The organism is Ferruginibacter sp. HRS2-29, assembly GCF_024343615.1.
Taxonomy (GTDB): Bacteria; Bacteroidota; Bacteroidia; order Chitinophagales; family Chitinophagaceae; genus Ferruginibacter.
This window is the reverse complement of the sequence record NZ_RJUB01000159.1, coordinates 1-57,671: the sequence shown is the minus strand read 5'-3', so window position 1 is coordinate 57,671 and position 57,671 is coordinate 1. Positions and strand designations below refer to the sequence as shown.

Genomic DNA, 57,671 nt, shown 5'->3' with positions numbered 1-57,671 from the left:
TTGCCGTTTGTAAAGAACTGAGTAGTGCCGACGGTAATTGTTGTGACAAGTATTTATATTTGATGAATGTTCAAAAGTAATTATCAAATCATGAAAAATTTCTTTTTTCTCCTTTTAGGAATTGTTATAAGCAATAGCCTGCCGGCACAGGGTTTTCCGGATAGCTGGAAGGATGGCAAATATTATACGGTGAATGGAGCTAAGATCTACACGGTAACAGTAGGTACCGGCCAGCCTGTATTCATCATTCCCGGCGGGCCGGGTGGCACGCATATCGGCTACCGCAATTTCGATTCTTTGAGCGTGGGTTCAAACATTCAGCTGATCTACTTCGATGGTTTTGGCAGGGGAAAATCCGATACGGCCAAAGACGTGAAAGAGTACTCGCTGGAAAGGGATATTGAAGACATCGAAGGCCTGCGCAAAGCAATGCACCTCGATAAGATCAACCTGCTGGGGCATTCTTACGGAAGCCTGGTAGCGCAGGGATATGCGGTAAAATATGGCGAACACCTAAGCCACCTCATTGTAGCCAACGGCTTTCACAGCTATCTTATGTGGCAGGAAAATGACGACAACAGCAATCACGAGATCAAAACGAATTACCCCGAAGTATGGGATACGTTGATGAAAGCAAGGGAAAAAGGAGCCATCTCCAGCGATGATATCCACCAGGATATTTACGGCCGTGTGCCTTATGGATTTTTGTATGCCTACAACCCGACCAACTTTATTTCCCGCGGAAGAAAACCTTATCCTAATCCATTCAATTCAAAATTGTATTACCAGATGGTAGGTAAAGATGGCGACTTCATCGTGGGCAACGACATCGGCAATTTCGATTTCAGGAAGCAACTCAAAGGCCTGAAAATGCCTGTGCTGGTGATCGCCGGCCGGTACGACCGTGTAGCTGTTCCGTGGATGCAGGTAAAATATAAAGAGTATTGCCCGCAGGCGCAATTTGTAATGTTTGAAAACAGCGGGCACAATCCACAGGTGGAAGAACCCGCAAAAGAATTTGCCCTGATAAAAGAATTCCTGAAAAAATAACTTTGTTAAGAAGCCACGAATGGCACGAAATATCACTAATAGTTTTTTTGTGATATTTCGTACCATTCGTGGTATCAACTGATACTCAAAAGCTAAAACCTATGAAACTTTTCCTCACACTCCTCAGCGTCTTTATTCTTTCTACCTCCTTTGCGGAACCGGTAGAATCCGCCCTTTACAGGGGCACCGTCGGCACTCATAAAGTATTACTCTACATTGGCAAAGGCGAGGGCTGCGGTGATGATTATTACTACACCGCCATGTATAGTTATGATGAAGGCAAACACTGGCTTTTACTAAGTGCCTCCCGTAACAACAAAGGTTTTTATTGCCTGGTGGAACACGATTTCACCGGCGTGTTATTACTTAGCGATAAAACAACCTCACTGGAAGGAACCTGGCACAGTCCCGATCGCACAAAAGCATTGGAAGTAAAGCTTACGAAAGAAAGATCTTCTGCAAAAAAACTGAAGGAGACTTTTGATATCTGGGACAAGCTGAATTACTCAACGAACGATTGCTGATGATCATTGCGAAAGCGAAACTGTTGTAACCACAATTTCCACCCGCCTGTTTCTGGTACGCCCCTGTTCTGTTTTGTTATCAGCAACAGGCTGGTCTTGCCCTTTGCCTTTCGCGAATATCACATCGGTGTATTGCGGAAACTTCTCTGTAAAATATTTCCTGATGGCTTCTGCCCTGTTTTGTGAGAGTACTTTATTCTTCTCCTGCGTACCCCTGCTATCCGTATGCCCGAAGATATGAATGCTGGCTATTTTCTTTTCGTTCATGCCCGCGCTGAATTCATCAAAGAGTTTTACAAACTCAGGCCTTAAAACGGCACTGTTCGTTTCAAACAAAGCCGCGGGAATAATGAGTGTATCGGAAGTGAATACCGGTGCGGAATGCAGCACAGGCTCTATGGTATCGCCTGGCTTTTGCACGGTAGCGAAATTGGTATGGCGGAAATTCTGCTCATATAATTTTACAATATTAGCCTCATATTTTTTGCAAGGAGCAATACTGTCTACAGGTACCAGGCTGACATCATCCAGGAAATAATAAACCGCACCTCCCGAGTTCATCCTTTCTTTTGCCTTGTACCCCCAGGGCTTTTCAGAAAAATTACCGATGGTGCAAAATCTTTCGGTACCATCTGCGGTAAATACATGTTGCACTCTTCTCCAGCCGTTTTTAACTTCTTCCCGAAGTTCCTGCGGTTGTATTGAAAAAGATGGTTTTTGTCTGACGAGATCAAAACCATCGGTAGCCGGTTCTGTTTGGGTAAAACAGAAGTCGAGTGCATAAAATTTCCGGGAAGCAGTATGAATGTAGAATTGAATTTTATATGACTCTCCTTTTATCAACGGGCAGCACAACATCGTATAAACAAAGGGATGGGAATATACCGCACTGAATTCCTTTTTACCATACACACTTTCCACCGGAACCAACAAGAGATTCATGCCCGAATAAGGCTCAGGCACCACCTGCCTGTTGACCAGCGGATTGGTGGTTGGTTTGATGTAAAACCATCCTTCCGCCGCACAGGACGCATTGAACTCAACACATATGTTGATGTCTTCAAAAGAGGAATTTGCAAATAGATTTTGCGCAGCAATACGTTCATAAGAAAACGTAACTGACAATAATAAAAGGCACCAGTATTTGAAGTGCAGGACTATAGATTTAGTTTTCACAAAGGCCTGCATTCTTAATTCTTAATTTTTAATTCTTAATTATCAAATGATCTTTACCTCAGCACAGAGTTCCTGCAGTACTTTCTTTGCATCGCCAAACAACATGGAAGTTTTGGGTTGAAAGAACAGGTCGTTCTCGATACCGGCATACCCCGGCTTCATGCTTCGTTTATTTACGATCACCGTTTTGGCCTGCTCCACTTCCAGGATCGGCATGCCATAGATCGGCGAGGAAGGATCGGTTTTTGCGGCAGGGTTTACCACATCATTGGCTCCCAATATCAGTACCACATCGGTGGTTTTGAATTGTTCATTCGCCTGCTCCATTTCTTCCAGCTTTTCGTATGCCACATCGGCTTCGGCCAGCAATACGTTCATATGGCCAGGCATGCGGCCTGCAACAGGATGGATGGCATAGACTACTTCCACCCCTTTTTCATTCAATATCTTTTCGAGTTCATGACAAACGTGTTGCGCCTGCGCCACCGCCAGGCCATATCCCGGAACGATGATCACTTTATTGGCATATGCCATCACCATGGCGGCATCGCTCACAGATATTTCTTTGTAAGCTCCCTGCGGGCCAGCGGCTGCGCCACCTCCCGATTTATTTCCTCCGAAAGAGCCTACCAGTACATTCAGCAACGAGCGGTTCATGGCTTTACACATGAGTATGGTGAGCAATGTGCCGGCTGCGCCAACGAGTATACCGCCGGTGAGCATCACTTTGTTGTCGTAAAGAAAACCACCGAAAGCCGCGGCCACACCGGTAAAGGAGTTGAGCAGGGAGATCACGACAGGCATATCGGCACCGCCGATGGGCATCACGAATAAGATACCATACAATAAAGAAAGTGCGAGAATGATGTACAGCAGGTATCCTTGTACAGGATCTACAACGAGCCATACACCAGCGCTAAGCGCAATTGCAAGCAAAATAAGATTCAGGATATTCTGCCCGGTAAAACTGAAGTCTTTCACTTTACCATTTAGTTTTCCCCAGGCTATCATACTGCCGGAAAATGATATGGAGCCGATGATCAGCCCCAGAGCAATAATGAGAATGGTAGATTGGTGTGCTGCAATGAACTCATTGTTACCGCCGGATGAAATTTCCTTAGAAAGATGATTGAATTCAACCAGTGATATTAATGCCGCACAGGCTCCACCCATTCCATTGAACAAACTTACCATTTCAGGCATAGCCGTCATTTTCACTTTTTTTGCGGCAAGCGTTCCAACGATCGCTCCGATCAGCAATCCCCCAAATATCCATCCGTAATTGTGCAGCCGTTCGCCGCTTTCTATATCACGGTATAAAAAGATAGTCCCAAAAATCGCCAACCCCATTCCGAAAGCCGCTACCAGGTTGCCTTTACGGGCACTCGCGGGATTCGATAACATCTTGAGGCCAAGAATGAATGTGACCGACGCGATCAGATAACAAAGAGTAAGTATGTTGAATTCCATATATAAAGTTCAAAAGGTTCAAAGTTCAAAAGGTTCAAGGTTTTGCAACTTCATTATCTGAAAAACGACTTGAAGCCATGCGAACGTAATTCGTGTAATTCGTGTAATCAGTTCTTCTTCTTAAACATTTCCAGCATCCTGTCTGTCACCACAAATCCACCCACCACATTCAGTGTACCCAATATCACTGCCAGAAATCCTAATCCGAGGGCGAGATAATTATCCGTTTCCGCCTTTCCCATCACGATGATGGCGCCGATGATCACCACACCATGTATCGCATTGGCGCCACTCATCAGCGGTGTATGCAGAACGCTTGGCACACGGCCGATGACTTCTATCCCCACAAATATCATGAGGATGACGATGTAGATGATCTGCTGATTGGCGGAAATAAAATTTAAGATGTTGTCCATATAATATTTTTTTCAACCGCCGTCAGCGTCTTTGACTACTGACGGGGGTTCTATTTATTTTTATTTCTTCCCAAACCGACTTCAGCGGTTTTAACCTGGGCGGGTGGTTTAGGAATTCGTTCTTGTAGGGACCGCCGTCAGCGTCTTCGACGGCTGACGGGGTTTTTGTTTTTTTATTATTTTACCAGATCAGCTACCCGTTCATTCGTGATCTTACCATCCGTAGCGATACAGGTTCCTTTCACCAGGTCATCTTCAAAATTCAGGTTTATGTTGCCTTCCTTATCAATGATGAGCTGAAGGAAATTACAGATATTTTTTCCATACAACTTGCTTGCATCGCTGGGCATATCCGCCGACAGGCGTGAATTGCCCACGATGGAAACACCGTTGTGATGAACAGTCTCCTCGTTTTTTGTCTGCGTGGTATTACCACCCGTTGCGGCAGCAAGATCAATGATCACCGAACCGTTTTTCATGGCTGATAACATCTCATCGGTGATCAGCACCGGCGCTTTTTTCCCGGGTATCTGTGCGGTGGTGATAATGATATCTGCCTTGGCCACACTATCCGCTATCTTTTGTTTTTGCCGCTGCATGAATTCTTCTGATTGCTCCACCGCATAACCTCCGGCTTTGCTGGCATCGGCGGCACCTTCCACTTCTACAAACTTCGCCCCGAGGCTCATCACTTCTTCTTTTACTGCCGGACGGGTATCGAATACTTCCACTACAGCGCCCAACCTTTTACCGGTAGCAATGGCCTGCAGGCCAGCCACGCCAGCTCCGAGTATGAGCATTTTCGCCGGGGCTATGCTACCTGCCGCCGTCATGAACATGGGAAAATATCTGGGGTAAAGATTTGCCGCCAGCAACACTGCTTTATATCCTGCAATATTGGCCTGGCTGCTCAGTACATCCATGCTTTGCGCACGGGTAGTGCGGGGCAGCATATCCATGCTGAATACCGTGATATTTCTATCAGCCCATTCTTTGGCAAGTGAATGATTGAATAAAGGCTGATAAAATCCGAGCAATACTTTTCCCTGTAGGGTATCCGTTTCTTCTTTCAATAATGGATTGATGGAAAGCAGGATGGTAGCCTGTTCGAGTACCTGCTGCCTGTTTCCGATGGTAGCGCCTGCATCCGAATATTTGTTATCCCCAGCAAAGGCTTTGGCACCGGCACCGGTTTCTACCAGCACTTCGGCATTCATTTTTTTCAGGATAGCAACGTGTTCTGGCAATAAGGAGACCCGTGTTTCGGGAGATGGTTCTTTTAATACGCCAATGATCATGGTAGATTACGGGAATTTTTCATGAATTGATTCAAACCATGGAGGTTTTAAAAACCTCCATGGTTTATGCGAACTAAGTTAGGCAATTAAAACCGGATGCTGAAGTGTTGCTCCACTTTAAAATCTTTTCGCAGGAAAATGATGCCGACAAAAAAAAGATCGATGGATAAATTAACCGATCCGTGCTTTTTTATCTCTTCCCAGGCTTCTTCCATTTCGCTGCTCCAGTGGATATCGTCGAAAACAAGAATGGACCCGGCCGGATCCACATGTTGTAATAATTGATAAAAATAATCAAGCGTAGGCTTTTTGCGATGATTGCCATCTACAAAAGCGAAATCTATCCGTTTTGTTTCCTGCAGGAAAGCGGGGAATGTAGCAGCAAAATCTCCCTGTACCAGTTTGCTATTCCTCAAGCCCAGTTCATCGAAGTTTTGTTGTGCAATGCGGGCTATGGCAGGAGCCCCTTCAAATGTAAATACGGAGGCGTTAGGATCGCTTCCCTTTGTAAGATAAGCGGTGGTGATGCCAAATGAAGTACCCAGTTCTACAATCGTCAACGGTTGATAATAACTCACCATTTTGCTCAACAGCTGTGCGTATTTGCGGGGCTTTAAAGAAGAAGCCGCAATTTTTCCGACTACCCTGGTGTTTGTTTTAATAACCGCAGACCCCGCCCCGAAATCTTCCACCTCAATCGTACTGTTATCAGATAAAAGGCTTTTTCTTTTTGCCTCAATGCTTTTGTAAAAAGAAGGTTGTTTCTTATCATTCAACACATCGCGGATGAATTCAAAAACAAACGGAGAATGTACACCATGGCCTTTTCCATTGGAAGCGGTGAGGTAGTAACGAATATATTTTTTTGCGAGTTGAAATGCTGAATACATAAATAAATTGCGAATTACGAATTACGAATTACGAATGTGGTACATTCTAATTCGTAATTCGTAATTATTAATTCGTAATTTTTTTCTCCCATGTTTGAAATGAAAAATCATAAGCATGCTTTTCATCTTTCAGAAAATCCACATGCCCGGTCATTATCCATTTTGATGGATCGATCTCCGGAAAATAAGTATCCCCTTCGAGGGTGGCATGCACACGGGTCATATAAATCTTATCGGCTATGTCCATGCTTTGCCTGTATATTTCTCCGCCGCCGATGATGAATATCTCTTTACAATTGGTAGCTTTCGCCTGCGCAATAGCATCATCCAGGTCTTTGGCCACCTGTGTGCCCGGCCTTGACCAATCGGCTTGTTTGGTGATCACGATATTGACCCTGCCGGGCAAAGGTTTATCTACACTTTCGTATGTCTTACGCCCCATGACCACTACCATGGCCCAGGTGGTGTCTTTGAAAAATTTAAGATCGATGGGAAGGCTCCAGAGCAGCTGGCCCTGTCTGCCAATGGCATTGTTTTCGGATGCGGCAACGATGAGTGAAATGGTCATACAAATAAGGAATAAGAAATGTAAAATAAGGAAGTATGGAACTCCGCACTGATTTTATATTGATGCGAAGTTACAACTTCCTTATTCCTTATTTTGTATTCTGATTTAAAAAGAGCCAGAACGGTTTAGTTATTCAACGCTTGCAAAGATCATGCAGCCTGGCCTTTTATTTAATGACACTAATTTTACGGATTACACGGATTACACATTTGTCCGGAAAAGGCGGGAAATTTGAATGCAGCTTGTGTGAACTGGTCTTTTATAATAACCCACAAAGGTTTCACTATTGACTATTCACCATTGACTGCACGCGCCGCAGGCACGTGCCTGCTAGTTCTTCATTATCTTAAATTCCACCCTTCTGTTCAGCTGCCTGCCATCATCAGTATCATTGGTTGCCACCGGTTTGGTTTCGCCATACCCCTGCGATGTGATGCGGTTGGGCTGGATGCCTTTGGCAAGGATATAATTCATCACCGATCTGGCACGGTTATCACTCAGCGTGAAGTTATATTGGTCTGATCCTTTACTATCCGTGTGGGCGCTCATTTCTATTTCCACATTCGGGTATTCGTTGAGGAATGCCACTACCCTGTCGAGTTCCACATTCGATTCTGCACGCAGGTCGTATTTATCAAAATCGAAAAATACATTGTTGAGCCTGAATACCTGCCCGATCTCGATCGGTACCAGGTAAAGATCTTTGTGTATTTCTTTATACCCTTCTTTGATCAGCGAATCGAGGTTGAGATTTTCGGAGATGGCAAAGAATTTATCGGCGGATGCACGGATGCTGTAATTTTTATCGTAGGGCAACACGATCTTGAATGCACCATCCACAGGGCTTGAAACACCTGTACCTGCTTCGTTTCCGTCAGGCAAAGTCTGGTATACCAGGGAGGCGGTGAGCGGCTCTTTCGTTTTGGCATTGTATACGTTTCCGCTTACCAGTATCACCGGATCGGGCTTTTCTTTTTCCAGCAGTTTCACGCGTACTATGTCGCTGGCGCCATATGCCCCATCGCTTGATGTGAGGTAAGCGTATTCGCCGCCTGCGTCGAGGGTAAAGAATGCTTCGGAACCTTCGGTGTTGATGGGCGCTCCAAGATTAACGGGATCGCTCCATTTTGTCCAACTGTTGTCCAGGCGTTTCGTCATCCAGATATCGTTCTCGCCCAGCCCTCCGGGCCTGTCGCTGCTGAAATACAGCGTAACGCCATCTGCGGCCAGGAACGGGCTCATTTCATTATAATCGGGGAGATTTATTTTTTTACCCAGGCTTTTGGGAGCCGTCCAGATATCATCCCCTTCTAAAAAAGATACATAAAGATCGTTGTCGAAACTTCCTTTTTTATCCGTCATGTAAAACAAGAGGGTCTTTCCGTCGTGCCCCATGCAGGCGCCCAGTTGTGGTGTCATGTTGAATTTTCCGAAGTTGCGGATCTTAAGCATTTCTGCATTGGTCCAGCTATTGTCTTCTCTTTTATGGATCATGCTCAGCCCGGTGCCAAAGTATTGCCCGTCGCGGTAAGCGCCTTTCAATAAGATGGTATTGAGATCGGGGGATATCCAGTACACCGCGTTGTAATGTGAGGCATTTACGGATGCATTCAGGTGTTTCGCTTTTGCCCATTTACCAGCGGTATCCCTGGTAGAATACCAGATATCCTGCGAATTGGGAACGGTATTGTACTGTGTGTTCATAGGGTCATCCTGACGGATGAAGAACAACAGATTGCCATCGGCGGAAATCGTGGGCCTCATTTCGGGGTTGCCGGTATTGATGAGCGGACCGAGGTTCTCGATCTTTACGACAGTACCTTCTTTGATGATATTTTCTGACTGCTCTTTGAGCTTTATGGTGGTATCGCCAACATGGGCTGAAGGCTGCGCCAAAACGGTAAAAGCAGACAAAAGAAGGGGTAACAGTGTAGAGATTTTTCGCATAAGAGGTAATTGGTTCTCTTACAACGAATGAAAGTTTTTTTTATTACACGAATTGAAACGAATTACACGAATAAGCGGAGGGGGGCGATACCACAGGCCCGTCCCTACACCGCTACCGGCGCTTTTATCCCCGGGTGCGACTGGTAATTCACCAGTTCGAAATCTTCAAATTTGAAATCGAAGATATCTTTCACTTCCGGATTGATCTTCATATGCGGAAGCGGAAATGGTGTTCGGGTCAGTTGTAATTCTGCCTGCTCGAAATGATTTTTGTATAAATGTACATCACCAAAAGAATGGATGAAATCGCCCGGTTCCAGACCGCATACCTGCGATATCATCATCGTGAGCAATGCGTAGGAGGCGATGTTGAAAGGCACGCCGAGGAATACATCTGCGGAACGCTGGTAAAGCTGGCAACTGAGTTTACCATTGCTTACATAAAACTGGAAGAGGCAATGGCAGGGCATCAGTTTCATCTTTGGCAGGTCGGCCACATTCCAGGCGCTGATGATGAGGCGGCGGCTATCGGGGTTGGTCTTTATCTGGTGGATGAGGTCTTTTACCTGGTCTACTTCGGTATCATCGGCACCTTCCCAGCTGCGCCATTGTTTGCCGTAAACCGGACCGAGATTACCGTCTTCATCGGCCCATTCGTCCCATATCTTCACATTATTCTCTTTCAGGTAAGCGATGTTGGTATCACCCTGCAGAAACCACAGCAGTTCGTAGATGATACTTTTCAGGTGTGTTTTTTTGGTAGTCACCAATGGAAAACCTTCCTGTAAGTTGAAACGCATCTGGTAGCCAAAAACACTGCGGGTGCCTGTACCGGTGCGGTCGCTTTTATCGTTGCCGGTGGAAATGATATGTTGTACGAGATCGAGATATTGCTGCATGGGTGCAAATTTAGGAAAAAAAGTGAGGGTTAGCGGGTGGCGGGTTACGGGTTCTTATGCACAGTATCTTAAAGGGCAGCAACCTCCGGAAGGCAGCCGACCCTAAAAAAAGCCGGCCACCCTGGGGTGGCCGGCCTGATATATAAATTGCTCAATTTAAATAGCTTCGATAGACAGCTTGGTATATTTTTCCTTTTTGTTATTTTCCATGATCATGATATGACCTTCCTTGGCGCCAAATACACGCAGGGTACTTTTGGAAACTTTGGTAGGGATAGAACGGGAGATCTTGTTTTGTGCAACACTGTAAATCTGGTAGCTTTTATCATCGCTGTAAATGATCACTTCCGATTTGGTAGCAGGGTTGTACATGGTAAAATAATCGTTGGAATTATCGTACTCCGACACCCCCACTTTTGCATGGTAATAACGGGTATGCTGTTTTTCCAGTGTCTGTACTTTCGTAAGCGAACCCTTATTTCCCTGTTTCAGCACCACGCCATCCGTCATGCGGAACTTGTGGGTACCGGTAGAACCCAGGATATAGATCGGAAACACGATCAATGGCGCTGTTATAACACTGGCAACTACTGAACCGACACGTAATTTCCGTTGCACCAGCGTTCCTGCAAAAAAAGTATTGCCGGCAGAATCCTGCGAAGCTGTCCTTAAATAAGGCACCCCATTATCTTCCACTACACGGCCGCGGGTAGATATTTCCGGCTTCAGTTCACCTTCCGACCAGTAAGTGATATTTTCTTTGATATCGCCTTTTTTCATACCATTGAGCGTAAGCGTGTATACCCCCATATAATAACCTTTCGTTACGGCCCTGCCGGAATTGCCCTTCACAATACGTGATTTACTCACCACCGATCCGGCAATATATGGCTTGCCCGTTACCTGGTTCATTTCAAAATTCAGGATATTAAACCTGTTCTCATCTTTATCTTCCAGGGTATAAACGGCTGCTTTGGTACCATCTGCCACAGAAAGCCTGTTAAGCTCCAGCGGGTTATTGCCGTCGGTTCCGCCAAGCAGGTAAACCACCTCGCTGGAAGGAACCATGGAATAGGATGCATACCTTGGTATTTCTTTTTTCCACAATACCTCCCCCTTTGTATCGTACGACAGCATTTCACTTTTATCATCATCTCCATACAGGAAACAAAATCCTTTTCCGGGAATATTCTTCACCTGCCCGCTGTTCTTCAATCCTGAGTAAGCATATACTTTTCCGGTAGCGCCATAGAGCCCCCCCTGGGCTGAATTGATCTTGGCGCTGATAGCAAAACTATGTGTGTTGATGATCTTCCCATCAAGTGATACGAACTGGTTCATGATCGTGTTAACCGCATCTTCTTTTGCTGCCTTGTACTGACGCCTGTTCTTGAACGTGCTTCCGCTGATGTTGCTTTTATAATAAGAAAGACAAAGCACATCCTGCTCAAAAGCCACGCTCATCAGGTTCATATTGATGTCTTTCATGTTGATGCTGCCGATATCGTTCAGGTTTTCATCCATCAAAGTAAGTTTGTAATTGAAACTGTCTTCTTTGATCTTTTCTAGTTTGGTAAGTACCACATATCCTACTACGGCGCCATCCTGCTGGATAGCATCCATGTCGGAAGATATCTCTTCAGCCACCTGCTTGAATACGCGTGACTGCGCCTGTGCAAACGTTGTAATGCATACGGCGGCGAGGGTAAGGAAAAACGATCTGGTCATCTTTTGAGTTGTTTTGGTTTTAGTGTTGGTTTGGTAGTAATTATTTTATCTGTTCAATGAATTCCAGGTAAAGGCTTTGGCCATACGACTCCTGAAATTCTTTGCGCATGCTTTTGATCTCACTTGCGCTCTGCTCTCCTGTAAAGTTGAGATAAGCGAGCAATGACCTGAACGATCTTTCATCGGCACTGGCCTGCTGCCAGAAAGGTTGATTGAAACATTCCTTGCAGGAACTCTCCAGCCGGTCGCGGGGAAATTGTTCGAACATTGTCTGGAGTTCGTAATAATTTGATGAAATATATTCTTTCGACCGGATGTTGATGACATTGAAACGCGATAGTTTCTTATCCGCATAAAACAACCCGTTCATGATGTAGGCTGCCATTACTTTGTGCCACGCATCGAAGTTGCCACGGTCTTTTTCGAGCAGCAGCCGGTAAAACGCGGAGGTGAGGTTACTGTTCACAAACAACGACCAGATGATGGATTTATTCACATCCGCCTTCAGGGAGGCGCTTATTGGAGTAAGAGTATTGCCGGTGGCGTACGGCAGCAGTTTTTCGTAACGTGCTTTACAATCGGGATGCGTTTTTGCAGAGTCGCTGATCTCTCCCTGCGAAAAAGAATAATTGCGGTTGGAAAGGCCTTTGGTGCCTTTACGCATCCAGGTTTCCTCCACATTGATATTGAGGTCTGACATATACGTTTTTGTCCCGTTTTTCAGCGGGGTCTTGTATACCAGGTCGGCGCTGTCGAGCCTGAGGAAAAACCCGGGTGCAAAAGCGATCTTACTATTTTTCAGTAAGATGGTAGCCATCGAATCCGCTTCTTCTTCGTGGTAACGTGTGTGCCTGTTGTGGCTGAAACTGTACCCTTCCATGATCTTTTTCAGCTTGCTGTAGCGGCCGTATTTTGAATCCAGTACCGATTTCACGTCATTGATATATTCATCCGAAGTGAGCAGTTCGGCCCTTTCCTTCATGGAGTTTTCGGGATGCATGAGGATGTTGTGCGCCAGCTCATGCGCCAGTGCCAGGGCGATCTCTTCGCGGTATCCCGAAAAGGAAAGCAGTCCCATATTCACAGCCACCATATTATTTCCGATAGCATAGGCATTTACGCTTGGGCTGCGGTCGATGAAGAGCAGCGGGTACGATTTGATGTATTCGCGGTTGGCGGAAACCAGCTCAGATAATATTTCTGAAACATAATTGTACATCGCCGGTTCGCGGGTGAAATCGTTATCGTCAATAGCGGCTGTGATGAAATCGGTGCGGGAATCCCAGAATTCCTTGTACTTTTTCTGCGTTTCTTTCTTTTTGAATAAAACCGGACAAACCAATGCTTTTTTCAGGGAATCCTTTTGTTTGGAGTAACTGCTTTTCGACAATTGGTTGTACCTGCCGGGTTGGGCGCTCTGTGCCGGGGAATACAAATAAGCAGTGATCAGGAAGATCGCCGTGATGGACGTTTTGGTATATTTTTGCATGTTTTGGGTAATAGGAACCTTCAAAAACGGTGAATATCGTGAAATATTGCTTCCGGAAGTATTGGTATGTTCATAAAACACGGTTTTTCAGGCTGATAATTTGATAACTGCAACAAAATAGCCATAAGTGTAGAAAATCCTCCTGCAGTTGACAACTCCCGGGAGTTGTCAACTGCAGGGAGTTGTCAACTGTTTCCGAATATCGAAAAATTTCAATGTTTCCGTATCCAACCATTCACTTATTCCCCCATTGACGTACCTTTGCGGGATGAGCACAAAAGGAAAAGTATTGATGGCGATGAGCGGCGGCATAGACAGCACCGTAGCGGCTTTGATGCTTCACAAGGAAGGTTATGAAGTGGTGGGTATCACCATGAAAACATGGGATTATGCCAGCAGTGTTGGTACTACGGGTAAAAAAGAAACCGGCTGCTGCAATATCGATAGCTTCAACGATGCCCGTATGGCGGCGGTACAACATGGGTTTCCGCATTTTATACTTGATATCCGCGATGAGTTCGGGGATTTTGTCATTGAGAATTTCATTGAAGAATATATAGCGGGGCGTACACCCAACCCCTGTGTGATGTGTAATACGCATATCAAATGGAGGGCATTGCTGAAAAGGGCAGATGCGCTGGGGTGTGATTTCATCAGCACCGGGCATTATGCGCAGGTGCATCAGCACAGCAATGGCCGGTATTTTATCAGCAAGGGACTGGATGAAACCAAGGACCAGAGTTATGCCCTGTGGGGATTGCAGCAGGATCTGCTGAAACGTACGTTGCTGCCGCTCGGAACTTACCGCAAAACGGAGATCCGCCAGATGGCGCATGATTTCGGCTATCCCGAACTGGCGAAAAAGAATGAAAGCTACGAGATCTGTTTTGTGCCCGATAATGATTACCGAGGTTTCCTGAAACGTAAAGTGGAAGGCCTGGAAGAAAAAGTGAATGGCGGAAACTTCGTTGACCCGCAGGGTAAAATACTTGGTAAACACAAAGGTTATCCGTTTTATACTGTTGGCCAACGGAAGGGATTGGACATTGCGCTGGGTAAGCCCGCTTTCGTGACGGAGATCATCCCTGAAACAAATACGGTGGTGCTGGGCAACGAAGAAGACCTGAACCGTATCGAAATGAAAGTAACCGGCATCAACTGGATGAAATATGATGGTGTGACGGATGGAATGGAAGCCGTTACCAAGATACGTTACAAGGATAAAGGCGCATTAAGTAACCTCTACACATACGAAAATGGCATTACCGTACGTTTTTACGATGATGTAAAAGGAGTTGCACCCGGGCAAAGCGCTGTTTTTTATGAAGGGAATGATGTAATAGGCGGCGGGATCATTCAGCGAACCTGAATTAGTGAATAGAGAATAGTCAATGGTCAATCCTTGAACTTTATAACTTTTTTTACCGACTTTTGACCAAAGACATAACAGAAATTATTTTTTACCAATATAAAAGAGTGTAGATCGCAAACAACGTACAACGATTTGACTATTGACTATTGACAATTCACTTCTTCTCATGAGAAAAAACCACGTACTCTTTCTGGCGCTGATCGCAACACTTGCTACCTTGTTTGTGAGCTGCAAGAAAACAAATGACGATACTGTCTTCACTTCTTACAGGCAGTACAACAATTTCAAAGTAGGAAAGTACATCATCTATGCGCTGGATTCCACCGTTACCCGTTCATTTGGTACATCTTTTATCAAGACTTCGCATATCGTGAAAGATTCTATCGTGGAAGAGATCGTGGATAATTCCAACCGGCAAACCTTCAAGGTTTTCAGGTATCACCTCAACCAGGCGAACAATACCTGGTCGCCGATCAATACATTCTTTTTCACTCCTACCGACAACAGCCTCGAATACGTTGAAAACAACCTTCGTTATATAAAGATGGTAAGTCCGGTGGAAGAAGGAAAAAGCTGGCTCGGCAACAGTTACCTGAGCCAACCGGTATTTCATCAGAATTCATTTTACCAGACCTGGAATTTCTTCTATAAAGATGCCGGACAGCCTTTACAGGTAGGAACATTCAATCTTCCAAAAACAGTGACGGTGGTACAATATGATTCGACCGACAACAAAGAATTTTCTGCCTTCGCTTTTGCCACGTACGACAAAGGCTATGAAATATATGCCGATACGATCGGGCTTGTTTACCGCGATGTGATCAGTTGGGAATACCAGCCAACACTCGCCATCAACAACTGCAAACACACCTACCCGAATCCTTCCGGAAGCGGCACGGTGACCACCCCTGTTAATTGCGACCTCCCGGGCACCAACTGCGATTCGCTGCGTGCATTGCCCAATCATAAAGTTGTATGCGATACCGTGGTGGCCAGCTACTACTACAATGGTTATGGCACCAGGCAGGTAATGCTCTCCCATAATTAAAGTTGAAGGTTGAAGGTTCAAAGTTGAAAGTTGAAAATCTTTCCGGTTTGACGTACTTTCGATTTACATACGATTTTCAATCCTAAGTAAACCTTCAACCTTCAACCTTCAACCTTCAACCTTCAACCTTCTCCATGACAGTTAATATTCGCCCGGCGATAAAATCGGATTGTAAAAAAATGATGCAGCTCATTCACGAACTGGCATTGTACGAAAAAGCTCCGGAGCAGGTAACGGTAGATTACGATCATTTTGTAGAAAGTGGTTTTGGCCCAAACCCTGTATGGGCAGCATATGTAGCCGAAACAGCTTCATTGTCGGAAGATAATGGCCTCGAAGTGATCGGCTTCGCATTATATTATACCCGTTACAGCACCTGGAAAGGGCAACGGCTTTACCTGGAAGACCTGCTGGTAACAGAATGCATGCGGGGCAAAGGCATCGGCAAATTGCTGATGGATAAACTCATCGATCACGCCCGCGAACATCATTTCAGCGGCATGGTATGGCAGGTACTGGAATGGAATGAGCCGGCCATTGCTTTTTACAAAAGATATAAAGCAGATATTGATGCGGGATGGCTGAACTGCAGCATAAATTTCTAAAATTGCTTTTGGGCCATCTTACTACCACACTATACGAAAGAGGCCCCTAACGCTCAGCCGGAACGCACAGCAAAGTGCCAAATTTACTTTTACCTGTAACTTCAGGATAAGATTCATACTATAGAACAAAAGGCTCCTCAAAAGGGAGCCTTTTGTTCTATAGGCCATACTTGAGTTACTATTACAAACCAGCCATCTCTTTTCCACCGCTTTAGCTTAAATTTGCACCACAAAAAGAAAATCATTATGGCAGAAAAGATCACCATGGGCACGGATGGCAAACTGGTTGTTCCCGACAACCCGACCATCCCTTTTATTGAAGGGGACGGCATCGGCCCCGAAATCTGGAAAGTGGCGGAAAAGGTTTTTGATACGGCAGTTGAAAGAGCTTACGGCGGCTCTAAGAAAATTGAGTGGAAAGAAATGCTGGCCGGGGAAAAAGCCTTCAACAAAACCGGAGAATGGCTGCCTGCTGAAACTTTGCAGATGGCGAAAGATTATATCGTTTCCATCAAAGGCCCGCTTACCACCCCTACAGGCGGCGGTATCCGTTCATTGAATGTTGCCCTGCGCCAGGATCTTGACCTCTATGCCTGTGTTCGCCCCGTGAAATGGTTCAAAGGCGTGCCTTCTCCCGTAGTGCATCCCGAACATGTGGATATGGTAATCTTCAGGGAAAATACGGAAGATATCTATGCCGGTATCGAATGGAAAGCGGGTTCTGCGGAAGCACAGAAATTCGAGAAATTCCTGCTGGAAGAAATGGGCGTGAAAAATGTACGTTTCCCAGGAGATTCTAGTTATGGTGTAAAACCTGTTTCGCAGGAAGGCACCAAACGCCTTGTACGTGCGGCTATCCTCCATGCGCTTGAAAACAACCTGCCATCTGTGAGCCTTGTTCACAAAGGGAATATCATGAAGTATACCGAAGGATATTTCAGGAACTGGGGGTATGAAGTGGCCAGGCAGGAATTTGGCGACAAAACATTTACGTGGGACGAATGGGATGAACTGAAAAAAGAACACGGCGAAGCGCATGCCAATGAAGTGCAGCGCAAAGCCCTCAGCGAAGGTAAATTGCTGGTAAAAGATATCATCGCGGATAATTTTTTACAACAGATATTGATTGCCCCGAAAGATTTTTCCGTGGTGGCTACGCTCAATCTTAACGGCGATTATATTTCCGATGCATTAGCTGCTGAAGTAGGCGGAATAGGCATTGCGCCTGGCGCCAACATCAATTACAAAACCGGTTATGCCGTATTTGAAGCTACACATGGTACAGCGCCTAAGTTTGCCGGCACCAACAGCATGAACCCCTCTTCGGTGATACTGAGCGGTTGCATGCTGCTGGAATACATCGGCTGGAAAGAAGCGGCCGACCTCATCACCACTGCATTGCAGGCTACCATCATGCGCAAGACCGTCACCATCGACTTCTACAACCTGATGACAGGCGCCACTTTGCTGAAGACAAGCGAATTCGGCGATGAGATCATTACCAATATGGGCGTGGTGACGAGTGATATACAGTTGAAGAAGAGCTCGAGTTTATAATTTTCCGCTGCGGATTTTAAACCCCGGAGGTTTTGAAAACCTCCGGGGTTTTGAGGACAAATGGCGCAGGTAAAACGACTGCGTCTTACAATGTATTACCCGAAAAACTGAATTGCAAAGAGTTTGTAAACGCTGATGAGATTGCACGTGGATTATCTCCGTTTCAGCCGGAGAAGGTTGCTGTACAGGCAGGCAGGATCATGCTTAAAAGAATTGACGAATTGATAGCATTAAAAGAAAATTTCGCAATTGAAACTACGCTTGCCACACGTTCTTATCGGTCGTTAATTCAAGAAGCGCAAAATGTTGGTTATGAGGTAACATTACTATTCTTTTGGCTAAATTCCGTAGATTTGGCAATCGACAGGGTCCAATTACGTGTTGAAAAAGGAGGGCATCATATTCCTAAGGATGTCATTCAAAGAAGGTATAAAAGCGGAATAAAAAATCTTATAAATATTTTTATACCCATTTGCGACAGTTGGATAGTTATGAATAATTCGGACAAGTTTTTTTTTATCTCCGAAAAATACGACCCGGAAATAAATATTATTTTCCGCGAAGATGAATGGAACATCATAACTAAAATTGCTCATGAAAAAGATTAATATTGAGAGCCTCAGTTTTTCAGAAGCATTGAAAGTGGGATTAGATCTTTCTTTCAAAAAACTCGTTAAAGAAAAACGTTATAAAAATGAAGTACTGGCTTTTTCAAGAAATGGAAAGATTGTAACTGTAAAAGCGAGAGATATTAAATTGAAAAAATAATACAAAACCAACAAAGCAATATGAGTAAAATTCAAGTAGCAAATCCGGTAGTAGAACTGGATGGAGATGAGATGACAAGGATCATCTGGAAATTCATTAAAGACAAACTGATCCTTCCCTATGTGGAAGTTCCCATTCAATATTTCGATCTTGGAATGGAATACCGCGACGAAACAAACGACCAGGTAACCATCGATGCGGCCAATGCCATCAAGGCTTGTGGTGTGGGTATCAAATGCGCCACCATTACTCCTGATGAGGCACGTGTAAAAGAATTCAACCTGAAACAAATGTGGAAATCCCCTAACGGAACGATCCGCAACATCCTCGATGGCACCGTTTTCCGCGAACCGATCGTGATGCAGAACGTACCAAGGCTGGTTACCAACTGGACTGCCCCGATCATCGTTGGCCGTCACGCATTCGGCGACCAATATCGTGCAACCGATACCGTTATAAAAGGTAAAGGCAAGCTCACTATGACCTTCACCCCTGAAGATGGCGGCGAAGCGCAGGTATTTGAAGTATACAATTATAAAGGTGATGGTGTGGCAATGACCATGTACAACACCGATGAAAGTATTTATGGTTTTGCAAGAAGCTGTTTCAATATGGCCCTGAGCAAAAAATGGCCCTTGTACCTTTCTACAAAAAACACCATCCTTAAAAAATACGATGGCCGTTTCAAAGACATCTTCGAAGAAGTATATGAAAATGAATTTAAAGCCGAATACGCAGCTGCAGGCATCACTTACGAACACCGACTGATCGATGACATGGTGGCGAGCGCATTGAAATGGAACGGTAATTTTGTATGGGCTTGTAAAAACTACGATGGTGACGTGCAGAGCGATACGGTGGCACAAGGTTTTGGCTCTTTGGGCCTCATGACCTCCGTATTGGTTACTCCCGACGGGTCTACCATGGAAGCGGAAGCTGCTCATGGTACGGTAACACGCCACTACCGCGATCACCAGGCCGGCAAACCAACCAGCACCAACCCGATCGCTTCTATCTTCGCATGGACAAGAGGGCTTGCTTTCCGTGGTAAACTGGACAACAACGAAGCGCTGATCAAATTCTGTAACGACCTCGAATCGGTTTGTATCGAAACGGTTGAAAGCGGTAAGATGACAAAAGATCTGGCGGTTTGTATCCACGGCAATAAAGTGAACCACGGCGAACATTACCTGTACACCGAAGAGTTCCTGGATGCCATTGATGAGAACCTCAAAAAGAAGATGAACTGATCAATTGATAATGAATAATTCATAATGGATAATGAAGGCCCTGTAAATTGCAGGGCCTTTCTTTTGAGGTAAGTTTATTAAGATTATATTTATATCCAGATAAATATTCAGGCTGGCGAACCTTGCATATTTCATCCGTAGCACAACGTACCGAAGGTTTGACCATTCACTATTCACCATTCACTACAAGCCAAATGAAAAGAATTTCCCCTTTTTTGTTAATCCTGCTTAGTATATTTTCTCTCTCCGCCGTTGCGCAGACTTCTCCAAAATTCAAGGCAATCGGCTTTTACACCGGCAAAAACGACCAGGCGCATATCAGCTTTTTGCACGAAGCCAACAAATGGTTTTCGTCCATGGCTTCCACGCATAACTTTGAGTATGATTCTACCGGCGACTGGAATAACCTTAACGATACCTTCCTGAAAAAATACCAGGTAGTTATTTTCCTCGACACAAGGCCCGAATCTCCTGCCCGGCGGGCGGCTTTTGAAAAATATATGAAGAATGGCGGAGCCTGGATAGGCTTTCATTTTGCGGCATTCGCGATGAATGGATCAGGTATACTGCAGGACTGGACCTGGTACCACAATGATTTTCTCGGTTCGGGAGAATATGTGAGCAATACCTGGAGGCCCACTTCTGCCGTATTGCGGGTAGAACAAAAACATCCTGTAACCAGAAATTTCCCCACAACATTCAGGTCTTCACCCAACGAATGGTACCGCTGGAAAAATGATCTCCGTAAAAACCCGGATATCAAAATTTTAGTGTCTATCGACAGCAGTAGCTTCCCGCTAGGAACCGGCCCAAAGCCGCACGAGATCTGGCATAGCGGCTATTACCCCGTTGTATGGGCAAATACGAAATATAAAATGATCTATTTCAACATGGGGCACAATGATATCGATTACGAACATAACAGCGACAAAGAATTGTCATTCACTTTTGGAAACCCGCTACAGGACAAACTTGTATTGAACAGCCTTTTGTGGCTGGGATCAAAAAAATAAAGTTCATGACTGAAAACATACAGGTCATTCCTGTCGGGATGGCTGACTTCGACGCACTGAGAGCCATCAGCATCCGTACTTTCACTGAAACATTTGCGGATGTGAATACCGAAGAAAATATGCAGTTGTACGTGGCAGAAAATCTTTCACCGGAGAAATTGACTTCGGAAGCCTGCAACCCGGACTCGGCTTTTTTTCTTGCCAAAGATGATTCAGGCAATGTAGCAGGATATCTTAAACTCAATTTCAACACAGCCCAGACAGAATTGCGGGACAAGGATGGAATGGAGATTGAAAGGATCTATGCCCTGAAAGAATATCACGGAAAAAGCCTCGGGAAATTAATATTCGAAAAGGCACTAACGGTAGCGTATGAACGAAAGGCCGCTTACATATGGCTGGCCGTATGGGAAGAAAATGCCCGTGCGATCGCATTTTACACCAAGAACGGATTTGTAGTTTTTGATAAACATTTTTTCAGATTGGGCAATGATGTGCAGACAGACCTGATGATGCGACTTCCACTGCGCTAATTCCTGGTTACCAGGTGGATCTCCTTTTAAGAGAGAAAATGACTGCAACCTCATCTATGATGCAGCCAACTACAATAATGTTTTCACTGATTCATCTGCGGCTATCGCTGCCAGACGGTCCATCACGCCGGGGGCATAGCGGTATTTGGTATTGACAAAAAAACAAAATGCCGCAGAAAAAAAAATCATCTGCGACATTCTGTGTATTCTCCATAGGAGAAAATTTTTGTGGATATTTTATTCCCTAACGGGACTAGTATAATTGAAACACTACCGGCAGTGTAAATCTTGTTTTCACATTCCTGCCTTTCAATTTACCCGGATTCCATACAGGCATTTTATTCACTACCCTGATGGCCTCATTTTCGATACCATACCCCAGTGGCGCACCCACAACCTGTGGTGATGTAAGCTTACCATTTTCGTCAACCACAAAGCTCACATTTACAGTACCCTCCACCCCATCATCGCTGGCTGCGGCCGGATACTCCAGGTTGTCATCAAAAAATTTCTGCAGGCCTTTGTTACCTCCCGGGAAAGATGGCAGGTATTCTACATTGGAATATACACCGGTATTATCCGCTTCCATACTTCCAGTACCCTTTGTAGGCATGGTGATGGTAGCTTTTCCTTTCATTCCTTTTTTGGCTGCGTTTGGTTTTGCCGTACCTGCTGTATCAGCAGTGGTAGCAGGAACTACAGCGGCTGTGGAACCATCGCTCACCATGCTGTTGGATGAATCTACTTTCATGGAAGCGGTGTCCATTGAACTTACCGAAGTAACGGAAGGTTCTTTTTTATCGTTATTACAACCTGTAGCAATTACGCCACCCAACAACAACGCGGCACCGAATAATTTTACTGAAAATGATTTTGTATGTAACATAACATTTGTTTTAGTGATTAATACATACACTAATTTTCAAATACTATGCCCACATAAAAATGAGTGACTATTTAATATTAAATAAAATTTTTTCAGTGGATATTTATTGCTCAACCTGTGGAAGATAATGAACAAACGCCTTAGCTTTTCCCCTCTTCACGGCTGCCGGCGTATAATTCATACTCAAATAAGCGGCAATCTATCTTACTCGTATAAAATTCTATCCGGCGTTTCGGCTTAAGCCCGATCTTTTTCCCCAATTCGAGATTCCCGGTAAAAATATATCCCGTATACCCTTTGCATTCCTTTTTCAAAAAATCACCCATTCTTTTATAAGTGCCCTGCAATTCTACTTCCTCTCCCAGCCTGTCGCCATATTCAGGATTAAAATAAACCACTCCTTCCTTGCCTTCGGGAATGCCTGTTTCTGCAAAATCACACACTTTGAAAGTCATCATCTCTTCCACACCGGCGATGCCTGCATTGATGGCAGAAACATTGATCGCATCCTCACTGATATCACTGGCGATGATCTGCAACCCCGGTACATCTTTCACCTTTTTTTCCAGCAGCGAAAATTCTTTTTCATAAAATGTTTCATCATACCCCTGGATGTGCATGAAGGAATAATTGCTGCGGTACAGGCCCGGCCTCCGGTCTGTGGCGATCATCGCGGCTTCAATGGCCACTGTACCCGAACCGCACATCGGGTTTACAAAAGGGCTTTTCCTGTCCCACCGGGTAGCAAGTATGGTGGCTGCCGCCAAAGATTCCAGCATCGGTGCCTTCCCGGGAATTTTCCTGTAGCCGTGCTTGGAAAGCGTTTCGCCGGATGTATCCAGAAATATTTCCGCTTCTTCATCTTTCCAGTAAAGATGTATTACAGCACCATTCAGTTCCGGGCCCGAATCCGGCCTCGCTCCTGTCTTTTCCCTGAACCTGTCCGCAATGGCATCTTTCACTTTTACATTTGCAAAAAGATTATTGGTGATGGTTTCATTGCTCACATTACTGCTGATGGAAAAATACCCATCTGCCGGAATGATGGTTTCCCAGGCAATTTCTACCAACGTTTTATACAGGTCGTTCGCGGTAAACGCTTTGAAAGTCCTGAGTGAATACAATACCTGGCTGGCGCAACGCAGGTTCAGGTTCAGCCGGATACAATCTTCCAGGCTCCCTTCCAGTTCCACACCGGTCTTGAATACACGCACAGGTTTAAACCCCAGCCCTTCTGCATCCTGTTGTAAATAAGGCGACAAACGGTTGCTGCAGGTAACTATGATACGGCTCTTTTGAGTAAATGATTGCATAACTGCAAAAGTAGGCAACATAATGCAAGGAAAATGTATCTATGATCTATGATCTATGATCATACATTTGCACTATGGAAACTTCAAAAGAAATCCGCCTGGCGGTACTTATAGATGCAGACAATGTTCCTTACAGCAATGTAAAAGGTGTAATGGAAGAGATAGCCAAATATGGCACGCCGACTTTTAAAAGGATCTATGGCGACTGGACGAAGCCGACTGTTTCGGGCTGGAAAAATGTATTGCTGGAAAATGCGATCACGCCGATTCAGCAGTATAGCTATACACAAGGGAAAAATTCCAGCGATTCGGCGCTGATCATTGATGCGATGGACATCCTGTATTCGGGTAAAGTAGATGGCTTTTGTATCGTGTCGAGCGACAGTGATTTCACAAGATTGGCTACCCGCTTACGCGAAGCGGGAATGAAAGTGTTTGGTATCGGGCAAAAGAAAACGCCTAACCCCTTCATCGTGGCCTGTGATAAATTCATTTACATGGAGATCATTCCTGTGGTGAATGAAGCGGAAGCGGAAACTCCTGCCAAAACGAATACCCGCAGAAAATCCACGAAACCCGCAACTGCTGCGCCAACGGCAGTTAAGCCTTCGGTAGATAAATTGAATAAAGAAACGTTGAAGCTGATAGCAAAAACGATCAACGATCTGGCGGATGAGAACGGATGGGCTTTCCTGGGAGATATCGGGAATCTACTGCTGAAGAAACAACCCAACTTCGATCCGAGGAATTATGGTTTCGCAAAGCTGACGCCCTTGCTGAAATCGCTGCCACAATTTGAAATAGATAAACGGGAAACAGATAAGTCCGGGATCAAGCTGGTGTACATCCGTAACAAGGAAATTTGATTGCCACTGTGGATAAATGAACAGCCCGTTCCATTTCTTGCCTTTACAACAGGTTCACCTGGTAAAGATTCCGGTTCGGGAAAACGTGTCAGGGCAGCCGTACAAAACTTAATCTGTATATAACAAGGTCAAAATTTTTATATCAATTTAATACGATACTTTCGGCTCCTTAACTACCAAAACTATTTCATGAGAATATCCATACCCGGCATTTCCTGTGCCCTCTTCATTGCGTTTATCCTTTTCTCAGGAAACGCGAAAGCACAGTCTTACATCAATTTTTCAAAATATACCGGCGGCACTTCCGGCGATTCTGCCAGCAGAATGATCGTGGTAAACGGAGAAACCTTCCTGATGGGCACTACCACCTCCACTAATTTCCCCGTTACCAACGGCAGCACTCACAGTGGCAAAAGGGACCTTACATTGAGCAAATACAATAGTTCCGGCGCTGTTGTCTACTCCACCTACCTGGGTGGCAAAGGGGATGAATATATGGTAGACATGAAGGTAGTGAGTGGCGAAGTGTATATCATCGGCACCACGGATTCTTCCGGGTACCCGGTAACCAACGGAACTGCACACAAAGGCAGCTCCGATATGTTTATTACCAGATTGGGAACTACAGGCAATATCGTGTTCTCTACTTACTTAGGCGGAAGCGGAAGCGATTTCTTACCTGCCGGCGCTATACAGCTGGTGGGCAACGAATTATTCCTGGCGGGCAGCACTTCTTCTCTCAATTTCCCGGTAACGGGCGGCAGCGTTTACAATGGCGGCAGCTCAGATGGTTTCATCACAAAAATGAACGCCACTACTGGCGCTATCATTTCTTCGCGTTTCTGGGGAAGTAATAAAATAGATAACATCAGTGCGATGGCGGTAGAAAATGGGAACCTGTATTTTGCGGGCAGCACAGAATCCGGCAACCTACCCATCACTATCGGTAACCCGGGTGCTCCAACAGGCAGGCATATTTATGCGGCCAAATTGAACAGCTCTACATTTGCGTCTATATATAGCCGTTATATTGGCGGAAGCAGGGAAGATTTCATGAGTACGGGCAAAGTAGTGAACGGAGAACTTCACATGACCGGTTTTACCTACTCCCCCGATTTTCCCGTTACCAACGGTAGCACCCCCTCCGGCCTCCCCGACGATTCGATCGATGGATTTTATACCAGGCTCAATAGTGACGGTACCATGGCCTTTTCTACGTACCTCAGCACCAGCGGGCTGGATATCCTGTCATCCATCAACTTAGATAACGGCACGGCTTACATTGCGGGCATCTCTATCCCCAATAATGGCAATTCCACTTTTCCCAACCAGGATATCATGATCCATAAGATCAACAGCAATGGTAGTATCAGTTATTCCAAACGCATCAATAACCCTACTGGCAATGCCAGTTTCCCTTCTTTTAAAGCAGTAAACAACGAATTATACTTTTCGGGTATCACAAGTGCGCCGGATTACCCGGTAACCAACAACAGCCAGTTTTACAGCGGCGGTACAGGATATTTTACCAGCCTGGATGCTGCAGGCAATGTGAAATATTCTTCCTTCCTCGGCAAAATGAATACCATCCTGCCTTTACAGTATGTCAATAATAAATTTTACCTGTTGGGAAGTTCCGATGCCCCCACTTTCACCGTAACGGATAGCAGCAAGACCAGTGGCGGCACCGATAACCTGCTGATGATATTAAATGAAGATGGCAGTACTCATTTCAGTACTTATATCGGCGGCGGCAACAACGAATATCCTACCGGCATGATGATTGACAACAACGATATTTATTTTTCAGGAAAAACATATTCCAACAATTATCCTGTCACCAACACTACAACTTACCAGGGTACCGGGGATGCGTTCCTCACTAAACTTTCATTTTGTCCTGCACAATACGATGTTGCCAATGATACACTTTCTGCTAAAGTGCAAACCGTTTGTAAATATGGATTGGCAAAAAAAATCTCCGGCAGAAGAATATTCGTACCGGGCAGTAACCTCCCCGCCATCTATCTCAATGGGGTAGCAGACCTGCAAAAAGGAATTGAAGCTACTTACCAATGGCAGATCGCGGACGCGCCTACCGGGCCATTCACCAACATCCCTTCGGCAACGCTGAAAGACTATACCCCGGTGATCGGTGGCATTGCACAGTATTACCGCAGGCTTGCATTCTCCTTACCTATCTGCGGAAGCACACCGGTGCATATCAGCGACACTGCTTCGGTACTTGTCAACAGCCTTACTGCACCCACCGTAAATGCAGGCGGGCCGTTTGTTACCTGCCCAACTTCGCCTATAACTATCGGTGGTACACCAACCGCCACAGGTGGCAATGCTCCTTACACTTCGTATGTGTGGGATATGGGTGCTGGCAATATTTCCAACCCTGAGGTTTCTCCATCGGTGAGTACGATCTACACAGTTGTTGTTACAGATGCCATGGGCTGTCAGCAGGCCGGACAGGCATTGGTATACAGTTTTGCAGCAGATGCCGGAAGCGACAAACGCAATTGTGCAGGTAACCCCGTTACCATCGGTACACCGCAAGTGCCGGGTGTTGCAGGCTTACAATACAACTGGTCGCCCAACATCGCCATCAACAATATCAATATTGCGCAGCCGACAGTAAACCCATCAACTCCTACTGATTACACGCTTACCCTTACAATAGCCAAATCGGGCGGCGGCACCTGCACCACACAGGATGTCGTGAATGTGGTTCCGGTAGAAGGGCCTGTTACAGCAACACCAGCAGGCCCTGACAGGGTGATCTGCCTTGGTTCCGATGCATCGCTGGGAACCGCAACTGAAGCGGATTTCACCTACACCTGGAGCCCGGGGCAATACCTCACTTCCAACAATACATCGCTTACTACCTACTTCCCGGGCAATATTGTGATGCCTGCTGTAAACCCGGCCTACATCAATCTGAGCATGCAAAAAAACGGCTGTACGTTTACCGACCAGGTAGTAGTATCCACCATTGAATCCCGTGCAGGACTGGAAGGTTGCGGGCCAAGGATTGTTGGATTGCCAGACCGCACGCCGAATATCAATGAAACTTATAACTGGATCAAAATATCCGGCCCGGGTAATTTCACCGGTGCTACAAATCTTCCGCAGGTGCCGGTGAGCGCTTCCGTGGGGGGGACTACTGTCTACGGACTTATTGTAACCTACAATGGGCACGCATGTTTCAGCACGGTGAGTGTTCCTGAAATATGCCAGGGATGCCTGGTGTTGATAGCAGTCGATGCAAAATATAAATGCCCTTCTTACGGCATCAATGGAAATGATGTAACGCTTACGGCATTGAGTTCCGTTGGCGAAGCTACGTACTCATGGACACCGCAGGTAGGGTTATCCAATTACAACACAGCACAGGTAAAGCTTACAGACAATGTGGCCCGACAATATACCGTAACGGTAACCAGCATTTATGATCCTGAGTTGAGTTGCCAGGGCACTGTGGAGGTGAATAATCCCGCATTCTCAATTCCTGTCTTTCCTGCGCCGGATGCTGTAGTATGTGCCAGTACGCCAACGCAGATAGGGGCGCCCCCGGTAAGCGGTTATGTATATGAATGGACGGGCACCGGGTTGTCGGATAATTTCATCAGCAATCCATTGGTGACTATTCCATTTGAAACATCTTACCCGGTAAAGATCTCCGACAACAATGGCTGCGAACTGACCGATACGGTTTTGGTGAAGGTGCAAAATGTAAACGCAGATGCAGGCCCGGACTGGATCATATGCAGCAACGGCATTGCAACGTTGGGTACCCCTGCGCAACCGAATACCACCTATTCGTGGGAACCATCTGCATCGCCATGGCAAAACGGAACAAACCAGGCTTCTGCACAACCGCAGGTACTCGCCATCACTGATCTTTCTTTTACTTTAAATGCCACCACGTCGGCCGGTTGCATCAGCAGCGATGTGGTACAACTGACTATAAACAACAGCCCGACAATTCCGGATGCCCCGGATGTAACGGTCTGCGCCGGACATACAGTAATGATCGGCTCTCCGGCCCTGCCCGGTGTTAGTTATCAGTGGACGCCGGCAACCGGGCTCAATGATGCTACACTGGCTCAGCCTCTGGCAAGCCCTTCTGTAAATACTCTGTATACTTTAGTCGCAACATTCCCGGGTAATTGTGCTTTACCGGCCACAGATCAGGTGCTGGTAAAAGCAAGCACCGCGGCATTCAGTATGCCTGATATTAATTTTTGTCCGGATAATGGAGCTGTTGCACTTGGTAATGCGGCGCCTGCAAACATGACTTCTTATTACTGGTCGCCGGCATACCTTGTTACCGATGCTTCCCTCGCCAATCCAAGTACATTTGATCCACCGCCTTCAATTCCTACCACTTTCACGCTGGAAGTGAGGAGCCCCGATGGTTGTATGGCAAGAGATACGATGGTCATCATTCCATCCGTTCCAAAACCTGATGCAGGTGTAGATAAAACTATTTGCAAAAATGCCAGTACCGTCATCGGAAGTGCCGCCAACACTACTTCTCCGGGCATCACATACAGCTGGAGCCCGGTTATCAACCTCAGCGACCCATTGAGCGGTCAACCTACATTTACAGGAACTACGGGAGGGATCTTCAGTTATATCCTCACCAAAACAGACAACAACCTGTCTTGCATAGCAAAAGATACGGTCATCATAAAAGTGATAGATTCATTGCTGCCTTTGATCAGCACAGCTTCCATTTGCCAGAACAGTTGCGTTCAGATAGGCACATCACCATTACCCGGCATTCAATATCAATGGACACCGGTAACCGGCCTTTCCAACCCGTCTATCGCAAACCCGGTGGTATGTGCAGGTACATCTACTTTATCTTACACCCTTACAGCAACGGATCTGAATGGATGCTCTGCTACCTCAAACATAGTGGTAGGCGTGAACAGCGTGCCTGCGGCACACTTGAGCGTTACACCTCTCACTGCTTGTGTTGGTGCCACCCATGTGAATTTCAATCCTGTGATCACGCCTGCCGGAAACTACAGTTACCTGTGGAGCCCCGATGATGGTACACTGAGTGATATACACGCATTGAACCCGACTGTATTTGTAACCGATGCAGGCACCAAACAATATCAATTGCAGGTGACAGACAACAATACATTTTGCACCAACACCGTTACCGCTACCCTCAATGCACAAAACTGCGCCGCTACCGCTACGGTGGGTGACCTGCTGTGGTTCGACATCAATGAAAACGGCATCAGAAATGCCGAAGACCTTGGCGTGAACGGCGCTACGGTAAAACTTTACAACAATGTCGATTTAAATGTTGCTACAACGGCTACCGATGCGAATGGAAATTATTCGTTCCTGAATGTGACACCAGGCAACGGTTATTATATCATTTTCTCAAAACCCTCCGGTTACATTTTTACGCTTCAAAATGTTGGCGGTATCAATGCCGACAACAACAGCAAAGCTGATCAATCCGGCAGAACGAACCCTTTCGATGTGGTAGCCGGCATCGACAGGCTCAATATCGATGCAGGCATCAGGCCTTCGGGTGTTACACCAGTTACTTTGCTGAACTTTACCGGTACGCTTCGCAACAGGCAGGTGCTACTGAACTGGCAAACTACCGCGGAATATAACAACCACTACTTTGATGTAGAAAAAAGTACGGATGGGATCCACTTCACTTTCATCGGAAGAGTGAACGGACACGGTACCACTACGCTACCACATTCCTACTCACTGATTGATCCTTCTCCGGCAACGGGTATGAATTATTACAGGTTGAGGCAGATAGATCTTGATGGCAGGGCAAACCTTTCAAATGTAGTGGCGATAAGACTTATAGGCGAGCAAAATATAATTGTCACTTACAACAGCCAGGTAAATCAGGTGAAAATTAAGTTCCCCGAAAAACAACCGGCAACCTATTTCAATCTATATGCTGATAATGGCCAGCTGATCCAATCCAGTACAGCCACTAATATCAGCGAATACAACCTCAGGCTTTCACCGGTGATCTCAAAAGGGATTTATGTGTTGCAGATAGTGAATGCGGGGATGAATAAAACGGAGAAGATATTTGTAAGATAGATATTTGTAAGATAGATATTTGTAAGATAGATTTTCGCAGATAAATAGCATGCAGATTTTCGCAGATTTATTTCAGCGACGATCTGCGTGTATTCGTTTGCGTTATTCCCCGGGAAAAATGTTATAACATACCGATGCACTTGCGAAGACTGTCTTCCCATGCGGGAATAACGATATTGAATGTGCCGGAGAATTTTGCAGTGTCTAATGCTGAATAATGAGGGCGCATGGCAGGCGTGGGATAATCCTGTGTAGCAATAGGGTTTACCAGGCATTTGCTGCCGGATATTGTTTTGATCGCTGTCGCAAATTCAAACCAGCTGATCACTCCCTGGTTGCAATAATGATAGATGCCTGCCACAAAATTATTTTCCGCAATAATGCACATGATCGCATCAGCAAGGTCTGCTGCATAAGTCGGGCATCCCATCTGATCGCTTACCACACCGATGGTTTCTTTTTCGGCCATCAGCCGCAACATTGTTTTTACAAAGTTTTTTCCGAAGCTGCTGTACACCCAGGACGTGCGGATGATGATCGCACCAGGGTTTGCGGCAATAACCAGCTTTTCCCCTTCCAGTTTGGATGCTGCATACACATTGATCGGATGCGTATCATCGGTTTCCTTATAAGGCTGTTCACCATTCCCCGGAAAAACATAATCCGTTGAAATGTGAATGAATCTGGTTCCATACCTGCTGCATACTTCCGCCAGGTTGCCCGCAGCAGTCGCATTGATCTCAAATGCCGTCAGCTTCTCTGTTTCAGCTTTGTCAACGGCCGTATATGCTGCGCAATTGATACAGACATCAATTTTATTTACAGAAAAATATTCCGCGACAGCTGCTGCATCACCGATGGATAATTCGTCGCGGGAAACAAATAGAAAATTGAATTCTGAATATGTTTTTTCCAGTTGCCTGAATTCAGTTCCGAGCTGCCCGTTGGCTCCGGTTACCAATATGTTCTTGTTGCTGTTCAAAATATTAAGATGGAGTATATTCGAAATTATTTACACAATTTTCAAATGAAGGATAGAGCTGGTCTTTTTCGGAAATGATCATTTTATCAACAGGCACTTTCCAGTCGATGCCCAATGCAGGGTCGTTCAGGTTGATACCGCCTTCTGCTTCTTTGTGGTAAAATGCATCACATTTGTAAAACACTTCAGCTGTCTGGCTGATAACGGAATATCCGTGTGCAAAGCCTTTCGGGATCAACAACTGCAATTTATTTTCCGCAGACAATTCTATCGCAAAATGTTTTTCGTAGGTTGGCGAGCCTTTCCTCAGATCCACCACTGCATCAATGATGGTTCCCTGCAGCACCCTGATGAATTTCGTTTGTGCATGCGGAGCAAGCTGGTAGTGCAATCCCCGCACAACGCCATATACAGAACTTGCCTGGTTGTCTTGTATGAATTTTATATCGATGCCTTCAGCGGAACAGATCCTTTCGCTGTAACTCTCAAAAAAATATCCCCTGCTATCTCCAAATACAGCAGGCTCGAAGATCATAAGGCCGGGAAAATCTGTTTTTGTAAAAGGCATTTCTAATGGATAATTTTATAATTGATAATAAGATCGTGCGACAGAAAATATTTTAAATAACGAAAATCAGTTAATGCGGAAACATTATCCATTATCCATTAACTCACTATCCATTTTTTCGTAAAGGCTTTTAAAGTATTGAATCGTTTCTTTCAGCCCCTCTTCAAACTTCCTCGTCGGTGTATAATCCAGCAATTCTTTCGCCAACGAAATATCTGCCAGTGAATCGCGGATATCACCCGCCCGTGGGGCCCGGTAGATGGCTTCGGTATCGCTGTTAAGATATTCTTTGCAGGCATTGTATAAATAATTCACCGTAAAGCTTTCGCCAATGGCAACATTGTATACCTTCCTGAAAGCCGCTTCGTTTTCTGTGAGCATTCCTTTTACATTGATCTGCACTGCATTTTCCACAAAAGTAAAATCTCTCGTTTGTGCACCATCCCCATTTATATATACAGGTGTATGCCTGATGATCCCTTTTACAAACAATGGAATCACTGCAGCATACGCCCCATCCGGATCCTGGCGGGGACCGAACACATTGAAATAACGGAAGCCCATCAACTTTATGCCGTACATATCAGCAAATACCTGCGCATACAATTCATTTGCTTTTTTTGTAACAGCATACGGCGAAAGGCAATTGCCCGTCTTGCCTTCTACTTTGGGCAGGCTTTCTTCATCGCCATAAACGGAAGAAGAAGAGGCATATACAAACGTTTTGATGTTATTATCCACCGCTGCTTTCAGCATGTTCACAAAACCATTCACGTTTACTTCATTGAAATAAACAGGCTCTTTTATACTTCTTGGAACCGACCCCAATGCAGCCTGGTGGCTGACATGGTCGATATCTTTACAAGCAGCCATACAGGTTTCAAGATCGCGGATATCGCCTTTGATGAATTCAAAATTCGGATACGCCGACAGCAGGTCTACATTTTTTTGAAACCCATTTGAAAGATCATCGAGCACACGCACTTTAGCTGCGCCGTTTTTTAAAAGGTATTCTGCTATATGGCTGCCGATAAATCCGGCACCACCCGTTACGAGGAACTTTTTAGTTGAAAGGTCTGTTGTATGAAATGTCATGCGTGAATTGGTCAATAAGTGAATGGGTGAAAAGCTTTCAACAGGTACGATGCTTTTGTTTTTGCTTCCTTCTTACAAACTCCAGTAAGCACGGGAATTTACCTTATTCCTGTAAATTCCCTTCAGATCCGCCACAAGGGCTTTTGGTTTTGTGATGGAAGCAAAGTAAGCGTCGTCCAGTGTTTTATAATTGTTGTGTGGTACCGTCACGATCACTGCATCGTAATCACTTGAAAGGTCATCAGCGAGCCCGAATCCATATTCATGCTGCAGTTCTTCGCTGTCTGCATGCGGATCGGCAACATCTACATTCAATGAAAACGATTTCAGTTCTTTCACCACATCGGCTACTTTACTGTTACGGATATCGCTTACATTTTCTTTGAAAGTAGCGCCCATCACCAGCACTTTAGCATCCTTCACATTTCCGTTATGCTGGATGATATGTTGCAAAACTTTTTTAGCCACATATCCCGCCATACCGTCGTTTATGTTTCTTCCGGCAAGGATCACCTGGCTATCGTACCCGAGTTTTTTTGATTTATAAGTCAGGTAATATGGATCTACGCCGATGCAATGCCCCCCTACCAGTCCGGGTTGAAATTTCAGGAAGTTCCATTTTGTTCCGGCCGCTTCCAGCACTTCAAAAGTATTGATGTTCATCCGGTCGAAAATGATCGACAGCTCATTCATCAATGCGATGTTGAGGTCGCGTTGAGTATTTTCAATGATCTTGGCCGCTTCCGCCACTTTGATGGAAGAGGCTTTGTGAACACCGGCTTTCACCACCAGTTCGTACACTTTGGCGATGGTATCCAGGCTTTCGTCGCAACAACCGCTCACCACTTTTACGATGCTCGTGATGGTATGTTCCTTATCTCCGGGGTTGATCCTTTCCGGCGAATAACCGATCTTGTAATCTGTCACCATTTTAAGGCCTGATAATTTTTCAATGATCGGCACACAATCTTCTTCTGTACAACCAGGGTACACGGTACTTTCATACACCACGTAATCGCCTTTCTTCAATACTTTGCCGATCGTTTCACTGGCTCTTTGAACAGGAATAAGATCGGGAATATTATTTCCATCCACCGGTGTTGGTACCGCAACGATATAAAAATTAGCTTCCCGGAGTTTTTCAAGGTCGTTGGTGAATTCTATATCACATCCGTCAAACGCACTGGATTCAAGCTCCTGGCTCGGATCGATCTTGTTCTGCATCATCTTTACCCTATCGGCATTGATGTCGAAACCGATCACCTTTATCTGCTTCGCAAATTCAAGTGCGATTGGCAGGCCAACATAACCTAAACCAATAACAGCTAATTTCTTTTTTTTGTCGAGTAAGTCCTGGTACATAGATTTATTTATTTTTATTCCACGAATTATTTTCGCCTTCGGCGAATCGAATTTCACGTATTACACGAATTAGTTCAATAAGTTGAAAATTCGTAATTCGTAATTCGTAATTCGTAATTGATAATTATTTAAATTCTTTCGGCAATTTCACCAGCTCTTCTTTTGGAAGGCTTTTGAAATATTCGTAGGTTATTTTCAATCCTTCCTGCCGGCTCACTGTTGGTTGCCAGCCCAATATTTCTTTTGCTCTTGTAATGTCCGGCTGACGTTGCTTCGGATCATCTACCGGCAAAGGTTTATAAACGATCTTTTGTTTGGTGCCTGTCAGTTGTATGATCTCTTCTGCAAATTCTTTCAATGATATCTCATCAGGGTTACCAACATTTACCGGAGAGGCGTAATCGCTCATGAGCAAACGATATATCCCTTCTACCAGGTCATCTACATAACAGAAACTCCTTGTCTGGCTGCCATCGCCAAAAACCGTCAGGTCTTCGCCCCTCAGTGCCTGCCCGATGAATGCCGGCAAAGCACGCCCGTCGTTGAGCCGCATACGCGGGCCATAAGTATTAAAAATACGGATGATCCTGGTTTCTACCTGGTGAAAAGTATGATAGGCCATGGTGATGGCTTCCTGGAAACGTTTGGCTTCGTCGTATACTCCGCGTGGGCCAACCGGGTTCACATTACCCCAATATTCTTCATTTTGCGGATGTACCAGCGGATCGCCGTAAACTTCACTGGTGCTTGCCACCAATATGCGGGCGCCTTTCGCTTTTGCCAACCCGAGACAATTATGCGTTCCCAGCGATCCCACTTTCAATGTCTGAATAGGTATCTTGAGATAATCGATCGGGCTCGCAGGCGAAGCGAAGTGCAGTATGTAATCGAGATCGCCGGTAACATGAATGAATTTTGAAACATCATGATGATAGAATTCGAAATTCTTCAGTTTGAAAAGATGCCCGATATTTTTCAGGTCGCCGGTAATGAGGTTATCCATCCCGATCACTTCAAAACCTTCTTTGATGAACCGATCGCATAAATGCGAACCAAGAAATCCTGCAGCGCCTGTTATTAAAACTTTTTTAGCCATGTTATTACACGAATTAGGCGAATTACACGAATTACACGAATTCATGTTATCCTGTTATTTTTTTATAATGAACGCGCCACAGGCACGTTCCTGCATTCTTAATTATTAATTACTCTCCGCCCTACACTCTCATAGTGATAGCCTAATTTGCTCACCTGTTCCAGATCAAAAAGATTGCGGCCATCGAAGATCACTTTGTTCTTAAGTGTCTTGCTGATCCGGTCGAAATCGGGTGTGCGGAATTCGTTCCATTCTGTTGCGATGATCAGCGCGTCCGCATTTTCAAGTGCGTCATATTGGTTTTCAGCGAAGCCGATCTTATCACCCACCAACGCTTTTACATTCGCCATCGCTTCCGGATCGAAAGCGTTTACGGTAGCGCCTGCGGCCAGTAATGCCTCTATGATGTATAAAGCCGGAGCTTCGCGGATATCGTCTGTGTTGGGTTTGAAAGCAAGCCCCCACAAAGTGAAATGCTTGCCTTCAAGATCACCCTTGAAATATTTATTGATCTTAGGCAGAAGGTGTAATTTTTGTTTTTCATTCACTTCCATCACTGCATCGAGTATGCGGAATTCATAGTCCACTTCCTGGGATGAGCGTGCCAATGCCTGCACATCTTTAGGAAAACAGCTTCCGCCGTAACCGATACCCGGGAAAAGGAAACGTTTGCCGATACGTTCATCGCTGCCGATACCACGGCGAACCATATCCACATCGGCGCCCAGCCTTTCGCACAGTTGGGCGATCTCGTTCATGAAAGTGATCTTTACCGCAAGGAAAGAATTGGCCGCGTATTTGGTCAGCTCTGCAGATTTTTCATCCATGAAAATGATCGGGTTGCCCTGGCGAACGAATGGTGCATACAGGTCGTTCATCAGCTTGATGGCTTTTTCGGAAGTGGTGCCTATCACCACCCTGTCAGGTTTCATGAAATCATCCACCGCCACACCTTCGCGTAAGAATTCAGGATTGCTCACTACATCGAATGCTGCTGAAATATCTTCTGTCGCACTTTTGAGGATCGCCGCTTTTACTTTATCGGCCGGACCTACCGGCACGGTGCTTTTATCGATGATCACTTTATAATCCGAAGGCTTCAACAGTTTTCCCAGGTCGGCGGCTACACCCAAAATGTATTTCAGGTCGGCACTGCCATCTTCTCCCGGCGGTGTTGGCAATGCAAGAAATACAATGGCTGCATCTTTGATCGCATCTTCGAGCGAACGGGTAAAGAAGAGGCGGCCCTCTTTCTGGTTGCGTAAAAATATTTTTTCCAGTCCGGGTTCATAGATGGTCACCTGGCCGGAGTTGAGTTTGTCTATTTTCTGCTGGTCGATATCAACGCAAGTCACTGTGTTTCCTGTTTCCGCAAAACATGTACCCGTCACTAATCCAACATATCCTGTTCCAACTACTGCAATTTTCATATTTATTTTATTACACGAATGTTCCGAATTACACGAATTACACAAATTATTTTATGCGCCCGGAATTCTTAATTCTTAATTCTTAATTGTTTACAAACTCTAATACTTTAGCTACAATGAACTGTTGTTGCTCTTCCTCCAGCTCTGTGTGTATCGGCAACGAGATCACCCTTTCGGTCAGCCAGTCGGTGGTGGGCAGTACGTAGCTGCTACCGCCGAATGCGTCAAACATTTTCTGCCTGTGGGCCGGTACCGGGTAATAGATCATCGAAGGCACGCCGTTGTCTGCAAGAAACTGGTGCAATGCATCGCGGTCTACTCCTTCGAGCAAAAGGGTGTATTGGTGAAAAACATGCTTGTTGTTGGCAGCCCTGAATGGTACTGTTATCTTTTCATTTCCGGCGAAAGCCGCGTCATAAAAATCAGCAGCTTTTATCCTTGCGGCAATGTACTCGTCGAGATGTTTTAATTTGATATCCAGGATGGCCGCCTGCATGGCATCCAGGCGGGAGTTGCAGCCAACCACATCATGGTAGTAGCGTACTTTTTGTCCGTGGGAAGCGATCATCCTCAGTTTTTCCGCCAGGGCATCATCCTCCGTGGTGATAGCGCCCCCATCGCCGAAAGCGCCCAGGTTTTTTGAAGGATAAAATGAAGTACACCCGATATCACCGATGGTCCCGGTTTTTTTTATGCTGCCATCGCTAAACGTATAATCGTTACCGATAGCCTGGGCGTTGTCTTCGATCACAAACAAATTATGTTTTCTGGCAATTGCCATGATCGGTTCCATATCGGCAGCGTGGCCGTAAAGATGCACGGGAACGATCGCTTTTGTTTTTGGGGTGATGGCTTTTTCGATAGCATTTGCATCGATGCAGAAAGTTTTTGGATCCACTTCTACAAAGATCGGTTTGATGCCCAGCAGTGCGGCTACTTCCACGGTGGCGATGTAGGTAAATGAAGGCGTGATCACTTCATCGCCCGCTTTTATACCCAGCGCCATCATGGCTATCTGTAAGGCATCGGTGCCATTGGCGCAAGGGATCACATGCCTGCTTTTGTGGTAAGCCGCCAGGTTGGTGGCAAAATCGCTGACCACTTTCCCGCCGATGAACTGTGAACTTTCCATTACAGCAATCACCGCAGCATCTACTTCCGTCTTTATTTTTTGATACTGGGTTTTAGTATCTACCATTTGTAAAGGCTTCATGCATAACTATTTTAAGCGGCGCAAAGATAAGAATTTATCTGTCCCGGCGGCTAAAGCCGCTGGCAAATAAGCTTTCTCAACTATCCATCACTGAAAGGTTTTGAAATATCTTACTTTTGACCAAAATTACCAGTATTGAGCCTTGCTTTTTACAATCTTTTCCTCTTCCTGTACAGCGCCGGTATCCGGATAGCTTCGTTATTCAACCCCAAGGCAAAATTGTGGGTAAAAGGGCGAAAAAACAGCTTCTCCCATATTAAATCTGCTCTATCCGGCAATGTTTCCCCCGCGATCTGGATGCATTGCGCCAGCCTCGGTGAATTTGAACAGGGCCGCCCTGTTCTGGAAAGCCTTAGAAACGCTTATCCATCGTATAAAATTGTCCTTACCTTCTTTTCCCCAAGCGGTTATGAGATCCGCAGGAATTATACGGGTGCCGACTGGATATTTTACCTGCCGATGGATGGCCGCCGCAACGCAGCCCGCTTCATAGACGCCATTAACCCATCGCTGGTGGTATGGGTAAAATATGAGTACTGGTATTATTACCTTACCAGGCTGAAACAAAAATCCATTCCGGTGCTGCTGGTTTCAGGGATATTCCGCACCAGTCAGCCGTTTTTCAAATGGTATGGCGGCATCTGGAAAAAAATGCTGCTATCGTTCCATCACCTTTTTGTGCAAACGGAGTATTCGGCCGAATTGTTATCCCCGCTGGTAGCGGAAAAAGATATTACGGTAAGCGGCGATACACGTTTTGACCGGGTGACAGATATCGCCGAAAACTTTACGCCTCTGCCACAGGCCATCATCGATTTTTGCGGCAGCCATACCACGGTGGTGGCTGGAAGCACCTGGGAAGAAGATGAGGCCGAATGGACGCATTATGTAAAAGCGCATCCCGAAATACGTTTCATGATTGCGCCGCACGAAGTAGACAGGGAAAGTATCCGCGATGTGCAGGAAGAATTTCCCGGGGCGGTGCTGTATTCGGATATGCAGCAAGGCAATTGGAAAGACAATGACCATACGCATGTGCTGATCGTGGATACCATCGGCATTTTGTCGCGGCTCTATCATTATGCCCATATAACTTACGTTGGTGGCGGGTTCAGCGATTCGGGCATACACAATGTGCTGGAAGCGGCAGTTTATGGCAAACCGGTGATCTTCGGGCCGGAATATGAAAAGTTTGAAGAAGCAAAAGGCCTGGTGGCTTGCGGAGGCGCGTTCAGCATTGAAAGTGCGGTAGAGCTGGAAAAACTGATGGTGGAATTATTATCCGACAAAGAAAGACTGGATACCAGCAGCAAAGCTGCAAAAGACTTTGTATACGGCAACCGTGGCGCTACCGGAAAGATCCTGAACTACATTAAAAATAACAACATTCTCCAGTAGATTGCCACAAATGGCACGAAGCTGATGAAATATGCGAACAAGAATCGATTGGTGTTTATTCGAGCAATTCCTGGCAGAATTCAGAGCCAGAATCGATTTCAACTGATGGATGACCACGAATGGCACGAAGCTGACGAATATGCGAAGAAGAACCGATTGGTGTTTATTCGAGCAATTCGTGGCTAACTTATTACTTATGCGAATCTTCTTCTTACCAATTGATCGAACTGGCGTACTGTTTCATTTTTATCATCCCAGGCCAGTTTCAGTTTCAACTCCCTTTTTATCCAGTATTCTGCTTCGGGAAAAATAGAAAACCCGTTGATGGTCTTGATGCTGCGTTCGTACATGGTTTCGTCCCCGCGGAATAATTCCTTGATGAATAGAAAACGATCGTTTAAGCCGATCCCTTTCTTAAGATCTTTTATGGGTGTATCCTGTAGTGTTTCGCTGAGCTCGGTTTTTTGTTCTTTCAACCGGTCATTCAGGGAAGTCTTATTTTCTCCGGCTATGCTTTCGTGCAATTCCTTTTGCCTGGGCACATTTTCGCCGGATTGCTGATGGGTGAGTGTGGGAATATCTTCTACCGGGTCGAACAGCAGGTGGGGTTTATTTTGTGCGCTGATCTTGGCCCTTTCTTCCGCATTGCGTTTGATCTCTTCCAGTTCAGCTTCCACTTCCGCTTCATCGATCTGCAATACTTCTACGATTTTTTCTTCTTCCGCCGGCGGTGCTGGTTCCGGAGCAATTGCCGGCACGGGTGCCGCTACAGGTGCCGGCTCAGGTTCCGAAATGGTGATAGCTTCGGGCCTGGGTGGCAACAAAGGCCTTCTTTGAACAGTCGTCGCTACATGAATACTTACCGGCGTTGCGGGCTGTTGCGCCGGCTCTGCCGACTGCAGGTGCAGCAATTCGGATTGCAGCATTTCCACGGTAAGCATCAGCTCGTTTACAGAAGCTTTACTGGCAAGCTGTTCATGCAGTTTATTTGTAAGGGTTTGCACCCGTTCCATACATTTTATTTATCGGAATGAAGAAAAATACAGCGTCGAAAAATTGTTTTGCCCTGTGGGCAGAAACCATAATCTTTGCACATATCGGGCTTAAAGTTACAAACACATTCTTAAAAAAATTATTTAATGTTTATTGAACCAAATTTGAGGGGCGACCGGAGGGGATGGATAGAAGTGATCTGCGGGAGTATGTTCAGCGGCAAAACGGAAGAGTTGATCCGCAGATTGAAGAGGGTGAAGATCGCCAACCTCAAAGTGGAAATATTCAAACCGGCGATCGATACCCGCTATGACGAGGTGAAGATCGTAAGTCACGATACTAATTCCATCATCAGTACACCGGTAGAAAGTTCACAGACGATCCTGCTGCTGGCGCAGGATGTGGATGTAGTGGGCATTGATGAAGCCCAGTTTTTTGATGCGGAAATTGGTAATGTGTGCGAACAACTGGCCATGAAAGGTATGCGGGTGATTGTTGCCGGCCTGGATATGGATTACCTGGGGAATCCTTTCGGGCAGATGCCGGGATTACTCGCCAAAGCGGATTATATCACCAAACTGCATGCTATCTGTATGAAATGTGGCAATATCGCGAATGTATCGTATCGCAAAGTTCCTGCTGAAGGACAGGTGTTGCTGGGGGAAAAGGATATTTATGAGCCGAGGTGCAGGATATGTGCGCAGCTGAAGGATTAATATAATTACACGAATTAAGCTAATTACACGAATTGAAATTCAAGTTTTACATTACTTGCCGTCTATTTAAAAAGATATAAAATTCCCTTCTTCTAAATTTACTCTATATTTTTTCAAAAAACTCGCTCGTTGAGTGTTAAAAGAAGCTTGAACAGGCTTTGTTCTACCACTTTTAAAACAAATAATCGCTCTTGCTTGAAATTGCCTTAAGTTTATATCATTATTTTTTAGAATCTCAATAGTACTTCCCAATTGCTCTACCGCATCATTGCGTTTTTGATTTCTTTGGCCGGACTCACTTATTTCTACAAGACAAAATTGATCATCGCTAAATAAAATACAATCAGACTTTTTATGATCATCACCAAACAAACAATTGTCCGTTTTGATTAAACAAATGCTTTTTCTGTTTCTGTTTTGAACTCGTAATTGATAATTCTCATTATCGCTAACAACTCTAACAGGTTCTTCCGGTTCACTTTTATTATCCGCAATAAAGAAGAAATTTTTATCAATTATTTCATATGAAGTTTTATATAAACAAACAGAAGTGTCTATGCGTTTACATTCTCCCAAGGCAATTTTTAAAGTATCAATCAAATTATTCACTGGTAAGACTCATTAATTTATCAAAATCATCATTTATTTCATCGGTAGATTCATCTATAAAGTTATTGGAAATTAATCCTTCTTTCTCATTAAAGATTGAGCTTGCAAACCCTCCTTTAATTTGATATGCTGTGAAGGATTTAGGGTCTATTGCAGCTTTAACAATTTCATTAACCTTAATAGATAAACTTTTTTTATCCTGTTGTTTCACCTTTGGCTCAACATTACCCATGTTTATAACTTGATAAGCATAAAGGAAATTATTCAAAGCAGATAATACATACGGACTATGTGTAGTATAAGTATGAATGATTCCAAAGTCTTCCCATCCTTCAAACATAGATCCATCATGCCTAATACTTTCCACTAACTCTAATAACCTATATTGTGCAGAAGGGAAGAGGTTTAACTCCGGTTCCTCAATGACAAAAGATTTATGCTCAACGCTTTTCATTTTATCTGCAAAAGATAAAATTGGGATTACGCTTTGTATGCCAGAAGCGGCCGCTTCAAGAGAAATAGATTTATTTTCATTTATATAAATCCTATGATTTCCATTTTCAATTTTATATTTTAAATTACTTTGGATAAACCCTAGATCAATCGTGGTAGTTGTTAATTTTTCAAGCTCAGCTGCGAAAGATAAAATATGCTTAGGAATAGGGACTTCATTTATCACAAGATTTGCTAAATAGTCTTTTATTATATTAGCAATAATCCTCTCCGCAGGAATATAAATTGCGGCGTTCGTGCTGAGCCCACTTTCAATTTTTTCTAAAATTGATATCAGGTCAACAATTTGCTCTTTATCAAGTTTTTTGATTAGCTGAATTGTTGCGAACCCCTCGTCCTCTCGCATAAATTCATTATCCTTAAGATATAGCGTTGCTCTAATATGGAATAGCACGAACAAATTAAATAGTGATGCTATTTTCTCCGATATTGCATTCCTATTATTTTCAAAATCTTCAAACAGAGATTTAATATACTTTATCTTATTCAACAATTTACTGTCATAAATCACTTCATTATTTTTCAATGAAATTTTATGCACCTCAGATTCGAAAAAAATTTCTGTTCCGTCTGTAATGAATGTATCTATATTGAAAAGCTTTAAAATTTCAATTATCGTTTCCTTTGGATATACATGAGGTTCATCCATTCCGATTTCCGAAATTTCTTTAAAAAATTTCCTAGGAGATTTAAAGATGGTAAATATTTTCGCTAAAGCACTTTTTCCGGAAGCTTGTGGCCCAATAAAAACGTTCACATTTTTTAAAATTATGTCAACCTCTTTTAAGGGCCCGAAGTCTTTTATTTTTAGTATTGATTTCATAATTAATAATCCGAAATTTTTTGTTCAAATATATTCATTGCAGAATAATCACAAACAATATTTCAGTATCTGTTTTATTTAATGTTACTTAAGTATAAAATTATGTTTTTAAGTTCACACTAAGCCAGTAAAATTATATCGTAACATTAAAAAGCCACCTGCACTACACAGATGGCTTTTAACTTAAAATGAGAAAAATTTATTGTTTTACAAATTTCGATGTCAGCACGTTTGTGCCGTTCAATACCTTCACGATATAAACGCCTTTCGCGAGCCTTGAAACATCGATCGATTCAATAGAACTTTTTACCGTCAGTTCTTTTACCAGCATACCTTTCGCATCGGTGATCTGCAGCGTGCTCTGTTTGCTTACTTCACCCAGCAGGCTGATGTTGATGCTGTTGATGGCCGGGTTCGGATACACATTCAAGGTCGCTTTACTGATCAGCGATGGCGCTGCTTTAGCGGCAGTGCCGGTAGCTACTTTTAGTGTGTAGCAAACAGTAGAGCTGTTGGCTCCGTTGTATCCATACACCTGTGCATAATAAGTACCTGCTGCCGCTGTGTAGCTGATGCTTTCGGCAGTTGTGCTTCCGTTCTGCGAAATACCTACCTGCGTTCCCGCGCTGTTGAGCAATTTAAGATCGTAATCGCCAGGCAGTGTACCCAATGTAACCGTGATGGTGCCACCGGTGGTGATCGTAAATTTGTAATTATCTACATCCGCACTCGGACTGATAAGCCCGGTAACGTTGGTGTTGAGCGGAATGCTGGCAGCACCAGAAGTTGTTCCGTTGGTAGAAACATCATAAGCGCTCTGGCAACCAGTGGCTACTGCTGTAGCAGTTGCTTTGATGGTGTAGCAGGTGGCACTGTTTGCGCCGCTGTAGCCGATCACTTTGATGTAATAAGTGCCGGCCGCCTGTGCATTCAGGGTTACTGTTTCGGTAGCAGTGCTGCCTGTACCCGACCCGATTTGTGTGCCTGCACTGTTGTAGATATAAAGATCAAAATCTACACCAGACGGACCAACAAGATTGTATACGATGTTGCTGCTCGCTGTCGTGGTGATCTTGAAATAATCTATATCCGTAGCACTACTGATCGCTGCTGAATTGGTAGTGCCCGATGTGATGGCTGCAGCTGTCGCCTGTGTTTCATTCGGTTCAAATGCAGATGCACAGCCGGTTGGAACGGTAGCTGTTGTAAATTGTGCGGAAGCATAAGAACTTGTTCCGCTGCTGCAATTGGTCAATACTCTCCAGTCATATAATGAAGCAGAAGTTAGTCCGCTTAATGCTACAGAAGTAGAAGTGGTAGCAGTGGCCGCTGAAGTCCAGGCAGAACTGCTGTTCAGTTTATAATCCACTGCATAACTTACTGCACCGCTAACTGCAGCCCAGCTTACTGTTGCGCCGGAAGTTGTGATGGCAGATGATGACAACCCTGACGGAACATTACAAACGAACACACCCGCTGTGGTAAATTGTGCCGCTGTGTACCCGCTTGCCCCGCTGGTGCAATTTGCCCTTACCCTCCAGTCGTATGTTGTGCTGGAAGCGAGGCCGGATACTGCAACGGAATTGGTTGTAACCCCTGTTGCGGCGCTTGTCCAGGTAGAAGCGGAGGTTAATTTATAATCCACATCATAGCTGATTGCTCCGCTCGAAGCAGTCCAGCCCAGTGTTGCGCCGGATGTAGTAATAGACGTTGCCCCTATTCCTGTCGGTGTTCCGCAGGAAGAACCTGCTGTGATCGTAAAGTTGGCGTTTGAAATATCGAAGAAGATATTACCCACCGCTTCCACTTTTATTCGTGCAGTGGTGGTGGGTGTATTTGGTATCACCAACGCTTCGGTACCATCATTTGGCGTGCTTGCTACCAGCACTGTCGGGAATGTTTGTCCGCCGTCGGTACTCAAAGAAATTTTCACGTTGGCGCAGCTCACCGGTGAAGCGGTAGTGCTCGCAACGCTCCAGGTAATATTTTGCGTAGAACCACCGGCGTAGCTTACAGCCGTGTTTGGTGCTGTTACCGCAAAAGGCCCTGTTGCCGCGTTAACTGTTACCACTACATCGGTAAAAGCCGTCTGGCCCACTTTCACGGGAGCCGTTGCGCTGAAAGCAGCGTTATCCCTCACCGTCAGGCGAAAGTTCAACGTTCTTGCAACCGAGCTCAACGCTTCAGTGTTGGCACCGGCGTCACCACCTGCGAGCGGGCCTGTAACCAGTCCGCCGGCGAGAATAGTTGAAAGCTGGGGGAAATATCTTGTGGGAGATGCAGTAGGCCTGAAGGATATCCAGTTTGGCCCCGTAGCCTTGGTAGCGCTTGCCACGCTGCTGGCACCGGTTTGCGAAGAAGAGGCATTATCATTCTGTTCCCAGCTGTAAGTGAGTGCATCGCCGTTGGCATCTGTTGCGGTAGCGGTCAAGGCAAATGGTGTGCTTTTCGGAATGGTGTAATTGCTTACTGCACCTATCACCGGCGCTACATTGTTGGCAGTGATGCTGGTGCTTACAGGGCAGGTCTTGGTGGCAAGGTTAGCCTGTATCTGTGCAATGGAAGCCTGGTGATATGCATCGATGGAATGAGGCGCCAGATCCTGGCTGGTGATGCCCGCGTATCCCATGATGGTGATCCCCGAACCCGGTTCTTTGTTTACACCAGACCCCTCATTGCTCATGGAGAAAGTATGGTTGGCCCCCAGCTGGTGGCCCACTTCATGCACTACATAATCAATATCGAAATTATCGCCCTGCGGGATGCCGTCTGCCGGAGAAGTGAAGCCACTTCCTTTGGAAGCATTTACACAAACGCAACCGATACAACCGGCATTACCGCCGCCGCCTGATGCGCCGAAAAGGTGGCCGATATCATAATTGGCGGCGCCGATCACGGAAGTCAACGTATTCTGCAGCTGTGCATTCCATGTTCCGCCCGAGCCTGCAGCTGCTGCATCGTATGGATCGGTAGAAGCATTGTAATAAATAACATTGGTGGAAGCCGCTACCAGGTTAAGGTGCAAAGCGATATCCCTTTCGTATACGCCATTGCAACGGGTAAGCGTGGCATTGATGCCCGCCAATACAAGCCCTACCTGCGATGCGCTGGTGGCGCCGAAATAATTGGAATATTCCGCGGTTACCGATTGCGCCAGGCGCATGGTTTTCAGCGTGCCCGTAGAAGTGCCGGTGGCGCTGCTTTCATTTGAACCAACGATCTGCTTCAGGTTAGCAGCCATGTTCTTATCATCGGTTGTACAGGTCCATGGCAATTGCCCGGTATTTCTCACCGATTTGAACACTGCGTATACATGATGATCCTGCGAATAAGGTTCGATGAATTCATTCTCCTTATCCGTGCGGAAAACCATGGTCTGGATGCCCTGCGGGGAAATGCTGAGCTTCAGCGTTGCGTATTTATCCGTGATCCCTTTCCCCGAAAAAGCCCTGATATCCGGGAAGCGGGCCTGTAATTCTGCATCGAAATTGGAAGCTTCAAATACTTCGAATTGCTCCATTCCACCATCCGCGTTAGGAAGTGAAATGATGGTGGAAGAGCGGATGCCACGGGCACTGCTCAATGCGGATGATAATTGTTGCTTTAGGGGGCCGATATTAAGATTGAATAATCTGAATTCTTTTGGAAACGATTGCCGGGCAACCGCTTTGTCTGTTGTTAGTTTGCCAACGCCATCATAGGAAGACCAGGCATTTTCCTGTGCAGAGGTACTCAATGAAGCGAATACCCCGGTGGTAAGCAGTAAAGCCGTTAGAATTTTTTTCATCATGTTTTAATTTTGGTTTGAAATATGGCAAGAAATCTTAAAGTGAATATAACAGGGAAAGCGATTCCGATTGCAAGAAAAACTACTCAATTTGAGCTTTATTTATCAACAGTACTTTTTCTACGGAAAAATTACAGGGGATACTACTTTTTTATTGGGGGAAAAACATTATAATGGATAATTATATAATGGATAATGGATAATGCGTCAGGTTTAAGTTTTTACGATTTATATGAACTTCGTTATTATACATTATACAATTCTCGCCATTGATGGCCTTCGCCATTGTTGGTGTTATCACCAACAATAGCCCGAAAGTCGTTGGTGATAACACCAACGACGGCAAAAAAACATTATAGTGGATAATGATCAGGCTCAGCGTTTTTATCATCTGAATGAACTTCATACATTATCCATTATCAAATTATCAATTATCAATTGTCAACTATCTTTGCACACATGATGAAACATATTGCTGCTTTGCTCAAAAAAGACATCCTGCTGGAGTTGCGCCAGCAACATACTTTTTATGGCATCCTGCTGTATGTGGCTTCTACCGTGTTCGTACTTTTTCTGGCCAGTCCGGACAAACCTGCCGCCGATACCTGGAACAGCCTTTTCTGGGTGATACAATTATTCGTTTGTGTAAATACCGTGGCCAAAAGCTTCCTGCAGGAAAGCCGTGGCCGCATGCTTTATTTTTATACACTTTCTTCTCCTGTTTCTTTTATCATTGCAAAGCTGCTCTATAATATTGTACTCATGCTGCTCATGAGTGTGGTTACACTTTTGTTGTTTTATGCCTTCCTGGAAAACCCGGTATCCGACAGCCTCCGTTTCCTGGGCATTGTATTGCTGGGCGGAACAAGCATCAGCCTGGTATTTACCCTCATGAGCGCTATTGCGGCCAAGGCCCAGCAGAATGCGGCGCTTATCGCCATCCTCGGTTTCCCGATCATATTGCCACAATTACTGATGATGATGAAACTCAGCAAAGCTGCCTTCGGCGAAGTTTTCCGCGATGGTGCGGTATTGCAGCTGGTGGGGCTTATCGGCCTCCTCGATCTGATGGTGATAGCAATGGCGGTGATATTGTTTCCTTATTTGTGGAAAGACTAAGTCAATTACGAATTGGCAATTACGAATTACGAATGGATTAATTCGGCTGGTAAATCTTGACTATACAGGCTTTTAGTATCTTGCGCCGCCAAAAGTGAATTCGTAATTCGTAATTCGTAATTCGTAATTCGTAATTCGTAATTCGTAATTCGTAATTCGTAATTTTATTTTATTATGAGAAAACTCTTCCTCCAATTCAGCATTTTCCTCGTCATCGTTTTAGCGGCTCTTGCCTGGTTTGTATGGAGTGGCTTCTGGTGGCTGCTGCTGGTAGCGGGATTGTTCATCCTGCTGGGCATTTATGATATGGTGCAGACCAAACATTCGCTTATCCGCAACTTCCCCATCTTCGGCAGGGCCCGCTGGATCATGGAAGCACTGCGCCCTAAAATATACCAGTATTTTGTAGAAAGTGATACCGATGGAAAACCCATCAACCGTATTGATCGCAGCACTATTTACCAGCGGGCGAAATTGCAGACCGATACCATGCCTTTCGGTACGCAGTTGAATGTATATGCGGAAGGATACGAGTGGATGACACATAGCATTTCACCGGTAGATTTTCATAAACTGAATCATGATCCAAGAGTGGTGTTCGGCAACAGGGATTGCAAACAGCCCTACAACGGCAGCATCCTCAACGTGAGCGCCATGAGCTACGGCTCACTCAGCCGCAATGCCATTGAGGCGCTGAATGGCGGTGCAAAACTGGGCAACTTTGCACACAACACCGGCGAAGGCGGGCTCAGCCCTTACCATCTCAAACATGGCGGCGACCTTATCTGGCAGATCGGGACCGGATATTTTTCTGCCCGTAACCTCGATGGCAGTTTCAGCGAACAGGCTTTCGCGGAAAAATCAGCATTGCCACAGGTGAAAATGATCGAGATCAAATTATCGCAGGGCGCCAAACCCGGCCACGGTGGTATTTTGCCAGCGGCAAAAAATACGGAAGAGATCGCGGCTATCCGCCTGGTGGAAAAAGGCACCACTGTTTATTCCCCTCCATTTCATTCGGCATTTTCCACACCAAAGGAAATGATCCTGTTCATCGCTAAACTACGGGAACTGAGCGGCGGCAAACCCATCGGGTTCAAACTTTGTATCGGGCACAAAAGCGAATTCATCGCCATTTGCAAAGCGATGATCGAACTGGATACTTACCCCGATTTCATCACCGTAGATGGCGGCGAAGGCGGCACCGGTGCTGCACCGCAGGAATTCAGCAATTATGTGGGCGCGCCCTTGCTCGACGGATTGGCATTTGTACACAATGTATTGGTAGGGTTCGATATCAAGCAACATATCAAACTCATCGCCTCCGGCAAAATGATCAGCGGCTTCCATTTGGTACGTGCCATTGCGCTGGGCGCAGATGCCTGCAGTTCGGCCCGTGCCATGATGATGGCGCTGGGATGTATACAGGCGCTCGTGTGCAATACCAACGAATGCCCCACCGGTGTGGCTACACAGGATCCGCAACTGACAGCAGGGCTGGTGGTAAATGATAAAAAACAACGGGTATGCAACTACCACAATGAAACGGTGAAATCACTGGTAGAGCTGATGGGTGCGGCAGGCATGAAAAGTACCGAAGAACTCAACCGCCACCATATCTACCGCCGCGTTTTCATGAACCAGGTAACGACTTTTGAAGATATTTTCCCGCCGGTGGCCACCGGTTGTATGCTCCGCGGAGAGGTTCCGGAAAAGTACAGGATGGATTTTGAACGGGCGCATATTGACAGCTGGAAGTGATTTCAATTAATAATGAATAATTAATAATGAATAATTTTCTTTTAAGGGGAGGTTCTATTATTTCTTTTATGATTTTGTATCGCAATTTTTAGATATTATTTAGAGGAATCTTTAGTTTTTTCAACAAACCTCAATTTGACAGAATTATTAATTATTAATTATCAATTATTAATTGTGTAAGCCTACCTTTGCGCCACTAATCAAAACCTTGATTTTAGTGCGTAAAAGCTGGTGGAAAATATTATCCTTTCTTTTGCTGGTCTACACCATTGTAGGCGGCTTTTTGATGGCAGTACCAACCCTGCCGATACTTAACGAAACCATCCGCAATCTTTACTTTCATGTGTGCATGTGGTTTGCCATGATGATCATCTTTGGCGTAAGTTTCGTGTACAGTATCAAGTACCTGCGTGGCTTCAACATCCGCAACGACATTTTTGCCCACCAGTTTGCTGCCGTAGGGTCTTTCCTGGGCATACTCGGGTATGCTACCGGCACCATCTGGGCCAATTATACCTGGATCAGCGATCAGGGACAAAGCCTTACCACCATTCTCAAAGAACCCAAACTCATCGGCACCGGCATCGCCCTGCTGATCTATGGCGCCTACTTTGTACTGCGTGGCTCCATGACCGATATCGATAAAAAAGCACGTATCAGTGCCGTCTACAATATTTTTGCCTTTGCCATGCTGTTTCCCTGCATCTGGATCATCCCAAGGCTGGTTGGCAGCCTGCACCCGGGTGGAGAAGGCGGAGCCAATGGCAACCCCGCCTTGAATTTCAAGGATGTAGACAGCCGCCTGCGCATGGTCTTCTATCCGGCAGTGATCGGCTGGACCTTGCTGGGCGTGTGGATCGCCACATTAAAGATCAGAATACAATTATTAAAAGATAAATCCCTGCTGCATGAATAAGCTGATGGCACGTTGTTGCTTCTTACTGTTTATAATGGTATGCTCCCTCTCATCTTTCGCCCAGGGCGATAAAGTGGAAATGGCCGACACCATGCGCAGCAACGGAAAGATATATGTAGTGGTGGCAGTTTGCCTTACCATATTAATAGGATTGTTCCTCTATGTAGCATCTATCGACAGGAAACTGAAAAAACTGGAAAAGAACGGTTAACCAAGTAAATACTTAGCATTTGCCATGCTATTTTAATAAAAAATCGATTGCAATTAATTAAAACAATTTTATGAGCGAACATCAAGCGTACAGCTTTTTCGAAAGCGTTGAAAGAAGTTTTGACAAAGCCGCCAAATTCACCCAATGGGATCTTGGCATCCTTGAACAGATCAAAGCCTGTAACAGTGTGTACAGGATGCGTTTCCCGATCAAAAGGGACGACGGAACGATAGAAGTAATGGAAGCTTACCGTGTACAGCACAGTCAGCATAAGTCGCCTTGTAAAGGTGGTATCCGTTTCAGCGACGAAGTAAACCAGGATGAAGTGATGGCACTGGCTGCCCTCATGACCTATAAATGTGCCATCGTGAACGTGCCGTTCGGCGGCGGTAAGGGCGGTATCAAGATCAATCCACGCAATTACAGCGTGTACGAGCTGGAAAAGATCACCCGCCGTTATACATCCGAACTGGTAAAGAAAAATTTCATCGGCCCCGGCATCGATGTTCCTGCTCCTGATTACGGCACCGGCGAACGCGAAATGGCGTGGATCGTGGATACCTATGCTTCCCTAAAGCCAGGCGAGATCGATGCTGCCGGTTGTGTTACGGGTAAACCTGTTACCCAGGGTGGTGTACGCGGACGTAAAGAAGCTACCGGCCTCGGTGTTTTCTTCGGTATCCGCGAAGTTTGTAACATGCCTGATGTAATGGAAAAACAAGGACTTCCTCTGGGTATCGCCGGCAAACGTGTGGTGGTTCAGGGATTGGGCAACGTGGGTTACCACTCCGCTAAATTTTTCCGCGAAAGCGGTGCGATCGTGGTAGGCCTGGCAGAATTTGAAGGCGCTATCTACAACCCTGAAGGGTTGAACGAAGAAGAAGTATTCCAGCACAGGAAAAAAACAGGATCTATTTTGAATTTCCCTGGCGCAGGTAACCTTGCTAAAAATACCGATGCATTGGAACTGGAATGTGATATCCTCATCCCGGCTGCTTTGGAAAACGTGATCAATGGCGAAAATGCCCCAAGGATAAAAGCCAAGATCGTAGGTGAAGCGGCCAATGGCCCATGCACACCGGAAGCAGATGATATATTTGCACAAAAAGGCATCCTTTGCGTTCCTGATATGTACCTGAATGCCGGTGGTGTTACCGTTAGTTATTTCGAATGGTTGAAAAACCTCAGCCACGTACGTTATGGCCGCATGGAAAAACGTTTTACCGAAAACCTGAATACGCATATCCTCAGCCAGATAGAAGAGCTGACCGGCAAGCAGGTAAGTGATGGCGAACGCAAATTCATCATGCATGGCCCTGAAGAGCAGGACCTGGTACACAGCGGCTTGGAAGAAACCATGATCACCGCTACCAGGGAGATCATGGAAATATGGAAATCAAATCCTGCAATTCCCGATATGAGGACTGCAGCTTATGTAAATGCCATCAATAAAGTAGCTACCAGCTACAGCGAATTAGGTATTTTCCCATAATATTTACAATTAAATGAGAAAAGCTGCCATTCCTGGCAGCTTTTTTGTTTAGTATAATGCAACATTTTGAGACTTGAGGGAGTCTTATTAAAAAACAACTTTACATACTTTATTACAAAACGCAAGAAACTGAGCTAACCTAAGGAACACACCTATTTCTATTTAGCTTTGTTTTGTTGTATAGAATACCGCTTCACCGCGGTATTTTTTTTGGAGGAAAACGAAAGATGCCACGAATGCACGAATGAGATACCAATCAATAATCCCTGTATTTCATTCGTGCATTCGGGGCAAAAAAATTCACTTATGGCACAGGCAGCTCCTTTACTTCATAAAATACGCCATCCTTTTTTACAAAAGCATGGCTAAAACTACCGTTGGTAACTACCAGGCAGGCCGCATCGAGCTTGATATTGTACCGCAGCACCTGGCTGAGCGTTTCTGCTGAAAGGGCCACATTCATTTCTTTACATTCGATGACGATGAAGGGCATGGTCTGCTGATTGTACACTACAATATCAAACCGTTTTTCCAACTCCCCTACTCTGATCTTTTTCTCCACCGCAATCAACGAGCGGCTGTACCCCAGCACTTCTATCAAATACAGGAGAAAATTCTGCCGCACCCATTCTTCCGGGGTGATCTGCAGCCATTTTTTGCGGATAATGCAAAAGATGAGTTCCTTGCCGGAATCGGTTTTGATGGAAGGTCTGGTATCGGGATAAACAACTTTTAGCATCAGGCGCAATTTAATGGATAATGAGGTAATGCATAATGCCTTCGGTCTGTAAGTCATTCAAAAAATTGAACAACCTGCAAATCGAAGGCATTATCCATTATCCACTATTAAATTATCAATTAGTAGCTCCGTCCGCATTCACATTCCCCCATCCATAACTTCCATTCCGTGTAGGATAGTTTGCCGAATTCTGTATCAGTTTATTCAATACCTGGTCCCTTGTGTAAGTGGGGAACCTGCTCCATACCAATGCCGCGATACCCGCCATAGTAGCTGTACTCACCGAAGAGCCACCTACAGTTGACGGCGCATCGCCGGTCATCGCCAATGTAAGCGGATGGCGTTCGTTGGAAGCTTTTTCCATCACGATGGTAAAGTCGGTTTCGCTGCCGTCGTGGCAATCGGTGCAGGATGTTTTGAAATTGTTATCACGCACGCCGGTTACCGCATTCACATTGGAAAGATAGGCCGGGAAGATCACGCCATACCAGCCGGCTGTCCAGCTGAAAGAAGTTCCTGCGGCGCAGAACATCAGTTTTCCTTTGCCATATGCATAATTGATAGCGTCGGATATCTGCGAACTGCTGGTGATCTTACCCATGCTCATGCTGATGATCTTTACATCTGCCCTGTTGGCGGCATTGGTATAAGCATCTGCCACCCCTTTTACTTCGCGGCTGCCATCGATCAATACGTCTTCGGCAGCACGGCAGGTTACGAGGTTGCAATTGTAAGCCACACCAACTGAAGCGCCATCGGTACCACGTGGAGCGGCGGCAGCGCCGGCCATGGAAGTGCCATGTCCGCAGCCATCATCCGGGGTTTCCACCGGGCCCGTAGGAATTCCTAAAAAGGTAGAACGTGGAAGGGTAACGATCTTTTCTACCGAACGGCCGGAAGAAGATCCCTGGTTGAACGCTGAACCAAGATTTTCCTGGTCGAATTCGCAGCCGGTATCGATGATGAATATTTTTGTGCCGGCACCGGTAGATTTAGCCCAGGCCTGCGTGATCTTATGGTAAGAATGGTTCCAGGATTGCTTTGCATTGGGCGTAACTGTAGTATAATCAACATTGGCTACCAGTCCGCCTTCGGCAACATTGCTGCCACAGCCGCTGCTGCTCCTCGCCTGTACATCGATGCCCGTGTTGGGCTCGTACCCCATTGGTTCGGCATAACGCACCAGGTTATTGGCACGAAGCATTTTGACTGTTTCGATATTTTTCACCAGCACATCCGTAACAGGCAAAACCGTTTCATCCCACTGGATGATATCGGCCAGCTGAAGATCCTTATCCAGCTTGCGTTCCGATTCCAGAATTTGCGCCAGCACTTTATCTTTCGCGGCTTTCCAGTCAGCAGCATTGATATCTATATTGTGCAGGTTGCCCTCTACATTGCTGGCCCCTGCAGCTTTATAACCAACCGACATTACGTTGTCGCTCTGCTGCAAAGCGCTCCATATAAGCACATCGGAGGCCGTTTTCCATTCAAATTTCTGCACCCGCGCCAATTCGGATCTTATAAAAGTATTGATCTCTTCACGTGAAGCCAGTTTATCTTCCTGGGCAGGTTCAGACAAATCGTTCGCTGTTTTTTTACAGGCCGCGAAAACCATGACGGATAAAACTAAATAAGGGAGTATTCTTTTCATATTGACAAGTTTTGGTATGATGAATATATATAATTTAGTTTAGAGATCAGGGATCAGGGGGAGAAAGTTTATAGATCAGAGGTTAGGGTTCAGCACTCCCCGTCTGCCGCAATGCCCTGACAGCGGGTATTTGACTGCTGTTGCCGACATGAAATCATCATTAATTATCAATTATTAATTACCAATTATCAATTCTTTTGTAATTTTAAATGAAAACAAAAGATGAAAACAAAAGAAGAGATAGTAGAAAACTGGCTGCCGAGATATACCGGCAAGAAGCTGAGCGAGTTTGGAAAGTACATTTTACTGACCAATTTTTCCAATTATGTGACCATGTTTGCCGAGTGGAACAATGTAGAGATCATCGGTAAAGACAGGCCGATGCAGTGCTCCACTGCCGGCGATATCACCATCATCAACTTTGGAATGGGCAGCCCTGGGGCGGCGACCGTTATGGATCTGCTGACAGCAATTAAACCAATGGCTGTTTTATTTCTGGGCAAATGCGGAGGGTTGAAAAAACGCAATAGTATTGGTGACCTTATCCTGCCTATTGCCGCCATCAGGGGCGAAGGTACCAGCAATGACTACCTGCCGGCAGAAGTTCCGGCGTTACCGGCTTTCGCATTACAAAAAGCGATCTCCACCACCATCCGCGATTACGAATGCGATTACTGGACCGGTGTATGTTATACTACCAACAGGCGGGTGTGGGAACACGATGAAGTGTTCAAGGAATACCTCAAAAAAGTACGTGCTTACGCGATCGATATGGAAACGGCCACCATCTTCACCGTTGGTTTTTACAACAAGATCCCTACCGGCGCCTTATTGCTCGTAAGCGATTCACCCATGGTTCCCGAAGGTGTAAAAACCGAAGCCAGTGATAAAAGCGTTACCGCACAGTTTGTGGAAAGGCACCTTAAAATAGGTATCGATTCACTCAAACAACTGATCAACGACGGGCATACCGTAAGACATTTGAAATTCTAATACGCCCAAACCCCGGAGGTTTCGAAAACCTCCGGGGTTTTATCGCCGTTTCGTGAAAAGTTCAAAGGTTTCACTATTCACTATTGACCATTCACTTATGCTTCCGCTTTTACAGATCAACAACCTGCAGATCGAATTTCCGGGTAAAGACGGAACAGCCAAAGCTGTGCACAGCAGCAATTTCAGCATGAACCCTGGCAAACTGACGGCCATTGTAGGGGAAAGCGGTTCGGGCAAATCGGTGACGGCATTATCGCTGTTGCAGTTATTGCCAAAACAGACCATGCTCAAAGGCGAGATACTTTTCAGCGAGGATGGAAAACAATCGCAGGACCTTACAAAACTTTCCGAAAAACAGATCCGCGATATCCGCGGCAATAAGATCGCCATGATCTTCCAGGAGCCCATGACTTCCCTGAACCCGGTGTATACCTGTGGAAACCAGGTAATGGAATCATTGATAAAACACAAGAAGATCAGTAAGGCTTCCGCCAAAAACCAGGTGCTGGCTTTATTTGTGCAGGTGGCATTACCCCAACCCGCGGAAATATTCAACCGGTATCCGCATCAGCTGAGCGGCGGACAAAAGCAACGTGTGATGATCGCGATGGCGATGAGCTGCGACCCAGCGATACTGGTAGCCGACGAACCAACCACAGCGCTCGACGTAAGGGTGCAAAAAAATATACTTCAACTCATCAAAGGCCTGCAGGAGCAAAACAACATGGCCGTGCTGCTCATCACCCACGACCTGGCACTGGTGGCCGACATGGCCGATGAAGTGATCGTGATGTACAGGGGGCAGATTGTGGAACAAGGCGACGCCAAAGAAATATTACAATCTCCCAAACATCCGTATACCAAAGCTTTGCTGGCCTGCAGACCCGGCGCAGGGAGTAAGGGAAAAAGATTGCCGGTCATCAGCGATTTTATCGAAAGGGATAATATTGATAAGAATCTGGGTGGTGATAACACCGGCAATGGTGAAAAAATGAATATTGCTGATAGTAACGCCTATGCTGCTACACAGGATGTTGTTGGTGATAACACCAACAACGGCGGCGATAAAAGTATGGTTAAGGATAACACCGGCAATGGCGAAAAAATGAATATTGCTGATAGTAACGCCTATGCTGCTACACAGGATGTTGTTGGTGATAACACCAACAACGGCGGCGATAAAAGTATGGTTAAGGATAACACCGGCAATGGCGAAAAAATGAATATTGCTGATGGTACCGCCTATGCTGCTACACAGGATGTTGTTGGTGATAACACCAACAACGGCGGCGATAAAAGTATGGTTAAGGATAATACCAACAACGGCGGCCTGGTAGTAACTTCGGAGGAAAATATATTTCGGGAAACAGAGAAAAAGACCATTCTTTCCGTAGAAAACCTGACTGTCTGTTTTCCGGGCAAGC

49 protein-coding genes (1 of these 49 running past the window's edge) are annotated in these 57,671 nt (G+C 45.4%); 22 read left to right on the top strand and 27 right to left on the bottom strand.

Annotation, left to right across the window (positions count from 1 at the left end):
• Positions 1-49, bottom strand: partial view of an RNA methyltransferase gene (locus tag EGI32_RS19540; protein WP_255157349.1) — the beginning only. 1,331 nt of this gene lie to the left of the window's left edge; the window shows 49 of its 1,380 coding nt (coding positions 1-49); its start codon is at positions 47-49; the stop codon falls past the left edge of the window.
• 41 nt (positions 50-90) lie between these two features.
• Here EGI32_RS19540 and EGI32_RS19535 point away from each other — a divergent pair, with 41 nt between their 5' ends.
• Together EGI32_RS19535 and EGI32_RS19530 are read left to right on the top strand one after the other, a co-directional pair.
• Positions 91-1,050: an alpha/beta fold hydrolase gene (locus EGI32_RS19535; RefSeq protein ID WP_255157348.1), complete on the top strand. Its 960-nt coding sequence runs from the start codon at positions 91-93 to the stop codon at positions 1,048-1,050.
• Positions 1,051-1,151: 101 nt separating this feature from the next.
• The gene (locus EGI32_RS19530) at positions 1,152-1,574 is read left to right on the top strand and encodes a hypothetical protein (protein WP_255157347.1); all 423 of its coding nucleotides are present in this window, start codon (positions 1,152-1,154) and stop codon (positions 1,572-1,574) included.
• 3 nt (positions 1,575-1,577) lie between these two features.
• Here the strand turns inward: EGI32_RS19530 and EGI32_RS21440 are convergent, their stop codons facing one another.
• The 10 genes from EGI32_RS21440 to EGI32_RS19480 form a co-directional block, all read right to left on the bottom strand.
• Positions 1,578-2,750, bottom strand: a complete 1,173-nt coding sequence (locus EGI32_RS21440) for an OmpA family protein (RefSeq protein ID WP_255157346.1) — start codon at positions 2,748-2,750, stop codon at positions 1,578-1,580.
• 42 nt (positions 2,751-2,792) lie between these two features.
• Positions 2,793-4,220 (bottom strand): NAD(P)(+) transhydrogenase (Re/Si-specific) subunit beta, encoded by a 1,428-nt coding sequence (locus EGI32_RS19520; RefSeq protein WP_255157345.1) that lies wholly within the window; start codon positions 4,218-4,220, stop codon positions 2,793-2,795.
• 107 nt (positions 4,221-4,327) lie between these two features.
• Positions 4,328-4,636 carry an NAD(P) transhydrogenase subunit alpha gene (locus EGI32_RS19515; RefSeq protein WP_255157344.1) on the bottom strand — a complete coding sequence of 103 codons (309 nt, stop codon included), beginning with the start codon at positions 4,634-4,636 and terminating at the stop codon, positions 4,328-4,330.
• Between the two features lie 176 nt (positions 4,637-4,812).
• The gene (locus tag EGI32_RS19510) at positions 4,813-5,934 is read right to left on the bottom strand and encodes a Re/Si-specific NAD(P)(+) transhydrogenase subunit alpha (RefSeq protein ID WP_255157343.1); all 1,122 of its coding nucleotides are present in this window, start codon (positions 5,932-5,934) and stop codon (positions 4,813-4,815) included.
• 86 nt (positions 5,935-6,020) lie between these two features.
• On the bottom strand, positions 6,021-6,824 hold the full coding sequence (locus EGI32_RS19505) for an O-methyltransferase (RefSeq protein ID WP_255157342.1): 804 nt from the start codon (positions 6,822-6,824) through the stop codon (positions 6,021-6,023).
• Positions 6,825-6,891: 67 nt separating this feature from the next.
• The gene (locus EGI32_RS19500) at positions 6,892-7,392 is read right to left on the bottom strand and encodes a dihydrofolate reductase (RefSeq protein ID WP_255157341.1); all 501 of its coding nucleotides are present in this window, start codon (positions 7,390-7,392) and stop codon (positions 6,892-6,894) included.
• Positions 7,393-7,722: 330 nt separating this feature from the next.
• Positions 7,723-9,339 carry an OmpA family protein gene (locus tag EGI32_RS19495; protein WP_255157340.1) on the bottom strand — a complete coding sequence of 539 codons (1,617 nt, stop codon included), beginning with the start codon at positions 9,337-9,339 and terminating at the stop codon, positions 7,723-7,725.
• Between the two features lie 104 nt (positions 9,340-9,443).
• On the bottom strand, positions 9,444-10,238 hold the full coding sequence (locus EGI32_RS19490; protein ID WP_255157339.1) for a thymidylate synthase: 795 nt from the start codon (positions 10,236-10,238) through the stop codon (positions 9,444-9,446).
• A gap of 156 nt (positions 10,239-10,394) precedes the next feature.
• Entirely contained in the window at positions 10,395-11,966 is a 1,572-nt protein-coding gene (locus tag EGI32_RS19485) for a DUF6770 family protein (RefSeq protein ID WP_255157338.1), read from the bottom strand.
• Positions 11,967-12,006: 40 nt separating this feature from the next.
• Positions 12,007-13,455, bottom strand: coding sequence for a M48 family metalloprotease (locus EGI32_RS19480; protein ID WP_255157337.1), 1,449 nt, complete (start codon positions 13,453-13,455; stop codon positions 12,007-12,009).
• A gap of 268 nt (positions 13,456-13,723) precedes the next feature.
• On the opposite strand from EGI32_RS19480, the gene mnmA reads away from it, so the two are divergent.
• From mnmA to EGI32_RS19435, 9 genes are all read left to right on the top strand, one after another.
• The gene (gene mnmA / locus EGI32_RS19475) at positions 13,724-14,824 is read left to right on the top strand and encodes a tRNA 2-thiouridine(34) synthase MnmA (RefSeq protein WP_255157336.1); all 1,101 of its coding nucleotides are present in this window, start codon (positions 13,724-13,726) and stop codon (positions 14,822-14,824) included.
• Between the two features lie 169 nt (positions 14,825-14,993).
• Positions 14,994-15,875: a hypothetical protein gene (locus EGI32_RS19470; protein ID WP_255157335.1), complete on the top strand. Its 882-nt coding sequence runs from the start codon at positions 14,994-14,996 to the stop codon at positions 15,873-15,875.
• Positions 15,876-16,009: 134 nt separating this feature from the next.
• A complete protein-coding gene (locus tag EGI32_RS19465) occupies positions 16,010-16,480 on the top strand; it encodes a GNAT family N-acetyltransferase (protein WP_255157334.1) in 471 nt (156 codons plus the stop codon).
• Positions 16,481-16,726: 246 nt separating this feature from the next.
• Positions 16,727-18,037, top strand: coding sequence for an NADP-dependent isocitrate dehydrogenase (gene icd / locus EGI32_RS19460; RefSeq protein WP_255157333.1), 1,311 nt, complete (start codon positions 16,727-16,729; stop codon positions 18,035-18,037).
• Between the two features lie 32 nt (positions 18,038-18,069).
• Entirely contained in the window at positions 18,070-18,645 is a 576-nt protein-coding gene (locus tag EGI32_RS19455) for a zeta toxin family protein (protein ID WP_255157332.1), read from the top strand.
• Complete coding sequence (locus EGI32_RS19450; RefSeq protein WP_255157331.1) at positions 18,632-18,805, top strand: hypothetical protein; 174 nt, start codon at positions 18,632-18,634, stop codon at positions 18,803-18,805. The genes EGI32_RS19455 and EGI32_RS19450 overlap by 14 nt, the downstream gene beginning before the upstream one ends.
• A 20-nt stretch (positions 18,806-18,825) precedes the next feature.
• Complete coding sequence (locus EGI32_RS19445) at positions 18,826-20,055, top strand: isocitrate dehydrogenase (NADP(+)) (protein WP_255157330.1); 1,230 nt, start codon at positions 18,826-18,828, stop codon at positions 20,053-20,055.
• 194 nt (positions 20,056-20,249) lie between these two features.
• Complete coding sequence (locus tag EGI32_RS19440) at positions 20,250-21,068, top strand: ThuA domain-containing protein (protein WP_255157329.1); 819 nt, start codon at positions 20,250-20,252, stop codon at positions 21,066-21,068.
• A gap of 5 nt (positions 21,069-21,073) precedes the next feature.
• Positions 21,074-21,601, top strand: a complete 528-nt coding sequence (locus EGI32_RS19435; RefSeq protein ID WP_255157328.1) for a GNAT family N-acetyltransferase — start codon at positions 21,074-21,076, stop codon at positions 21,599-21,601.
• A 69-nt stretch (positions 21,602-21,670) separates the two neighbouring features.
• Here EGI32_RS19435 and EGI32_RS19430 read toward each other — a convergent pair whose 3' ends face one another.
• The 3 genes from EGI32_RS19430 to EGI32_RS19420 form a co-directional block, all read right to left on the bottom strand.
• Positions 21,671-21,799 (bottom strand): hypothetical protein, encoded by a 129-nt coding sequence (locus EGI32_RS19430; RefSeq protein WP_255157327.1) that lies wholly within the window; start codon positions 21,797-21,799, stop codon positions 21,671-21,673.
• 55 nt (positions 21,800-21,854) lie between these two features.
• Entirely contained in the window at positions 21,855-22,487 is a 633-nt protein-coding gene (locus EGI32_RS19425; protein WP_255157326.1) for an energy transducer TonB, read from the bottom strand.
• A 140-nt stretch (positions 22,488-22,627) separates the two neighbouring features.
• A complete protein-coding gene (locus EGI32_RS19420; RefSeq protein WP_255157325.1) occupies positions 22,628-23,800 on the bottom strand; it encodes a class I SAM-dependent RNA methyltransferase in 1,173 nt (390 codons plus the stop codon).
• A gap of 74 nt (positions 23,801-23,874) precedes the next feature.
• On the opposite strand from EGI32_RS19420, the gene EGI32_RS19415 reads away from it, so the two are divergent.
• Both EGI32_RS19415 and EGI32_RS19410 read left to right on the top strand, forming a co-directional pair.
• Positions 23,875-24,666, top strand: a complete 792-nt coding sequence (locus tag EGI32_RS19415; protein WP_255157324.1) for an NYN domain-containing protein — start codon at positions 23,875-23,877, stop codon at positions 24,664-24,666.
• A gap of 189 nt (positions 24,667-24,855) precedes the next feature.
• A complete protein-coding gene (locus tag EGI32_RS19410; RefSeq protein WP_255157323.1) occupies positions 24,856-30,777 on the top strand; it encodes an SdrD B-like domain-containing protein in 5,922 nt (1,973 codons plus the stop codon).
• A gap of 121 nt (positions 30,778-30,898) precedes the next feature.
• Here the strand turns inward: EGI32_RS19410 and rfbD are convergent, their stop codons facing one another.
• From rfbD to EGI32_RS19375, 7 genes are all read right to left on the bottom strand, one after another.
• Positions 30,899-31,759, bottom strand: a complete 861-nt coding sequence (gene rfbD / locus EGI32_RS19405) for a dTDP-4-dehydrorhamnose reductase (protein ID WP_255157322.1) — start codon at positions 31,757-31,759, stop codon at positions 30,899-30,901.
• Between the two features lie 4 nt (positions 31,760-31,763).
• A complete protein-coding gene (gene rfbC, locus EGI32_RS19400; RefSeq protein ID WP_255157321.1) occupies positions 31,764-32,327 on the bottom strand; it encodes a dTDP-4-dehydrorhamnose 3,5-epimerase in 564 nt (187 codons plus the stop codon).
• Positions 32,328-32,411: 84 nt separating this feature from the next.
• Positions 32,412-33,422, bottom strand: coding sequence for an SDR family oxidoreductase (locus EGI32_RS19395; RefSeq protein WP_255157320.1), 1,011 nt, complete (start codon positions 33,420-33,422; stop codon positions 32,412-32,414).
• A gap of 72 nt (positions 33,423-33,494) precedes the next feature.
• On the bottom strand, positions 33,495-34,784 hold the full coding sequence (locus tag EGI32_RS19390) for a nucleotide sugar dehydrogenase (RefSeq protein ID WP_255157319.1): 1,290 nt from the start codon (positions 34,782-34,784) through the stop codon (positions 33,495-33,497).
• 124 nt (positions 34,785-34,908) lie between these two features.
• The gene (locus EGI32_RS19385) at positions 34,909-35,880 is read right to left on the bottom strand and encodes a UDP-glucuronic acid decarboxylase family protein (RefSeq protein ID WP_255157318.1); all 972 of its coding nucleotides are present in this window, start codon (positions 35,878-35,880) and stop codon (positions 34,909-34,911) included.
• A gap of 98 nt (positions 35,881-35,978) precedes the next feature.
• Positions 35,979-37,310: a UDP-glucose/GDP-mannose dehydrogenase family protein gene (locus EGI32_RS19380; protein ID WP_255157317.1), complete on the bottom strand. Its 1,332-nt coding sequence runs from the start codon at positions 37,308-37,310 to the stop codon at positions 35,979-35,981.
• Positions 37,311-37,392: 82 nt separating this feature from the next.
• Complete coding sequence (locus EGI32_RS19375) at positions 37,393-38,523, bottom strand: DegT/DnrJ/EryC1/StrS aminotransferase family protein (protein ID WP_255157316.1); 1,131 nt, start codon at positions 38,521-38,523, stop codon at positions 37,393-37,395.
• 135 nt (positions 38,524-38,658) lie between these two features.
• On the opposite strand from EGI32_RS19375, the gene EGI32_RS19370 reads away from it, so the two are divergent.
• On the top strand, positions 38,659-39,921 hold the full coding sequence (locus EGI32_RS19370) for a 3-deoxy-D-manno-octulosonic acid transferase (protein WP_255157315.1): 1,263 nt from the start codon (positions 38,659-38,661) through the stop codon (positions 39,919-39,921).
• A 194-nt stretch (positions 39,922-40,115) separates the two neighbouring features.
• On the opposite strand, the gene EGI32_RS19365 is transcribed toward EGI32_RS19370, so the two are convergent.
• Entirely contained in the window at positions 40,116-40,934 is an 819-nt protein-coding gene (locus EGI32_RS19365; protein ID WP_255157314.1) for a hypothetical protein, read from the bottom strand.
• Between the two features lie 126 nt (positions 40,935-41,060).
• Between EGI32_RS19365 and EGI32_RS19360 the strand changes: the two genes are divergently transcribed.
• Positions 41,061-41,630: a thymidine kinase gene (locus EGI32_RS19360; protein WP_255157313.1), complete on the top strand. Its 570-nt coding sequence runs from the start codon at positions 41,061-41,063 to the stop codon at positions 41,628-41,630.
• A gap of 66 nt (positions 41,631-41,696) precedes the next feature.
• Here the strand turns inward: EGI32_RS19360 and EGI32_RS19355 are convergent, their stop codons facing one another.
• From EGI32_RS19355 to EGI32_RS19345, 3 genes are all read right to left on the bottom strand, one after another.
• A complete protein-coding gene (locus EGI32_RS19355) occupies positions 41,697-42,239 on the bottom strand; it encodes a hypothetical protein (RefSeq protein ID WP_255157312.1) in 543 nt (180 codons plus the stop codon).
• On the bottom strand, positions 42,232-43,575 hold the full coding sequence (locus EGI32_RS19350; RefSeq protein WP_255157311.1) for an AAA family ATPase: 1,344 nt from the start codon (positions 43,573-43,575) through the stop codon (positions 42,232-42,234). Before EGI32_RS19350 ends, EGI32_RS19355 begins: the two co-directional genes overlap by 8 nt.
• Positions 43,576-43,774: 199 nt before the next feature.
• Positions 43,775-47,362: a reprolysin-like metallopeptidase gene (locus tag EGI32_RS19345; RefSeq protein WP_255157310.1), complete on the bottom strand. Its 3,588-nt coding sequence runs from the start codon at positions 47,360-47,362 to the stop codon at positions 43,775-43,777.
• A 459-nt stretch (positions 47,363-47,821) separates the two neighbouring features.
• Between EGI32_RS19345 and EGI32_RS19340 the strand changes: the two genes are divergently transcribed.
• The 5 genes from EGI32_RS19340 (at position 47,822) to EGI32_RS19320 (ending at position 52,861) form a co-directional block, all read left to right on the top strand.
• The gene (locus tag EGI32_RS19340; RefSeq protein ID WP_255157309.1) at positions 47,822-48,481 is read left to right on the top strand and encodes a heme exporter protein CcmB; all 660 of its coding nucleotides are present in this window, start codon (positions 47,822-47,824) and stop codon (positions 48,479-48,481) included.
• Between the two features lie 174 nt (positions 48,482-48,655).
• Positions 48,656-50,242 (top strand): FMN-binding glutamate synthase family protein, encoded by a 1,587-nt coding sequence (locus EGI32_RS19335; RefSeq protein ID WP_255157308.1) that lies wholly within the window; start codon positions 48,656-48,658, stop codon positions 50,240-50,242.
• A 217-nt stretch (positions 50,243-50,459) separates the two neighbouring features.
• Positions 50,460-51,158 carry a cytochrome c biogenesis protein gene (locus tag EGI32_RS19330; protein WP_255157458.1) on the top strand — a complete coding sequence of 233 codons (699 nt, stop codon included), beginning with the start codon at positions 50,460-50,462 and terminating at the stop codon, positions 51,156-51,158.
• A complete protein-coding gene (locus tag EGI32_RS19325; protein WP_255157307.1) occupies positions 51,151-51,369 on the top strand; it encodes a CcmD family protein in 219 nt (72 codons plus the stop codon). The genes EGI32_RS19330 and EGI32_RS19325 overlap by 8 nt, the downstream gene beginning before the upstream one ends.
• A gap of 70 nt (positions 51,370-51,439) precedes the next feature.
• Entirely contained in the window at positions 51,440-52,861 is a 1,422-nt protein-coding gene (locus tag EGI32_RS19320) for a Glu/Leu/Phe/Val dehydrogenase (protein WP_255157306.1), read from the top strand.
• A gap of 304 nt (positions 52,862-53,165) precedes the next feature.
• On the opposite strand, the gene EGI32_RS19315 is transcribed toward EGI32_RS19320, so the two are convergent.
• Together EGI32_RS19315 and EGI32_RS19310 are read right to left on the bottom strand one after the other, a co-directional pair.
• Positions 53,166-53,600: a type I restriction enzyme HsdR N-terminal domain-containing protein gene (locus tag EGI32_RS19315; protein ID WP_255157305.1), complete on the bottom strand. Its 435-nt coding sequence runs from the start codon at positions 53,598-53,600 to the stop codon at positions 53,166-53,168.
• Positions 53,601-53,715: 115 nt separating this feature from the next.
• Positions 53,716-55,254 (bottom strand): S8/S53 family peptidase, encoded by a 1,539-nt coding sequence (locus EGI32_RS19310; RefSeq protein ID WP_255157304.1) that lies wholly within the window; start codon positions 55,252-55,254, stop codon positions 53,716-53,718.
• Between the two features lie 222 nt (positions 55,255-55,476).
• Here EGI32_RS19310 and EGI32_RS19305 point away from each other — a divergent pair, with 222 nt between their 5' ends.
• Together EGI32_RS19305 and EGI32_RS19300 are read left to right on the top strand one after the other, a co-directional pair.
• On the top strand, positions 55,477-56,247 hold the full coding sequence (locus EGI32_RS19305) for an AMP nucleosidase (protein WP_255157303.1): 771 nt from the start codon (positions 55,477-55,479) through the stop codon (positions 56,245-56,247).
• A gap of 97 nt (positions 56,248-56,344) precedes the next feature.
• Positions 56,345-57,671, top strand: a 1,327-nt coding sequence (locus EGI32_RS19300; protein WP_255157302.1) for an ABC transporter ATP-binding protein, incomplete at its 3' end; no start/stop codon positions are given.

Bases quoted from the DNA above. Each gene is read 5' to 3' on its own strand.
- EGI32_RS19450 (WP_255157331.1), top strand. From the start codon at position 18,632: ATGAAAAAGATTAATATTGAGAGCCTCAGTTTTTCAGAAGCATTGAAA.
- EGI32_RS19415 (WP_255157324.1), top strand. From the start codon at position 23,875: ATGGAAACTTCAAAAGAAATCCGCCTGGCGGTACTTATAGATGCAGAC.
- EGI32_RS19470 (WP_255157335.1), top strand. From the start codon at position 14,994: ATGAGAAAAAACCACGTACTCTTTCTGGCGCTGATCGCAACACTTGCT.
- EGI32_RS19530 (WP_255157347.1), top strand. From the start codon at position 1,152: ATGAAACTTTTCCTCACACTCCTCAGCGTCTTTATTCTTTCTACCTCC.
- EGI32_RS19315 (WP_255157305.1), bottom strand. From the start codon at position 53,600: ATGCTAAAAGTTGTTTATCCCGATACCAGACCTTCCATCAAAACCGAT.
- EGI32_RS19430 (WP_255157327.1), bottom strand. From the start codon at position 21,799: ATGTCGCAGATGATTTTTTTTTCTGCGGCATTTTGTTTTTTTGTCAAT.
- EGI32_RS19510 (WP_255157343.1), bottom strand. From the start codon at position 5,934: ATGATCATTGGCGTATTAAAAGAACCATCTCCCGAAACACGGGTCTCC.
- EGI32_RS19490 (WP_255157339.1), bottom strand. From the start codon at position 10,238: ATGCAGCAATATCTCGATCTCGTACAACATATCATTTCCACCGGCAAC.
- EGI32_RS19325 (WP_255157307.1), top strand. From the start codon at position 51,151: ATGAATAAGCTGATGGCACGTTGTTGCTTCTTACTGTTTATAATGGTA.
- EGI32_RS19340 (WP_255157309.1), top strand. From the start codon at position 47,822: ATGATGAAACATATTGCTGCTTTGCTCAAAAAAGACATCCTGCTGGAG.
- EGI32_RS19395 (WP_255157320.1), bottom strand. From the start codon at position 33,422: ATGACATTTCATACAACAGACCTTTCAACTAAAAAGTTCCTCGTAACG.
- EGI32_RS19445 (WP_255157330.1), top strand. From the start codon at position 18,826: ATGAGTAAAATTCAAGTAGCAAATCCGGTAGTAGAACTGGATGGAGAT.
- rfbC (WP_255157321.1), bottom strand. From the start codon at position 32,327: ATGCCTTTTACAAAAACAGATTTTCCCGGCCTTATGATCTTCGAGCCT.
- EGI32_RS19520 (WP_255157345.1), bottom strand. From the start codon at position 4,220: ATGGAATTCAACATACTTACTCTTTGTTATCTGATCGCGTCGGTCACA.
- EGI32_RS19535 (WP_255157348.1), top strand. From the start codon at position 91: ATGAAAAATTTCTTTTTTCTCCTTTTAGGAATTGTTATAAGCAATAGC.
- EGI32_RS19500 (WP_255157341.1), bottom strand. From the start codon at position 7,392: ATGACCATTTCACTCATCGTTGCCGCATCCGAAAACAATGCCATTGGC.
- EGI32_RS19310 (WP_255157304.1), bottom strand. From the start codon at position 55,254: ATGAAAAGAATACTCCCTTATTTAGTTTTATCCGTCATGGTTTTCGCG.
- EGI32_RS19515 (WP_255157344.1), bottom strand. From the start codon at position 4,636: ATGGACAACATCTTAAATTTTATTTCCGCCAATCAGCAGATCATCTAC.
- EGI32_RS19335 (WP_255157308.1), top strand. From the start codon at position 48,656: ATGAGAAAACTCTTCCTCCAATTCAGCATTTTCCTCGTCATCGTTTTA.
- EGI32_RS19390 (WP_255157319.1), bottom strand. From the start codon at position 34,784: ATGTACCAGGACTTACTCGACAAAAAAAAGAAATTAGCTGTTATTGGT.
- mnmA (WP_255157336.1), top strand. From the start codon at position 13,724: ATGAGCACAAAAGGAAAAGTATTGATGGCGATGAGCGGCGGCATAGAC.
- EGI32_RS19505 (WP_255157342.1), bottom strand. From the start codon at position 6,824: ATGTATTCAGCATTTCAACTCGCAAAAAAATATATTCGTTACTACCTC.
- EGI32_RS19375 (WP_255157316.1), bottom strand. From the start codon at position 38,523: ATGAAGCCTTTACAAATGGTAGATACTAAAACCCAGTATCAAAAAATA.
- EGI32_RS19495 (WP_255157340.1), bottom strand. From the start codon at position 9,339: ATGCGAAAAATCTCTACACTGTTACCCCTTCTTTTGTCTGCTTTTACC.
- EGI32_RS19360 (WP_255157313.1), top strand. From the start codon at position 41,061: ATGTTTATTGAACCAAATTTGAGGGGCGACCGGAGGGGATGGATAGAA.
- EGI32_RS19410 (WP_255157323.1), top strand. From the start codon at position 24,856: ATGAGAATATCCATACCCGGCATTTCCTGTGCCCTCTTCATTGCGTTT.
- EGI32_RS19380 (WP_255157317.1), bottom strand. From the start codon at position 37,310: ATGAAAATTGCAGTAGTTGGAACAGGATATGTTGGATTAGTGACGGGT.
- EGI32_RS19345 (WP_255157310.1), bottom strand. From the start codon at position 47,362: ATGAAAAAAATTCTAACGGCTTTACTGCTTACCACCGGGGTATTCGCT.
- EGI32_RS19440 (WP_255157329.1), top strand. From the start codon at position 20,250: ATGAAAAGAATTTCCCCTTTTTTGTTAATCCTGCTTAGTATATTTTCT.
- EGI32_RS19420 (WP_255157325.1), bottom strand. From the start codon at position 23,800: ATGCAATCATTTACTCAAAAGAGCCGTATCATAGTTACCTGCAGCAAC.
- EGI32_RS19350 (WP_255157311.1), bottom strand. From the start codon at position 43,575: ATGAAATCAATACTAAAAATAAAAGACTTCGGGCCCTTAAAAGAGGTT.
- EGI32_RS19365 (WP_255157314.1), bottom strand. From the start codon at position 40,934: ATGGAACGGGTGCAAACCCTTACAAATAAACTGCATGAACAGCTTGCC.
- EGI32_RS19435 (WP_255157328.1), top strand. From the start codon at position 21,074: ATGACTGAAAACATACAGGTCATTCCTGTCGGGATGGCTGACTTCGAC.
- EGI32_RS19385 (WP_255157318.1), bottom strand. From the start codon at position 35,880: ATGGCTAAAAAAGTTTTAATAACAGGCGCTGCAGGATTTCTTGGTTCG.
- icd (WP_255157333.1), top strand. From the start codon at position 16,727: ATGGCAGAAAAGATCACCATGGGCACGGATGGCAAACTGGTTGTTCCC.
- EGI32_RS19485 (WP_255157338.1), bottom strand. From the start codon at position 11,966: ATGACCAGATCGTTTTTCCTTACCCTCGCCGCCGTATGCATTACAACG.
- EGI32_RS19480 (WP_255157337.1), bottom strand. From the start codon at position 13,455: ATGCAAAAATATACCAAAACGTCCATCACGGCGATCTTCCTGATCACT.
- EGI32_RS19425 (WP_255157326.1), bottom strand. From the start codon at position 22,487: ATGTTACATACAAAATCATTTTCAGTAAAATTATTCGGTGCCGCGTTG.
- EGI32_RS19465 (WP_255157334.1), top strand. From the start codon at position 16,010: ATGACAGTTAATATTCGCCCGGCGATAAAATCGGATTGTAAAAAAATG.
- EGI32_RS19320 (WP_255157306.1), top strand. From the start codon at position 51,440: ATGAGCGAACATCAAGCGTACAGCTTTTTCGAAAGCGTTGAAAGAAGT.
- EGI32_RS19305 (WP_255157303.1), top strand. From the start codon at position 55,477: ATGAAAACAAAAGAAGAGATAGTAGAAAACTGGCTGCCGAGATATACC.